Consider the following 57447-nt stretch of genomic DNA (forward strand, 5'->3'; position numbering starts at 1 on the left):
GTCCCGCGCCCTTCCCACTCGACCTGCCGCGTTTCGCGGCGGGGCGAGACCGCATTGCCTTGTCATCCCGGACAACGAGCCCGAAGGGCGAGGCCGATCCGGGACGAAGCGGCGAACAGTCGTGCTCCATTCAAAGCCCTCCCGTTTGGCGGAGGGGGGAGGGTTGGGTGGGGGTGAATGCAGTGACGCTCAGAACCACCCCGAAAGGCTCCATCGACCCCGCCTCCCGCGCCTCACGCCGGAACACCGCGCCCTCACCCCCATCCCCGGCCCTCCTCCCTCGAGGGGGAAGGGAGACGCACGAAGCCGGGCGGGGAGGGAGATGGGCGCAATCCACTTCCAACTCCGAAAGCCCGCACATGTCGCCACGCCGTCCCTCTCGCCGTCATCGTCGCAACGCCATGCTGATGGCCGCCCAACGCCTGCGCCTCGAAGGTGTCGCCCGCGGCGAACTGGAGCCGCGCAGTCCGCGCGAGGCCTGTTTTCAGGGCATGATCCAGGACGGCGGACGCTTCCCGACGCGCGACTTCATCGTCTCCCCGCTTCTCTTCCTGCTCGAGGATGTCGAACCGGATTCCGACCCCGTCGGCGCCCCCTGAAACCACCCACGGGAATCGCCCCGGAAAGCTCGCAATTCCCGCGATAATTCCTATATTCTGAGCCTTCCGGCGCGGGCCAGATTCGCGCCGTTTTCCGGGTCCTTCACAGGGCCGTCTCACCGACCGATTTGATGACCGACCAGACCCCCGACGACGCTGTCGCCCCGGCCGAATACGGCGCCGACTCCATCAAGGTTCTCAAGGGCCTGGATGCCGTTCGCAAACGCCCCGGCATGTATATCGGCGACACCGACGACGGCTCGGGCCTGCACCACATGGTCTATGAGGTGGTCGACAACGCCATCGACGAGGCCTTGGCCGGTCACGCCGATCTGGTCGAGGTGATCCTGAACGCCGACGGTTCGGTCACCGTGACCGACAACGGGCGCGGCATCCCGACCGCCATCCACGCCGAGGAAGGCGTCTCCGCGGCCGAGGTCATCATGACCCAGCTGCACGCGGGCGGTAAGTTCGACCAGAACTCCTACAAGGTCTCGGGCGGTCTGCACGGCGTGGGCGTCTCGGTCGTGAACGCCCTGTCCGACTGGCTGAAGCTGGTCATCTTCCGCGACGGCAAGCGCCACGAAATGCGCTTCGAGCGCGGCGACACCGCCGAAAGCCTCAAGGTCACGGGCGACGCTCCGATCCGCACCGAGGGGACGAAGAAAGGGGAATTGCTGACCGGCACCCAGGTCACCTTCTTCCCGTCGCTGACCACTTTCAGCCACATCGACTTCGACCTGAAGACGCTGGAACACCGCCTGCGTGAGCTGGCCTTCCTGAACTCGGGCGTGGTCATCAAGCTGCGCGACGACCGCCACGCCGAGCCGTTTGAGGAAATCCTGCACTACGAGGGCGGCGTCGAAGCCTTCGTGCGCCACCTCGACAAGTCCAAAACCCCTCTGCTCAAGGACGTCATCGTCATCCGCGGCAAGAAGGAGGGGATCGAACTCGACCTCGCCCTCTGGTGGAATGACAGCTACCACGAGACGATGCTGTGCTTCACCAATAACATCCCCCAGCGGGATGGGGGCACCCACCTGTCGGCCTTCCGCGCCTCGCTGACCCGTGTCATGGGCGGCTATATCGAAGCCGCCGGCGCCGCCAAGAAGGAGAAGGTCTCGGTCTCGGGCGAGGACGCCCGCGAAGGCCTGACCTGCGTTCTGTCGGTCAAGGTTCCCGATCCCAAATTCTCCAGCCAGACCAAGGACAAGCTTGTCTCGTCAGAGGTCCGCCCGGCGGTCGAGGCCCTGTGCTCGGAAGGTCTCGCCACATGGTTCGAGGAACATCCGGTCGAGGCCAAACAGGTCGTCGCCAAGATCATCGAGGCCGCCGCCGCCCGTGAGGCCGCGCGCAAGGCCCGTGACCTGACCCGCCGCAAGACGGCGATGGAAATCTCGTCCCTGCCCGGCAAGCTGGCCGACTGTCAGGAACGCGATCCGGCCAAGTCCGAGCTGTTCATCGTCGAGGGTGACTCCGCCGGCGGCTCGGCCAAACAGGCCCGCAATCGCGAAAATCAGGCCGTCCTGCCCCTGCGCGGCAAGATTCTGAACGTCGAGCGCGCCCGCTTTGATCGCATGCTGTCGTCCGAACTGATCGGCACCCTCATTCTGGCGCTCGGCACCGGCATCGGCCGCGACGACTTCAACGCCGACAAGCTGCGCTACCACAAGATCATTCTCATGGCCGACGCCGACGTCGACGGCGCCCACATCCGCACCCTGCTGCTGACCTTCTTCTACCGTCAGATGCCGGAGCTGATCGAGCGCGGGCACGTCTACATCGCCCAGCCGCCGCTCTACAAAGTCTCCAAGGGCAAGCAGTCGCGCTACCTCAAGGACCAGGCGGACATGGACGCCTATCTGATCGAGGAAGGTTCGTCGGACGCCGAGCTGGACCTGCCGTCCGGCGAGCGTCGCACCGGTCTGGACCTGCAGGCGCTGGTCCGTGAGGCCAAGGCCTTCAAGGCGGGCGTGGATCGCCTGTCGCAGCGCGCTCCGGCCTTCGCCATCGAGCAGTCGGCCCTCGCCGGTCTGTTCTCTGATGAGGGCGGGGATGTGTCGAAGGCCGCCGAACGTCTGAACCTCTTCGCCGAGGAAGGCGACGGCGCCTGGTCCGGCGCTCCGGGCGCGCAGGGGGCCGTCGCCTTCGAGCGTGTTCGCCGCGCCGTGACCGAACGCATCGTTCTGGAAGAAGCCCTGATCCGCTCGCTTGACGCCCGTCGTCTGGCCGAGCGCGCGGCCGCCTTCGAGGGCCTGTTCGACGCCCCCGCCGTCTTCCGTCGCAAGGACAAGACCGTGACCATTCGCGGTCCGATCGATCTGCTCGACGCCGTCCTCGACGCCGGCAAGAAGGGCATCGCCATCCAGCGCTACAAGGGTCTGGGCGAGATGAACCCCGAGCAGCTGTGGGAGACGACGCTGGACGTCAACGCCCGCACCCTGCTGCAGGTCTCGGTCGAGCATGAGGAAGAGGCCTCCGACCTCTTCGCCAAACTCATGGGCGATGTGGTGGAGCCACGCCGCGAGTTCATCCAGGAAAACGCCCTCGACGCCGCCGTCGACGCGTAAGAGCCGGGCTCCGGGCGGCTTGGCCGGGGCCTCCGGCTACGGCCGCCCGGCTTCCACGAAGGCCCGGATGCTGGGGTACGTCGTGCCTTGCGAGCGGGCGCCGTCACAGACGATCTGCTTGAGGAATTCCGGCGCCGTATTGGGGCGCACCGCTTCCCAGGCGGCGTTTTCCTCGGGATAGTCGCCGTCCTCGCTGCCGTCCGCGGCGAAATCCTTCGCCCCGGCCGTCCGCCATTTCCCGGCGCCGCAGTCGAACTGATAGATTTCCTGGCTGTGGCTGAGATCGGTGGCGGGCAAATTCAGCGGCGCCGAGGCGATCCGGATCGAGGTTATGCCGCCCGGGACCGACGTGATGCTGTCGACATCCGCCAGATAGGCGCGGTTCGGTGTGCGGGAAAAGGCGTGCCAGTCCTCAGCCAGGGCCGGCGTCGCGGCCATGGTCAGGGCAGCGGTGGCCGCCAGTGCGAATTTCATCAGAGAACCTCCCCAGGAACATCGTTAGCCATGATGCTCCAGACCGGCGGTTTTTCAAGCGCCGCCCGCTCAGGCGGCTCTCGCCGTCGCTTCGCCCGCACGGGCCAACGGTTCGAACAGCCAGCGGGCCAGATGGCGCACGACCGGCGCCGCGACCCCGTCTCCGGTCAGCTTGCAAGCCGCGCTGTAAGACCCCGGCAGACGGTAGCTGTCGGACAGGCCCATCAACCGCGCCGTCTCGCGCGCCGTCATCAGTCGCGACCGGATGCGGCCATGCTCGATCACCAACAGCGTCTGGCGGCTCGAACCGCCGCCCGGCGTCCGCAGGCAGCCGGCCATGTCGAAACGCACCTCGGCCCGCTGGACCTTGCGCCCGTCGGCGTCCTTCCGGGTTCGCCGGTAAAGGGCGCCGACCTGCAAGCTACCGGAGGACCGGGCCGCCTCCACCTTGGCCCGATTGACCGGCGACATCAGCTCCAGCAGCCGCGCCGTCTGCGCCTGATTGTGCCACTCCAGATGGGCGCCCTCGGCCTCCGTCACTTCGGCCAGACGGGCGGGCGGCGCTTCCGGTTCCGGCAACCGCCACCACAGGGCGCGTTCCCGCAGGTCCTGCGGCAGCCGCTCGACCGCCCGGGTCAGATTGGCCGGATGGAACGCCCCCTCAGGTCCGCTCGCCAGCAAGGCCGGGTCGACGGACACATCGCCCCGGACCCCGATCACGAACAGCCGGGGTCGCGACTGCGGCACGAACCGGTCCGCGTTGATCACCAGCGCACCGAAGGCATAGCCGGCCTCGTCCCAGGTCCGGCACAGGATTTCGAAGTCACGCCCCTCCCGCGATGTCAGGGCCCCGCAGACATTCTCGATGGCGACGATCTTCGGGCCCCGCCCCTCGCGGACCAGTCCGTTGGCCAGTCCCCAGAAGGCGTGGAAAGTCCCCGAGCGGGCGCCGCCCAGCCCCGCTCCATGTCCCGCCAGCGACAGGTCCTGGCAGGGGAAGGAGCCCCACATCAGGTCCGCCTGTCCCGGCAGATCGGCGGAGCTCAGGGCGCCGATGTCGCCGACCACAAGGTCATCGCCGCCCCAGTTGGCGCGGTAGAAGGCGGCCTTCTGCGGGTCGATGTCATTGGCGAAGGCGCAGGTCCAGCCGTCGCCGAGCCCCGCCCGCAGCATGCCGCCGCCGGCGAAGAACTCATACGCCTGAAAAGGTGCCGATTCGACCATCGCCTTCGAGCATGGAGCCTCGGCGGCGCCCGGTCCATGGGTCAGCCGACAAGGGCCTGCCGGTCCCGCTCCAGGAAGGCCACCACCTCTGCGATCTGCGTCCGCGGGTTGCGGGTGTGCGGATAGGCATGGGCCGTCCGAGGCTTCCGGTCGAACCAGATTTCGTCCACCACCTCGGCTGGCCGGGTCGCCGCCAGCCAGTCGATGGTGTCGGCCCCCTCGTCGTCATTGCGCAGGATGGGCGCCAGCACTTTGCGGAACTTGGGCAGGGAGGTCTTCACCCCCGCCGTATCCGCCCAGCCGGGGTGTACGGCATAGGTCTTCGCCCCGATGTCGGCGAAGGTCGCCCGCCAGTGCTCAGCCAGCGCCAGTTGCGCCCGCTTGTGCGCCGCATAGGCGGCGAAGCCGTTGAACTTTTCCTCGGGGATATTCAGCATCGATTTGGTCAGGGGCAGATTATAGAGCCCGCCCGAGACGACGTTGATCACCGCCGCCCCCCGCGCCAGCCGACCCTCGGCATACAGCTGCTCGGTCAGGATGTAGTGGCCCAGCAGATTGGTCGCGTAGGAGGTCTCCAGCCCCTCCGCCGTCGCTTCGTAGGACCGCATCAGCAGCCCGACATTGTTGACCAGCACATCGAACGTCTGGCTCACGATCTCGGGCCGGCGGGTCAGGTCCGACACGGCCTTCATCGAGGACAGGTCGCAGACCACCGGGACGATCTGGCCGGGCAGGCCAGAGGCGGCGGTTTGCAGGGCTTCCAGCGCGGCGACGTTGCGGCCGACGGCATGGACGGTCGCTCCCTTCTTTACGCCGCGAAGCGCCGCGGCGCGGCCCAGCCCGCCTGTCGCACCGGTGACCAGCCAGGTCTGGCCGGAATAGTCAGCCCGCACGGGACGGAAAGGCAGTCCACGCGCGACGTAGCCGACACGCGTGAACGAAGGTGCGAAGCGGGCGTAGAAATTCATAGATTTCATAAGGGCTTGCAGAAACGGCGGTTCAGCCATCGGTCATCCTCCCCAGCGCGTCCATTGTCGCTTTCGTAAACATACTAAATGAGTGAGGCGTGTTGGCAACCGGCTTGCGTTTATAGACTAATGGCGTAACGGTTCGATATCGAAAGTCACAGGCGCCGCTTTTCATGACCAGACCGATCCGCGTGATCCAGTGGGCGACCGGCTCGATGGGCAAGACCTGTCTGAGGGCGGTCATCGACGATCCGCGCTTCGAACTGGTCGGGCTGTTCGTCTATGGGGCGGCCAAGTCGGGCAAGGATGCCGGTGAGATCGCGCGACGCGATCCGACCGGCGTGATCGCCACCCGGTCCATCGACGATGTTCTGGCGCTGGAGGCGGATGTGGTCCTGCACTGCCCGATGTTGTCAGACCCCTACGATGGTCATGACGCCGACGTTCGCCGCCTGCTGGAGGCGGGCAAGAACGTCATCTCGATCAACAACTACTTCGAGCCCGGGGCGCTCGGCGCGGACTATGCGGCCCGCCTCGAGAGCAGCGCCTTGAAAGGAGGCGTGACGCTCGCTGGAACGGGAGTCAATCCGGGATGGGTGGCCGAGAGAATGGCGGCCAATGCGGTGTCGCTATGCCTGTCGCATCGGAACGTCGCGACCCGGGAAATCATTGATTGCACAACGGTTCCGAACCCCGACTATGTGTTCGAGGCCCTCGGCTTCGGTGCGGACCCGGCGTCCATTGATCTTGTGGACGGCGCTCTGGCGCGGACCTTCGACAGCATGTTCGCCCAGAGCGTGGAAGGTCTGGCGCAGCGGATCGGGCTAAGCTTGGACGGCTATGAATCAGACCATCAACTGCGGCTCGCGGCACGGGATCTGACCGTGGCCGCCGGGACTATTCCGGAAGGCACGGTCGCGGCGACCACCTGGCGTGTGCACGGCCTCGTAGACGGGGGCCGTCGCATCACCCATGAGGTGAACTGGATCATGGACCCGACCGATCCGGCCTTCGCCGGGAAACCTCACTGGCAGATCGAGGTGGACGGCCTTCCGGGCCTGACCATTGCAATGGATCTGGTCGACACAGCGCCTGAGAGTGTCCGCACCAAGCCGGAGCAGTTCGCGGTCGCCGCCATGGTGCTGGACGCCATTCCACGCGTTGTTTCGGCGCCGCCGGGACTGCTGCGACTGTGACCCGAGCGGGTTGCCCGCTAACAAAAGTCATGTCACTTTCAATCAAAGACTAAAATAACGACCTGAGGAAACGACCATGGCCGAACGCGATCCCGAGGTGCAGGCCCTTCTGGACAAGAAGGCGATCGAGGAAACGCTGCTGTTGTTCCTGCGCGGGTGTGATCGCGGGGATGAAGCGTTGGTGGAGCGGGCCTACTGGCCCGACGGCTGGGAGGATCACGGCGGCACCTTCAACGGTCCGGCCAGCGAGTGGGTGGCTGTGGTCAAGGAGCGTCTGCCCAAGGCCGGGCTGATGAACCATCTCGCCATGAACATGGTCATCGAGCTGAAGAGCGCCACCACGGCGACCGCGGAATGCTACATCCTCACGGCGTCCCGCCTGAAGGTGAAGGGCGAACTGTTTGACACCCGCACCTTGGCCCGCTGTGTCGATCAGATGGAAAAGCGGGGGAGCGAGTGGCGGATCCTGCGCCGCACCATGTGCTGGGAGTGGAACGAGGAACACGAAATCTCGGAAACCTGGGCGCGGGGCGCGATCACCAACGATCCGAGCCAGTTGCGCCGCGGAGCCAAGAAGCCCGACGACATCATCTACACCGCCGCCTGAGGTTCGATCATGGAAGTTCAGGGCTGTGTCGCCATCGTCACCGGCGCCAATCGCGGGATCGGCGAGGCTTTCGTCCGGGTGCTGATGCAGGAGGGGGCGGCCAGGGTCTATGCCGGCGCCCGCGACCCGGCGTCGGCGAAACACCTTGAGGAAGAGTTCCCCGGCAGGGTTCAGGCCGTGGCGCTGGACGTCTCGAAGCCGGACCAGATCACGGCGGCGGCCGCCGGCTGTCCGGACGTGTCGGTCGTGGTCAACAATGCGGGCGCCTTCCACAACGCGCTGCTGATCGGCGCGGACGACATGTCGGCGGCGCGCAACGAAATGGAGGTCAACTATTTCGGCCCCCTCGCGATGGCCCGCGCCTTCGCTCCGATCCTGAAAGCCAACGGCGGCGGGGCGATTCTGAACGTCCTTTCGGTGGGCGGCATCCTCGCCGTGCCGAACATGGGCGGCTACAGCCCGTCGAAATTCGCCATGCGCGCGGCGGGAACCTGTATCCGCGCTGAACTGGCCGGGCAGGGTACGACGGTCACCTCGCTGATCGTCGGCTCGGTCGATACCCGCATGGCCTCGCACGTAAAGGGCGCCAAGGAGGCGCCGGAAGACATCGCCCGTGTCGCCATGCGCGGTATCACGCGCGGGACCGACGAAATCGATACCGACCGCTTCGCCGTCGAGATGCGCGCCGCCAAGGCCCGCGATCCGAAGGGGCTGGAGCGGCAGATGGCCAAGGCCGTCCACGTCAAGGAACCGACGACCGGTCGCTAGGCGCCGGCGCACAAAGCAAAAGGGGAGGGAGCCCAATGCCGCCGATTCAGGAGATCATCACGATCCTGGGAATTAACCTCGGGGTCTGTATCGCGTCCTTCGTTATCCTCTGGGCCATCGGCTGCGTTCTGAAGGACGTCACCTTCGTCGACGCCTGGTGGGCGCTGGGGCTGGCCTTCATGGCCGTGACGACCTTCCTGCAGGCGGATGGCTCGCCTGCCCGGATGCAGTTGCTGCTGGTGCTCGCCGGCGTCTGGGGGCTGCGCCTTGGTCTGTACATCCTTTGGCGCTGGCGCTCGCATGGGCCGGACAGGCGCTATGTGAAGATGCTGACCCGCGCGCAGGAGACCAGGGGCTGGAGCTTCCCGGTCGCGTCCTGGCGTCTGGTCTTCATGTTCCAGGCTCCGATCCTTTGGGCCGTCAGCCTCCCGGTCCAGCTGGGTCAGCTTTCGACCACCCCGGCCGCAATCGGCACGCTCGGCTGGATCGGCGCCGCGTTGGTGATCTTCGGCATCCTGTTCGAGAGCACCGCCGACTTCCAGCTGGTGCGCTTCAAGGCGAACAAGGCCAACGAGGGCAAGGTGCTGTCCAGCGGCCTCTGGAAATATACGCGTCACCCGAACTACTTCGGCGACCTGTGCGTCTGGTTCGGCCTTTGGCTGGTGGCGGCCGAGACGGGGCTGCTCGGCGTCGTCTCAATCGCCGGACCGCTGTTGCTCCTGCTGATGTTCGTGAAGTACAGCGGCGGGCCGTCCTACGAGAAACGCCTGACCTATCAGCGTCCCGGCTATGCGGAATACATCGCCCGCACCAGTTCGCTGATCCCGTGGCCGCCAAAGAAGGCGGGGGCCGCGTGAAGCGGCCCGCCACCCCCCGTGTCATGTCCACCCCCGGCATCGGCGAGATGACGCCGCGGGGGATGGGGGCCTTGCTGGACATCCACGCCGCGCGCGATCCGGACGCTCCGGCCCTGTCGTTCGAGGAAACGACCCTGACCCGCGCGGCGCTCGCTTCGCGGGTCAACCGTCGAGCACGGACCCTGGAACGACTGGGCGTGCAGGCGGGAGACTTCGTCGCCATCGCCTTGCCGAACACCCCGGCCTTCCTGGAACTGGCGTTCGCGATCTGGGCCCTCGGAGCGACCCCGGCGCCCCTGTCGCACAAGCTGCCGGCCGCTGAACTGGCGGGTATCCTTGATCTGCTGAAGCCTCGACTGGTGGTCATCAATGATGCGGCGAAGGCGGGCGACTGGCCCGCTCATGCGGAGGCCGACACCTTCGACCCCGACGCCGACAGCAGCCCGCTGCCGGAGAAGATCGCGCCTCACCTGAAGGCTATCGCCTCGGGCGGCAGCACCGGGCGGCCCAAGGTCATCGTCGATATGTCGCCGGGGGTCGCAGACCCGGACAAGCCCCTGCTGGGCATGTTGCCGGATGACGACGTCCTGATGAATCCGGGGCCGCTGTATCACGCCGCCCCGTTCGGCATGACCTGCTTCGCGCTCGGCTGGGGCCTGCATGTTGTCCTGATGCCGCGCTTCGACGCGGAGGAGGCCCTTCGTCTTATCGAGCGGCACAAGGTCCGCTGGTTGTTCCAAGTGCCGACCATGATGCACCGCATCTGGGCCCTGCCGGATGAGGTGAAGGCGAAGTACGACATCAGCTCGCTGGACGCGGTCATGCACATCGCGGCCCCTTGTCCGCCCTGGCTCAAGCAGGCCTGGATCGACTGGGTGGGGGCCGAGACGGTCTGGGAGCTCTACACCGGTACGGAGGCCATGGGCGGCACCGGCATCAACGGTGTCCAGTGGTTGAGCAAGCCCGGCTCGGTCGGCCGCATCCTGCCTGGCTACGAAATGCAGGTCCTGCGCCCGGACGGCTCGCCCTGTGACATCGACGAGGTCGGGGAGATCTTCTTCCGCCCATTGCGGGGGCAGGGCGCCACCTACCGCTACCTCGGCGCCGAGCCGAAAGCGGTTGGCGGCTTCGAGACCCTCGGTGACATGGGACGGGTGGACGCGGATGGCTATCTGTTCCTCGCCGACCGTCGTGTGGACATGATCCTGTCGGGGGGCGCGAACGTCTATCCGGCCGAGGTCGAGGCGGCGATCGACGCCTTCCCGGGGGTTCAGTGCAGCGTGGTCATCGGCCTGCCCGATGACGATCTGGGCCAGCGCGTCCACGCCATTGTCGAGACCGTGGACGGAGCGCTGGATCAGGCGGCGCTCGCTGAATTCCTCGCCGACCGCATCGCCCGCTACAAACAGCCCCGCACGTTCGAGGTCACCGCCGACCGCCTGCGTGATGATGCGGGCAAGGTCCGGCGCAGTCAGCTTAGAGCCGAGCGGCTGGAGCGCTGATACGGGCATGAAAAGAGGCGCACGGTCGCCCGTGCGCCTCTCGCTTTCGTCCCGTCCGGATCAACCCATCGCGGCCGGGTCCTTCATCTGGAAATAGTCGCGCCAGGCGACGATCTTGCCGGCGTCATTGAATTCGATGATGCCCATATAGGGGTGGGACACCTTCACCCCCTCGGCGTTGACGTAGTCCTCGCGGCCTTCTGTCAGCACCTTTTTGCCGTTCTGGGCCCAGTTATCGAGCACCCACTCGGTCTCTGAGTGATTGGCCCAATAGCGGCTGATGAACCTGTCGACCCAGTCGATTCCGATCAGGGGCCGCGTGCCGACGTGGTAGTGGTACTCTATGGCCGGGTCGAAGGCATCTAGGAACGCCGCCTTGTCGCGGCGTCCCGAGACTTCCATCAATGCCCGCAGGCGGTCGATCGGCGCGGTCACGCCGTAGCCTTGGTGGCGTCCGGCTTCGCCGGGGCGTGAACCTGCGAGGTGTCGTAATAGTCCCGCATCCGGCGGATCAGGCCGTCGCGCACCTCGAACACCTGCACGAAAGGATTGTCCATCTTCACGCCCGTGGCGCGATCAATGAGAACCTCCATGCCTTCCACGAACAGCACCTCGCCGTTCTCGGCCGAATGGGTCACGCGCCATTCCTGCTGGTCAAAGCCCTGCTCATAATTGGACAGGAATTTGCGCATCTTCTCCTTGCCCACGGCAGCCCGTTTGGTGGGGTGCCAGTGGTACTCGATGTCGTCGGACAGGGTGGCGATGAAGCTCTCGACATCGCGCTTTTTCCACGCGGCCATCATGGCCTCGACCACCTTCATATTCTCGCCCATGGCGTCACTCCCGTTCTTGTCGTTGAGCCAACGCTAGGACGGTAAGTTTGTTTATGCAAGCGACCTGACTTGCGCTTTCAAACCGAAACTTTCACGTCCCGGTGAACGCATTGGGGATCAGGCGATGGTGTGGCCCTTGCCCGGCTTCAGCAGAACCTCGGACATCTTCAGCCGTCCCTTGCAGACGCTGCAATCCACCTCGCTGGCCAGCGCCGCGCCGCAATTGTGTCGGATGCGGACGGGGGCTCCCGCCTTGTCCTTGAGCCAGGTCTCGGCCCAATTCAACATCGTCAGGGCGTGGGGATAGAGGTCCAGCCCCTTCTTGGTCATCCAGTACTCGTACCGGGGCGGGGTGATCTCGTAGAGCCGCCGTTCGAAGATGCCGGCGGTCTCCAGCGTGCGCAGGCGGTCAGTCAGGATGTTGGATGCGATACCCAGCATGTTCTGCATTTCATCGAACCTGTGGATGCCGAAATACTGGACGCTGACGACCAGACCGGTCCACCGATCGCCCAGCAGGTCGACCAGCTCAAGGGCCGCCGTGCCGTCGGTGGGCTGACGTTTGCGGTGCATGCGCTGGACGGGGAGCTTTTCCATCCCCTGGCCGGGGCCGGGCACGAAGCTGCAGCTATGCAGGGTCATGGGCTCGCCGCAGTCAGAGCATCGCACCTCAGGCAGCATCGCCTTGCCGCAGACCGTATGCACGAAGACGGTCGGGGCGCGGCGGCCTGCGACGCCCCAGCGCACGCCCCAGCCCCACATCAGGATCATGCTGTCGAACAGGTCGAGCCCGCGCGGCGTCAGATGATAGGCCATACGTGCGCCCTCATCCTTGTGCGGGCGCTTCTCGAGAATGCCGTGCCGTTCCAGCGCCTGCAGGCGGCTGGACAGGGTGCTGCGCGCACCGCCCAGCCGTTCGTGAAACTCCTCGAACCGGGTGGCGCCGAGGAAAGCTTCCTGAACGATCAGCAGGCTCCAGCGGTCACCGAGCGCATTGAGCGCCCGGTTCAGGGAACTTTTCGGAACCAGCCGGGTCTTCGGCGCGCCTTGGGAAGCCATGGCTTGTCTTAGCGGTCTGGCCGAGCGGGTTTCAAGCGGTCGAGAGCTTCTGTCGGCGAACGGACAGACCGGCGGTTTCCCGATCAAACGTCTCCGCGGTGATCCCGTCCGCCCGCAGCCCCGTCTTCTGGATCTTGTTGGTCGGGGTTTTCGGCAGTTCCGCCTCGACCCGCACATAGCGCGGCACCATGAAGTGGGTCATGCGCGGGATCAGGTATTCGATCAGTTCCTTCGGATCGATGGTCGCGCCGGGAACCGGGGCGACCGCCACCATCACCTCCTGCTCGCCGCCGGGCAGATCGACACCATAGGCCGCCGCCTCGCGCACCGCCGGATGACCGCAGACCTCAATCTCGATCTCCAGCGAGGACATGTTCTCGCCGCGCCTTCGGATCGCATCCTTCTTGCGGTCGATGAAGAAGAAGCAGCCCTCCTCGTCGCGCCGCATCAGGTCGCCGGTGTGGAACCAGCCATTGCGCCAGGCCTCGGCCGTCGCTTCCGGATCGCCCAGGTAGCCGTGGCTCAGGGTCCAGGGATGGTCGGCCCGAATGACCAGTTCGCCGGGTTCTCCGTGCGGCACCTCGTTGTCAAAGGCGTCAACGATCCGGCATTCCATGCCTTCGCGCGCCCGACCGCACGAGCGCATCACCGGCTCGTTCACCGCGCAGATCAGAGGGCCTGACACCTCGGTCATGTTGAAGCCCGAGATGTAGTCGAAGCCGAACCGGTCAGCGAGCGCGACCGTGTCCTCGGTGATCGGCGCCAGGGTCACCATCCGCAGTGGATTGTCCCGGTCGTCCGGCTTCGGCGGTTCCTTCATCAGGAAGGCGGTCAGGGCGCCGATCAGGCCGCTGCACACGGTTGATTCCGTCTCACGGATCACGTCCCAGAAGCGTCGTGTGTCGAACGCCTCGAACAGGGCCACCGAACCGCCGCAGGCGACCGCCGCGGTGATCGCCGCGATGCCGCCGACATGGAACATCGGCAGGTTGACCAGCATCCGGTCGTCGCCGTGCATGTAGCCGTAGGTGACCTTGCCGGTCGTCCACTCCTGCACATAGGAGGTCAGCACCGCCTTCGACGGGCCGGTCGTGCCGGAGGTGAAGATGACCACGGGCACGTCCCATGGATCCGACTCGACCCGGACATAGGCCGAGGCATCGCCGGTGAGGGCAGAGGCAGGCTCGACCGCGACGTCCAGATTGATCGGGCCGTGTGGTTCGCCGGTCAGGATCAGGCGCTGGACCGATCCCAGCGAAAGGCCTTCCAGTCGTTCGACCAGATCAGGGTGCACGATCAGGATCGTCGCCCCGGTCTTGCGAATCGCGTGCTCCAGCAGCTTGCCGCGGAAGCTGGTGTTGATCGGCGCCAAGGCTGCGCCGGCGAAGTTCGCGCCGAACCACGAGCGAACGAGCGCCGCCGAGTTCGGCGCCCAGGCGGCGACGATGTCGCCTTTCTTGACACCGCGGGCCTGCAGGGCGGCTGCGGTCTCCAGCGCCCGTTGCCGGGTCTGGCTCCAGCTCCATGTCTCGCCGGTCTCATATCGGATGAAGACCTTGTCCGGCGTCGCGGCGGCGTACCGATCCAGCAGGCGCGGGATCACGCACTCATCCGCCGTCGGCGGCTTTGGGTCGAACCAGGGAAGCTTCAATCCGCCCATCAGTTCTCTCCCTGCCACTCGCGCGCCTCTTCTACGCTGGCGCGGAAGTGGGGCAGGGTCTTGATCAGGATGAGCGAGGCGACGGTGATGCAGATGCCGCTGACGATGGACAGCGACAGGCCGATCTTCTGCGACCCGCCCAGCAGGGTGTCGCTGATCGCCGCCACGATGGTCGGGCCGCCGGCCAGCGAGATCAGGTTGCCGATCAGGAAGTAGATAGCGGTCACCTGCGCCCGGAACTGGTTGGGCGACACCGACTGCAGCGAGGTCGCGGGCAGGCTGTTCATCACCCCGGCGAAGAAACTGAACACGGCCAGCGAGGCGACGGTCAGCGTCGCGGTCGGCATCAGGGGCGTGGCGATGGCGAAGGGGATGCTGCACACCAGACCGATGATGGCGGCGAACAGCGGGGCGTCCTTGCGGCCGCGCGCGGACAGGAAGTCGCTCAGCCAGCCGCCGACCAGCACGCCCGGCGTCGCGGCCAGCAGCAGGACCGCGCCATAGGTGAAGCCGACCTGCGAAGCCGTCCAGCCATGGGTGCGGATCAGAACCGCCGGAATCCAGGCGAGGTAGGAAATGCCCGCGATTCCGAAGATCGAGAAGCCGATGATCATGGCGTAGAAGGTCTTCTTGCGCGCCCACAGGAAGCGCATCACGCCGGAGTGGGCGTCGGCCTTCACCAGTCCCTGACGAGGCGGCTCGCGGACGATCAGGAACAGGGCGGCGATCAGCAGGCCGGGCAGGCCGACCAGAACAAAGGTCTGTTGCCAGGGAGCCAGTTCACCGACGAGCGGCAGGGTCAGGGAACCGTGGCGGGCGATGACGTCGATCACCCCGCCGCCGATCATCAGGGCCAGACCGGCGCCGATATACGGCCCCATGGAATAGACCGCCAGAGCGCGGGCCCGCATGCGGGGCGGGAAGTAGTCCGAGATCATGGAGTAGGCGGCGGGCGACAGGGCCGCCTCGCCGATGCCGACGCCGATCCGCGCCGCGAAAAGGGCCCAGAAACTGTTGGCCAGACCGCAGCACACGGTCATTACGCTCCACACCACAATGCCGATCATGATGATCAGGCGGCGGCTGCCCCGATCGGCCAGCCGCGCCAACGGCACGCCCAGAAGGGTGTAGAACAGCGAGAACGCCAGGCCTGCCAGCAGGCTGAATTCAGTGTCGCTGATGTTCAGGTCCGCGCGGATCGGCTCGACCAGAAGGCTGAGGATCTGCCGATCTATAAAGCTCGAGGTGTAGGCCACCATCAGCGCAGCGACCGCGAACCATCCCCATCCGGGATGGGGCCAGATCCGGGCCTTTTGAGCGGAGGCCGTGGCGGGCGTTTCAGGGGACGTCGTACTGGTCATCGGCGAGGTTCGGTCAAGCAATCAATCTAAAGGTGAAAGTGACTAGGCGCAGCCTGATCGCCGGCGCGGGACGGGATATCGCGCCTCGTCACGGCCCGCGAAAGCGGTCCGGTCTGATCGCTATGACGTAAGGCCGATGTCTCCATGGGCTCGCCTCAACTCCCTGTTCTCGCGCCGGTTTTCCGGTCTGCGTGGCCTTACGCACTGACTTGTCGCCGGCTCCCGGGAGCTATGGCGAAGCGAGCGTCGCGACCGTCACACACTCAAGCATGGAAGTTGGTCTGATTACAAAAGCTATTTGACAGTCTGAATACGCAAGTTACACCTAGCACTGAAGCACCTCGGCTAAACGAGGGCTCATGGGAGGATAGGGCGTGACCATTCGAGGTTCGATCAGCGTATCCGCATTGCTTCTGGCGGCTTCTCTCGGCGCGACGCCGGTGTGGGCCCAGACGGCACCGCAAACACCGCCGCAAGACAACGCGACCCAGCTGGACGAGGTGATCGTCACCGCGACCAAGCGGGAAGAGCGGCTCATTGACGTCCCGGTCGCCGTGACGGCCATCGGGTCGGAACAGCTCCAGAATTCGGGCGTGTCCGACATTCGCGAACTGACGGGCCTGGCGCCGAGCGTCCAGTTCCAGACCCCGGGTGGCGGCGCCGACTCGTCGATCCGTATTCGCGGCATCGGCACCACCTCGACCAACCCGGGCCTTGAGTCTTCGGTCGGCGTGGTCATCGACGGCGTGACCCGCGCCCGCACCGGCGTGGCTCTGTCGGAACTCGGCGACCTGCAACGTATCGAGGTTCTGCGCGGACCGCAGGGCACCCTGTTTGGTCGGAACACCTCGTCGGGCCTGATCAACATCGTCACCCGCGACCCGAGCTTCGCCGGCGTCGAGGAACGGCTGGAGGGCACCTACGGCAACTACTCGGACATGCGTCTGGCCGGGGCCATCAACATTCCGCTGTCGGACAACGCCGCCTTCCGTCTGGAAGCCAGTTCCGAGACCCGCGACGGCTTCTATCAGGACGCCAACAGCGCCGAGACCCTGGACAATCTGGATCGCCAGTTCGTTCGGGCCAAACTGCGTTGGGAGCCGAGCGACACACTGACGTGGCGCTTCAGCGCCGACTACACCAACCGTGATGAGAACTGCTGCGTGGCCGTTCTCGCCATCGCCGGCCCGACCTATGGTCTGGTCAACACCTTGGCGGGCGCGCGTGGCGACGTGGGCTACACCAGCACCGACCCGTTCGACCGCGAGGCCTCCAAGTCCAGCGGTCGCCAGAACCAGGAAGACATCGTCGACTGGGGCGTTTCGGCCCAGGCCGACTGGGAGCTTGGTTTCGGCACTCTGACCTCGATCACTGCGTATCGCAGCTGGGAAGCCTATCGCTCGCAGGACTTTGATCACTCGGGCGCTGATCTGGGCTTCTTCGCCCCGGACGGCCTGCACCAGAGCTTCGATGTCTTCACCCAGGAAGTCCGCCTGCAAGGTACGGCGGGCATGGTCGACTGGCTGGTCGGCGCCTACTACTCGGACGAGGACGTGATGAACGACTCCGCGTACCGGATGGGCGCGGACTATCCGCTGATCTACGGCGGCGCGGCGACCTTCCAGGCGACGACCCTGGCGGCCTTCACTCCGGGCGACGGCGCCCGTGGCATCGGCAACCAGAACGGCCGCGACATGTCGGTCTTCACTCACAACATCTTCAACATCACCGACCAGCTGAGCATCACGGCGGGTCTGCGCTACACCAACAACAAGAAGTCGATCGATTTCCGAGGCGAGAACTTCAACCCGGCGTGCGACAGCGCCGTGGCGACGGGGGATGCGCCGGGGATCACCCGCTTCTGCGCCCCGTTCTGGGATACCCGCTTCAACACGGCCGGAGACTCTGACTCGCGGACCGAGGATGCCGTCACCGGCACCTTCAACGTGTCGTATGAGTTCCTGCCGACCCTGACGAGCTACCTCTCGTACTCGCGCGGATACAAGTCGGGCGGCTACAACTTCGACCGGGCCGGCTTCACCACCCCGGCCACGCCGAACGCCGCTGATCTGGCCTTCTCGGACGAGACGGTGGACGCCTATGAGTTCGGTCTGAAGGGCGAGTTCTTCGACCGCACCCTGACGGCCAATCTCGCGATCTTCCACCAGAAGTTCTCGGGCTTCCAGCTGATCGAGTACACGGGCGTCAACTTCGTGGTTCGCAGCCTCGAGGAAGCGATCTCGGAGGGCGCGGAGCTGGAGATCACCTGGCGTCCGATGCAGGGCCTGACCCTGACCAACGGCCTCAGCTACACCGACGCCTACTATCCGACGAGCGCCGGCAACTCGGCCTACTCGGGTCGGGAGATGGAGCAGTCGCCGGACTGGGTGAACGTCACTTCGGTTACCTATGAGTTCCCGATCGGCGAGCAGCTGACCGGCGTGGCCTATATCGACAACCGTTACAGCTCCGAGTTCTACACCGGCGGCTTCGATCCGAACCGGATCCAGCCCTCGTTCTCGGTCGCCAACGCCCGCCTCTCCCTGCGGGGACCGGACGAGACCTGGGCGGTCGACATCTGGGCGCGGAACCTGTTCGACAAGGACTACTATCGCCGCGTGATCCCGGCCACGTTCCAGGCCGGATCCTACTCGGCCTTCCTCGGCGATCCCCGTACCTACGGGATCACCCTGCGGCGCACCTTCTGACGGACGCTGCGTTTTCCTGAACCTTGGGGCCCCGGCGCGATCCTGACGCCGGGGCCTTCTTCTTGTCTGTTGCAAAGAAGCCCTCCCACTCGACGGGGGGAGGGCTGGTTGGGGGTGAGTTCAGGCTGTTTGGGCGGTGCGGGGGAGGTGGTGTCAGCGCCTTGTGCGCCACGCTTTCAAGACCGGGCGCGCACCCCCCCCCCCATCCCCGGCCCTACCCCGGTCGTGGGGTAAGGGCCGGGGCTTTGGCTAGAACCCCATCTGCTTCGCCGCCAGGTCGCGCAGGATCTCCTCGGAGCCGCCGCCGATGACGAAGATGCGGGCCTCGCGGTAGATGCGCTCGACGCGGTTGTCGCCGGTGTAGGCGCGGCCGCCGAGGACCTGCAGGCTTTCGCGGGCGCAGTGCTCCAGCGTGGTGGTGGCCTGCACCTTCAGCAGGGCCAGATCGGCGACCGGGGTCTCGCCGCGCTGGAAGCGCCAGACGAGAATGTCGAGGAAGGCGTAGGCGGCCTTGAGGCGCTGGATCATCTCCACGATCTTGTGGCGCATCGACTGGTGGTCGATCAGCCGCTTGCCGAAGGTCTGGCGCTCGCGGGCGAACGAGATCGCCTCCGCGATGCAGGTTCGGGCCATGGCGAGGGTGGCGGAAATGCCGCTGAAGCGCTCGATGTTGAACTGGCCGGCGAGGCCCGCGAAGCCGCGGTTCTCGACCCCGATCAGGTTGCTGACGGGAACCTCGACATTGTCGAACTTCAGCCAGCCGTTGTTGCGATTGTACCATTCAAGGCCGGGCACCGGGCCGCGGGTCAGGCCTGCCTGATCGGTCTCGATCAGCAGCATGGACAGACCGCCCATGCCGGGGCCGCCGGTGCGCACGGCGGTGAGCAGGAAGTCGGCCTTCATGGCACCCGAGATCAGGGTCTTGCCGCCGTTGACGACGAAGACGTCGCCCTTGCGCTCGGCGGTGGTGGTGAAGGCCGAGACATCGGAGCCGCCGCCCGGTTCGGTGACGGCGAAGGCGATCTTCTTCCGGCCCGCCAGCACCGGCTTGGCGACGCGCTCCAGCATCTCCGGCGTGCCGCCCGAGATGATCGGGGGCAGGGCGATCCACGGGGTGGCGAGGTCGGCGAAGACCACGCCGGAGCCGAGTCGGAAGAACTCCTCGGCGAAGATGATGCGATCCCACAGGTCGATGTCCTCGCCCGTACCGCCGAGGTCCTCGCGGAAGCCCATGCCGAGAATCCCGGCTTTGGCCGCCTCGACATAGAGGCTGTCGGGGAAGTCGGAGGCGGCGTCCCAGTCTTTCAGGTTCGGGGCGATGTGGGTGTCCACGAAGGTCCGAAGCTGGGTCCGCCAGGCGTCATGCCGCGCCGTGAGGAAGGGGCTGGGCGGGCGCAGGCCGTCGAAGTCGAGCGCCGTAGCGGTGTGGTCTGCCATCGATAATCCTCCCGTTTCGCGCCGTGTTCGGCGTCGCTTTCGATTTGATACTAAAAGCCCTCGCCAAGGACGACAAGAATGGTATTCTAACGAAAGCCACTATTTCCGGGCCTCTGGTCCGCAAGGAGTTTTCGATGGGTTTCGAACCGACCGGCGCCGCGCGTGATGTCCAGCTGGGCAAGGTCTCGCAGGAGCCGTTCAAGGTCACGCTGAAGCCGAACGAGCATCCCTACATGACCGGCGCCTGGACGCCGCAGCATGAGGAGTTCACGGCCGAGGACATGCCGGTGGTCGGGACCATCCCGACCGACATCGACGGCGTCTATGTGCGCAACACCGAGAACCCGGTGCATGAGCCGATCGGCCGTTACCACCCGTTCGACGGCGACGGCATGATCCACACGATCAGCTTCCGGGACGGGAAGGCCGCCTATCGCAACCGCTTCGTCCGCACCAAGGGCTTCCTGGCGGAGCAGGCGGCGGGGCATGCGATCTGGGCCGGACTGGCCGAGCATCCGTCGTTGTCGCAACAGCCGGGCTGGGGCGCGCACGGCGGGCTGAAGGATTCGTCCTCGACGGATGTGATCGTCCACGCGGGGGCCATCCTGTCGACCTTCTACCAGTGCGGTGAGGGCTATCGCCTCGACCCCTACACCATGGAGCAGCTGGAGAGCGCCGATTGGGTCCCACCGGAAGGGATTTCGGCCCACCCGAAGGTCGATGAGAAGACCGGCGACCTGCTGTTCTTCAACTACTCCAAGGCCGCGCCGCACATGCATTATGGTGTGGTCGGGCCGGACAACAGGCTGAAGCATTTCACGCCGATCCCGCTGCCGGGCGCGCGCCTGCCGCACGACATGGCGTTCACGACCAATTATTCGATCCTGAATGACTTCCCGCTGTTCTGGGAAGAAGACCTGCTGCCCAAAGGCATCCATGCGGCGCGCTTCCATCCGGAGATGAAGTCGCGGTTCGGGATCATTCCGCGCTACGGCAAGGCCGAGGATGTGCGCTGGTTCGAGGCCGATGCGACCTACGTCCTGCACTTCCTCAATGCATGGGAGGAGGGCGACGAGATCGTCATGGACGGCTACTTCCAGGACAACCCGGTGCCCCAGACCAGCCCGGACGCCTGGCCGGGGCATGAGCGGATCATGACCTTCCTCGACCAGAACATGCTCCAGCCCAAGCTGCACCGCTGGCGCTTCAACCTGAAGACCGGCGAGACGACCGAGCAGCGGCTGGATGATCGGGTTCTGGAGTTCGGCATCATCAACAACCAGTACGGCGGGGTGAAGTACCGCTACGCCTACAGCGCCGTGTCCAAGCCCGGCTGGTTCCTGTTCACAGGTCTGGTCAAGCATGACATGGATACGGGCGAGAGCTGGGCCGTCGACTTCGGCCCGGAACGCTACGGCTCCGAGCCCGGGTTCGCCCCGCGCATCGGCGCGACGAGCGAGGATGACGGCTATCTGATCACCTATGTCACAGACATGATCGAGAACCGGTCGGAATGCGTGATCTATGATGCGCAGAAGCCCGGCGACGGGCCGGTGGCGCGGATCATCCTGCCGGGCCGTCTGTCCAGCGGCACCCACGCCACCTGGGCGCAGGGCGAAACCATCCGCGCCTCGCAGGCGGCGGCGTAAGGGACAGGACAAATGACCTACATCCTCGGCGGCTGGCAGTCGGACTTCGCGCGCAACTACGCCCGTGAGGGGCTGGAGATCGGCGACGGCTTCGCGGAGGCCGTTCACGGCGCGCTGGATCAGACGGGGCTGGAACCGGAAGACATCGACGTAGGCCACGTCGGCAACTTCGTCGGCGACCTGTTCACCGGTCAGGGGATGTTGGGCGGTTTCTTCGCCATGGCGGACGACCGGTTCACCGGCATGCCCGCCTCGCGCCATGAGGCGGCCTGCGCCTCGGGCAGTCTGGCGATCATGGCGGCGACGGCGGACATCGAGTCCGGCCGCTACGGGACCTCGCTGGTGCTGGGTCTGGAGATGATGCGCAACGTCCCCGGCGTGACGGCCGCCGAGCATCTGGGCGCCGCCGCATGGGCCGGGCACGAATATCTGGACGCCACCTATCCCTGGCCGCGCGCCTTCTCGGACCTGACCGAGGAGTACGACCGCCGCTACGGCATCAGTGAGCAGCATCTGCGCCGGATCGCGCAGATCAATTTCGCCAACGCCAAGCGCAATCCGAACGCCCAGACCCGGAACTACCAGTTCACCGAGGCCAGCTTCTCGAACGACGACGAGGCCAATCCGGTGATCGAGGGGCGGGTGCGCAAGACCGACTGCGGGCAGGTGACGGACGGGGCCTCGGCCATCGTTCTGGCCTCGCCGGAGCGGGCGGCCGAGTATGCGCGCAAGCGCGGGATTCCGCTGGAAAGCCTGCCGCGCATCAAGGGCTGGGGCCATCGCTGCGCGCCCATCGACTATGGCCGGAAAATCCGGGCCAGCGAGGGGCAGGCCTATGTCTTCCCGCAGGTGAAGCGGGCCATCGACGATGCCCGCGCGCGCGCCGGTGTGACGCTGGAGGAGATCCACGCTGTCGAGACCCACGACTGCTTCTCGATGACTGAATACATGGCCATCGACCATCTGGGCCTGACGGCGCCGGGCGAGAGCTGGAAGGCGATCGAGGCGGGCGACATCGAGATGGGCGGCAAGCTGCCGATCAATCCGTCGGGCGGCCTGATCGGCTGTGGTCATCCGGTGGGCGCGACGGGCGTGCGGATGGCGCTGGACGCGTTCAAGCAGACGACGGGCACGGCGGGCGAGATGCAGGTCGAGGGCGCGCGTAACGTCCAGACCCTGAATATCGGCGGCTCGACCACGACGACGGTGAGCCTCGTCATCGGGGTGTGAGCGAGACTCCGGAGACCGGATAGATGGTCGAAATACACCGTCTATGCCGTCTATGCCGTCTATGCCGTCTATGGCGTCTATCGAAAGGACGCGTCTCCAGCGTGCCTTAGACGGTCGAAAAACACCGTCTATGGCGTCTATCGAGTCTATCCCGTCCATCAAGCGGGCAGCATTTCGAAGGTTAAGACGGGCCATTTCAGCAGGATGGCATGCCGGTGCGTCAGTATTGGACGTATGGCCCCTGTTGCTCTCGTCATCCTCCGGCGAGCATAGCGAGACCGGGGACCCACCGGCGCCGCGACGGCGGCGAAACACAGACGGTCGAAGCCGAAAAACGCCTGCGCTCCCGACAGCTTCGCGCTCTCGCGCGCCGCTGGGTCCCCCGGTCTGCGCCGCTGCGCGGCTTGCCGGAGGATGACGATAGCAGCAGGGGTTAGCGGGGCGAGCGGATCGACACCCCCACCGTCCCCTGAGCGATCACCAGCCCGTCCGCCGTCGAGACGGTCGCCTCGACCACGGCCTTGCGGGCGTCGCGGAAGACGATGCGGCCGACGGTCTCCAGCCGGGCGCAGTCCAGCGGCGCTGCGTTGAGGAAACGCATCGACAGGTCGGTGGTCAGCAGGCTCTGTCCCGGCTCCAGAATGGTCATCACTGCGCTGCCGCCCGCCACGTCCACCAGCGCCGCCGAGACCCCGCCGTGGACCAGCTCCATGAAGTTGGCGTGGCCGGGGTCCAGATCGCAGACGATGCGGACGGACCCTTCATCGAACTCAACCGGCCGGGCGGCCAGGCGCTGGGGGAAGCCGCCGACGCTGTCGGCCCGCTGCGCCCAGCGGCGCAGAAGCTCCAGGCCGGTCGCGGTGGGGTCGAGGTCGAAGTCGACGGGCGCGATGGCGTTCACGCCGCCGCGCCCCGGACCGTCCGTCCTCCGGTCCTCGACTGGAAACGGGCGACGGCGGCGTCGTATTCGCCCGCCAGCCGGTCGACGATGTCGGCGACCGGCTCGACGGCCCGGACGGACTCCAGCCCCTGACCGGCGGCCCAGATGTCGCGCCAACGCTTGGTCGATCCGCCCGAGGTGTAGTTGCGATCCGGGGCGGCGCCGAGGTTGTCGGGGTCCTGACCGGCGGCGATCAGGCTGGGGCGCAGCCAGGACGCCGGGGTGCCGGTGACGGAGGCCGAAACGACCAGATCGTCCGGTCCGGAGTCCACCACCATCTGCTTGTACTCGGGCTGGGCCATGCTCTCGGCCGAGGCCAGGAAGCGGGTGCCCATGTAGACGAAGTCGGCGCCCGCGGCGACCGCGCCCGCCACGCCCGCGCCGTCGCCGACGCCGCCGCCGACCGCGATATAGCCGTCGAAGAAGTCGCGCACCGCCGAGATGAAGGCGAAGGGCGACAGGTGGCCGGTGTGGCCCCCGGCGCCCGCGCTGACGCAGGCCAGACCATCGACGCCGGCTTCAGCCGCCTTCTTCGCCAGCTTCATCGAGACGACGTCGGCGAAGACCAGACCGCCGTAGGACTTCACCGTCTCCATGACCGGCTTGGGCGAGCCCAGCGCCGTGATGACCACGGGCGGCTTGTACTCGGCGATCAGCCGCAGGTCCTCGGGCAGGCGGGCGTTGGTCGAGTGGGTGATCATGTTGGCGATCCACGGGGCGTCGCCCGGCTTCAGCGCGTCAGTGATCGTGCCCATCCATGTGTCGAGGTCCTCGACCGTGCGGCAATTCGGCGTGGGGAAGGCGCCCCCGATCCCCGCCTTGCAGGCGGCGATGACCAGTTCCGGCCCGCTGATCAGGAACATGGGCGCCGCGAACACGGGCAGGCGCAGGGTATCGAAGGGGGAGGTCATGCGGAGGGGGTCTCGTTGGCGACGGACTGGCGAAGCTCCCGTTTCAGGATCTTGCCGACAGGGTTTCGGGGGAGGGCCTCGATGACGTCGAGGCGTTCGATCTGCTTGTAGACGGCGATGTGACGGTCGCCGGTCAGGAAGGCGTTGATCTCGGCCATGCTTGCGCTTTGGCCGGGACGGAAAACGACGAAGGCCGAGAGGCGCTCGCCCAGATTGGGATCGGGGGCGCCGACGACGGCGGCCTCGGCGACGGCCGGGTGGGCCATCAGATGGTTCTCGATCTCCTCGGAGGAGATGTTCATGCCGCCGCGGATGATGATGTCCTTCAGGCGGCCGACGAATTTCAGATACTGGAGCCGGTCGCCGGCCAGTTCGAACAGGTCGCCGGTGCGGAACCAGCCGTCGGCGTCGAAGGCGCGTTCGTTGATCTCGGGCGCGCGCCAGTAGCCGGAGAAGATGGTCGCGCCCTTGACCCGCAGCTCGCCCGGCTGACCGGCGGTGGTGATCTCCTCATCGGTCTCGGGATCGACCAGACGGGTGAAAATGCGGTCGTGCAGGACGCAGGCCCATTTGAACCCCTCGCCCAGACGCGGGAACAGGCTGGCGCGGTCGGCGGCTTCGGGCAGGTCCTTCAGCGCGGAGGGGAAGGACGCCCCCTCGTTGGAGCCGAAATAGTTGACGATCTGGACGCCGTATTTCTCGTGGAAGCCCCGCACCATCCACTCGGACAGGGGCGCCGAGCCCGAGCCGATGGACTTCAGCCGCCTGAAGTCGATGCCCTCCAGCATGGCCTCATTCTGGAGCAGAAGATTCAGCACGGCGGGCGGGGCGACGGTGTAGTCGATCTTCTCGTCCCGCATCTGCCTGAGCAGGACCTGCAGGTCGAACGGATGGTGCTGGATCAGGGCGCCGCCGAGCAGCAGCCAGCCGATGAAGGCGGTGGAAATGCCGCCCATATTGACCATCGGGAAGGGGTTCAGCAGGCGGGCGCCGGGCTCGAGATCGGCGGCGTCGATGACGCCGTGGCCCATGATGAGCCACTCATTGTGGCTACGCGGCACGCCCTTGGGCTGGGCCTCGGTGCCGGAGGTCCAGCAGATGGTGACGATGTCATCGGCGGTGATGCGCGCATCCTTCGCCGCCTTCTGCGCCGCCTTGTGCTGGGCGGGCGTGACGCCGTCCATCAGGGGCTCGAGGTCCAGACCGCCGTCCGGGCAGGTGGCGCCCAGGACGAAGATGTGGCGCAGGGTGGGGCAGGTCGCCTTCAGCGCGACGATCATCTCGCCGTGCATCTGCTTGCCGATGCGGTCGTTGGTGATGGCGGCGACGGCGTCGGTGCGGTCGATGATGTAGGACAGCTCATGCTCGCGGTACTGGACCGGGGCGGGGCTGACGATCACGCCCAGCCGCAGGCAGGCCAGATAGCTGATGGTCAGCTCGGCGATGTTCGGCAGCTGGACCACGACGACGTCGTCCTTGCCGATGCCGTGGGCGGTCAGGACGGCGCAGAGGCGGTCGACGGCGTCGGCGGTCTGACGCCAGGTCAGACGCTCGGCGGTCCCGCCGACGATGTCAGGGGCGTTGAACGGATCGACCAGGGCCTCGGTGTCGGGGTGCGCCTTCACATGCTTCAGGAACAGGTCGTCCAGAGTGACGTCGCCCCACCAGCCCCTGGCCTTCATCTCACGGATGCGGTGTTCGGGAATGACGATCATGGGCGGGCCTCCTCGGCGGTGTTGGCGTCGGGATAGAGCAGGCTGCGGACCTCGCCGCGCACGACCTTGCCGACCGGGTTGCGGGGCAGGGCGGGCATGAGGTGCAGGCGTTTGGGGGTACGGACGGGGCCGATGGCGTCGCGGACGAAGGCGCGGATGGCGTCGTCGTCCACGAAACGGGCGTCGACGGCCACGGCGGCCTCCAGACGCTCGCCCCAGACGTCGTCGGGCAGGCCGAAGGCGCAGGCTTCGCGCACGGCGGGGTGGGCGTTCAGCGCCGCCTCGACCTCGCCCGGATAGACGTTGTAGCCGCCGGTGATGATCAGCTCCTTTGAACGACCGATCAGGGTCAGGCGGCCGTCGGCGTCGATGCGGCCGATGTCGCCGGTCTTCAGCCAGCCCTCGTGACGCGAGGCGGCGGTCAGATCGGGGGCGTCCAGATATTCGGTGCGGGCCAGATCGCCGCCGACCACCACCTCGCCCTCTCCGCGCGGGACGACGTGCCCCTCGCGGGTCAGCAGGCCGACGGGCGTGCCGGGGAAGGGGCGACCGACGCTGGACCGGAGCGTGGGATCGGCGGTCTCGACAGCGCCCAGACCTGTGATGGCCATGGGGGCCTCGGTCTGGCCGTAGAGGCTGGAGAGGACGGGGCCGAAGCGGCAGACGGCCTGCGCGACGCGGCCCGGCGACATGGGGGCGGCGGACCAGGTGAGGTGGCGCAAGCGCGGGAAGTCATCGGGGCCGAAGTCCGTCTCGCCCATAAGCAGGGCGATCAGGGTCGGGGGCATGAAGACGACGCTGACCCGATGCTTCAGCTCGGACAGGATGGCGGCGCGATCGGGCGTGGCCAGCAGGACGTGGGCCCCGCCCGCCGCCAGCACCGGCAGGATGTAGTGGGACGAGCCGTGGGTCAGGGGCGCGACGGCCAGGTTCACGTCATCGGCGGTGAAGCCGTAAAACTGTCGGAGCGAGCGCAGGGCGGCGGCGCCGCTGGCCTGAGACTGGATCACGCCCTTGGGCACGCCGGTCGAGCCGCCGGTGAATTTCAGGGCGAAGGGCGCGGCGGGGTCGTCGAAGATGGCGGGCGGGGCGACGTCGGGCAGGCTGTCCAGCCAGGCCTCCAGCGGCAGGGGGCGACGCGTGGCGCCCAGCACGCCGATAGAGCCTGCGTCGTGCAGGGTCAGCGCCAGACCGGCGCGGCGCTGGAAGTCCCCGTTCAGCCCGGCGCCGTTGCGTGGATTGAGCGGCGTCCAGACCGCATTGGCGCGCAGGATGGCGAGGTAGGCGACGACATGCCGCCAACTGTTCGCCGCGCACAGGCCGATGCGGTCGCCGGGCTGGATCCCGCGGGCCGTCAGGCCGGCGGCGGCGCGCTCGACGAGGGCGATCAGCGCGCCGTGGGTCAGGGTGACGTCGCCGTCGTACAGGGCTGCCCGGTCGGCCTTGGCGGCGGCGTTTTCGTAAAGGGCGCGGATCGGGTGGGTCATGCGGCCCACCGTTCCAGAACGGTGACGACGGTGGCCGCTTCCTCGACGCCGAGGAAGCCGCCGCCGTTCTCGGCCACGGCGATGCGGGCCTGTTCGACCTGACGCGGGCCGGCCTCGTCGCGCAGCTGGGTGGTCAGTTCGAACAGCTGGGCGAGGCCCGTGGCGCCGACCGGATGACCCTTGGCGACGAGACCGCCGGAGGGGTTCACGGGGGTCCGGCCGCCCAGCGCGAAATCGCCCGTCGCCACCCGGGCGCCGACCGTGCCGGGCTCGGCGAGGCCGAGGTTCTCGATCTGCTGAAGCTCGGCGTAGCTGGTGGCGTCATGGACCTCGACGACGTCGATGTCGGCGGGTCCGATTTCGGCCTGCTCACAGGCCTGTGTCGCGGCCCGGCGGCCGATGTGGTTCGCGAAGTCGTCGGGTGCGCGGGCGCCGGCGCTGACCAGAGCACAGCCCCGGACACGGACGGCGCGCCCGGCGGCGCCCAAGCGCTTCAGGCCTCTGGCCGAGCAGACGATGGCGGCGGCGGCGCCGTCGCTGACCGGGGCGCACATGGCGCGGGTGAAGGGGAAGACGATGGGCTTGTCGGCCAGCACCTGAGAGGCGGTCATGGCGGTGCGATACTGGCTGCGCGGATTGTCCGCGGCGGCGGTGTGGTTCTTGGCGGCCAGCAGGGCGAGATCGAGCGGGGTCGAGCCGAAGCGGGCCATGTGGGCGCGGGCCTGCGCGGCGTACAGGTCCATGAACAGGCTGCGGCCATCGGTCGGAACTTCGCCGCCCATGGCGCGGATGTAGTCCAGAACGGCCTCGCGGTCGTGAATGTCGGTTCCGCCCGCGAAGGCGGCGGCGACCCGGTCGGGGCGGTCGGGGAAGACCATCTTCTCGACGCCGATGACGAGGCCGACATCGCCTGCTCCGGCGCGCAGCCAGTGGATGGCTTGCAGCAGGGCGGTGGAGCCGGAGGCGCAGGCGTTCTCGACATTGACGACGGGGATGCCCGTCAGACCGAGCGGACGCAGGGCGATCTGGCCGCGCACGGTGTTCTGTCCCTCCAGCATCGGCTGCCGGGTGTTGGAGAACCACGCGGCCTCAATGTCAGCGACGGCCGCGCCCGCGTCGGACAGGGCGGCGGTGACGGCCTCGGCGGTCAGCGTCTTGACGCTGTCGCCCGGCCGCTTGCCGAAGGCGGTCATGGAGACTCCGGCGAGGAAGACGTCCTGTGTCGGGGGGGCGCTCATGCCAGCGGCCGCCGTCGCTGGACGATGCGGAAGCGCGAGGCGACGAAGGCCAGATCGGCCAGGCAGGCGTTGCCCGCCGGGTTCAGGCCGGTGACGTGATAGTCGCTGTAGGCGGCGGCGAAATTGATCCACATCGCGCCGGTCAGGTTGATCGACAGGTTGGCGCCGGCGGTTTCGTAGGCCGGAATGGCACGGTCGATAAAGGCCTCGTCGGTCGAGTAGAGGTAGGAGCTGATCGAGCCCTTCGTCTTCGCCAACCAGGTCGCCTCCATCACCGCCTCTTCGGCGGGACGGGAGACGAGGAACAGGACAGGGCCGAAGCGTTCCTCCGCATAGATTTCGGGATCGCTGTCGCCCTCGATGGCGATAACCAGCGGGGTCAGGGTGCGGGCGTTCGGGAATTCCGGATGCGGATAGGGCGCGGCCTCGCGCAAGATGCGGGCGCCGGGCGTGGCGACGGCGGCGCGGCGGGCCTCGGCCACGACGTCAAGGCTGACCTGCCCCTGAATGGCGCCCATGACCCCGGCGGCTTGAGCCGGGTCGGCGGCGAGGGCGTCGATCTGGTCCACGATGGCCGTGGACATCGTCTCGAACAGGTCCGGCGCGATGTAGATGACCTGGGGGCTGGTGCACATCTGGGCCGAGAACAGGCTGGACGAGCGGGCGATGGCGCGAGCCACGGGGTCCACGTCCGTCACGCTGTCGATGACGACGGTGTTCACGCCCGCCGTCTCGGTGAACAGCAGCTTGCCCGTCACTGTCCGCTCCAGATGGCCGCCGTATCGGGGGCTGCCGGTGAAGTCGATGATCTGGACGTCCGGGTGATCGACGAACCGGCCCGCGACGGGCGCCGCCAACGTATCGACCGCCAGCGTCACGAGGTTCGGGTCGAAGCCGAAATCAGCCAGCACCTGACGGCAGGTCTCGACCCCGATGGCCATGGGCAGGATGGCGATGGGGTGCGGCTTCACGATCACCGGATTGCCGGTGGCGAGGCTGGCGAAGATGGCAGGCCAGGCGTTCCAGGTCGGGAAGGAGGCGCAGCAGATCACCAGCCCGACGCCGCGCGGAACCAGCGTGTAGGTCTTCTTCAGGGCGACCTGATCGGCGCCGAAGGGGCGGTGGTAGTCGGCCTCCGGCGTGACATCGCGCATGGCCTTGGCGGCGTAGGCGAGGGCCTCGACGCCGCGATCCAGCGCATTGGGGCCGGAACCGCTGAAAGCCTGTACATAGCTTTGACCCGCCACATGCATGACGGCGTGGGCCATCTCGAAATTGCGGTCGTAGAGGCGCCGGGCCATCTCAAGGCAGAGGGCGAGGCGCAGTTCCGGATCGGCGTCCCGCCAGCCGGTCATGGCCTGTACGGCGGCGGCGGCGAGGGCGTCCGGATCGCTGACCGGATATCGGATGCCGAGCGGCTGTTGCGTGAAGGGGGAGACTTCTTCCCCCACCGTCTCGCCGGTCGCGCCGGGCTGGTTCAGGTCAAAGGTGGTGTTCAGCCGCGCCTCGAAGGCGGCCTTGCCCGCCCCCGGCTTATCCGGGCCGTGGATCCTGGTCGAGGGCGAGTCGCTGAACGGACTCCACGCCTTGCGGGTGCGGACGGCCTCGATGGCGGCGTCCAGCGTCGCGGCATGGCGCGCGATCAGGTCAGCATGACGATCAGGCGAGGCCCCGTCCATGGTCAGCCGATCCGTTCGACGATCATGGCGGCGCCGACGCCCTGCGCTCCCGCGGCGACGACCAGACCATATCGGCCTTCGGCGGCGTCGAGCGCGTCGAGCAGGGTCGACAGCAGGATGGCGCCGGTCGCGCCCATCGGGTGTCCCTTGGCCAGATGGCCGCCGCCGACATTGACCTTGTCGGCGTCCACGTCCCGCTCGCGCAGGAATTTCACGATGGTGACGGCGAAGGCCTCCATGAACTCGATCCGGTCCATGTCGGACAGGCTGAGCCCGGCCTTGGCGAGCGCGCGGTCCATGGCGGTGAATCCGGCGGTCAGCGAAGCCTCGGGATCGCCACCGGCCTCGGCATAGGCGACGATCTTCGCGCGGGCGCCGTCGGCGGCGGCGCTGACCAGAGCCAGTCCGGCGCCGTCGCACATGGGCGGAGCGTGGGCGACGGTGTGGCGGTGGTCGATCTTCCGGCCGTTCAACGCCTCGGCGTACTGCTCGCCCAGCGGCGCGAAGGCGGCGGGCATGGCCGCGAGGCTTTCGGCGGTGGTCGAGGCGCGCGCGGGTTCCTCGGTGTTCAGGCCGTTCAGCGGGATGCGCGACTTCGTCAGGGCCGTGCCCTCGGCGGCGGCGGTGCGTTGCTGCGAGCGCAGGGCCGCATCGTCCATCTCCTGACGGGTGACGCCGATGTCCTCGGCCAGCCGGTCGGCGGCGACCACGACGGGAATGTAGCGGGTGCGCGGCGGGAAGCTGGCGTCCTCATAATAGTCGGCCTTGTCGCCCATGAAGGGGACGCGGCTCATCATCTCGACCCCGCCCGCCAGCGCGGTTTTCGCGTCCCCGGCGGCGACCATATTGGCGGCCTGCCCGATCGCGGTCAGGCCCGAGACGCAGTAGTTGTTCAGGCTGAAGGCGTAAGCCTCGTCCGGCAATCCGGCGTGCATCTTGGTGACGAGGGCGACATTGGCTCCCTGCGCGCCGACCTGCCCCACCGCGCCGAGGATCAGGGCGTCCACCTTGTGGGCGGCGCCGTCGTTGCGCTGGTCCAGTGCGTCGATCAGGCCGGAGACCAGTTCGTGTGGCTTGAGCGCGGCGAGGCCGCCGTCCGGGCGGGCCTTGGCGCGGGGGGTGCGGACGGCGTCGACGATGTAAGCGGTCATACTTTTGTCCTTCAGGCGACGATCTGGCCGCCGGGCGCCCATGTGCCGTGGAAGCCGGCGGGGACGCGGGCGGGCAGGGGGATGCGGGCGACGGGGCCGGCCTCAAAGTCCTTGGCCGCGATGACCTGGACCTCGGACTGGCCGGTGGCCTCGTCGGTGGCGAAGACGATGACGTAGCCGTCGTCCTCATCGACCGCGCCGACCCTTGGTGCAAAGGCCGGCTCGGAACCGCCGACGCCGGGGGCGAAGTCATGCGTCTTCGCCGCGCCGGTATTGAGGTCGTACTTGATCAGGCCCGAGAAGCGCTGAAGCTCCTGCGGGGCCATGGCGACGTGATAGGACCAGTTGGCCTTGCGGCCGGTGTAGTCGAGATTGACGACCGGGAACTCGCCGACGCGGTCGTCGAGCTGGCGCTTCTTCACCTGGCCGGTGACCATGTTCATCCGCCACTCGACCGGCACGGCGTTCAGGGCCAGCACGTTCACCATCGAGGCATAGGGGCCGTAAGCCGGGTTTGGCGGGAAGCCGTTCGGCGTCATCATGCAGGCGGTCATGACCACCTCGTCGCCGTCCTCCCAGCAGTTGGCGACGTGATAGATGTAGCAGGTGTCGGTCTCGAACCAGCGGACCTGATCGCCTGTCCCGGTCTTCGGCACGACGCCGAAGCGAGCGGGCTGGTCGGCGACCTTGATCTGCCACATCGCGTTGCGCAGCCCGGCGTCGGTGAAGACCACGGGCAGGTCGTGCAGGATGATGTAGTTCTCGGTCAGGCCCATGTCGTGCGGCAGGCGCGGTCCGGGCAGATCGACCTTCTGGAAATTCGTCAGCTGATTGTCGGCGCTGACGACGCCGAAGCTCATCCACGGCTCGTAGAGCGAATAGTCGAAGAAGCAGAACTCGCCCGTCTTCGGATCGACCTTGCCGTGGGCCGAGACGTGGCGCGGCAGGGCGCCGCCGAAGGTCTCGTTGCCGATGGTTTCCAGCGTGCGGGCGTTCACCCGCACCGGCTTGCCCGAGATGTACCACAGGGCCATCAGCGAACCGTTGTGGAAGACCAGATCGGTGTTGGCGGTGTCCTTGTAGACGAGGTCGCCGCGACCCGAGGCCGGGTTGCTCCGGGCCGAGGGGGCCAGGACGCCGCCCGCCTGGATAGCGAAGCCGGCCTGTTCGGCGCGATAGTCGTCCGTGCCGACGTAGCGGTTGCGGTACTCGGCCTTGCCGTTCTCGAAGTGGATGGCGTGAACCATGCCGTCGCCGTCGAACCAGTGGTGCAGGCCCGCGGGAGCCTGGGCCGGGTTTGGGCCGTTGCGGACGAAGGCGCCGTACAGATCCTTCGGAAGCTCGCCGATGACGGGCAGGTCGAGCGCCGTCGTCTCCTTCGCCACGGGCTCATAGAGGCCCTGCAGATAGGGGTTCATTTCGTTCAGCGGGGTCAGTTCGCCGGTCTCGATCCGGCGCGACGCGGCGGCGTCATCGGCCATGGTGCGGCTCCTTGGGTCTTGAATTGCAATCTGCCGAAATCGGTCCATCTCTGCAAGTTACTGCAGTCGAACAGCGGTCGCGGGGCGGGCTTTCAGGAAGGCTTCGAAAGCCTGATTCCCGTCCGTCGGCAGGGTCCAGTCCTCCAGTGACATCAACGGCCCCATGGCGGCGGTGAGGTCGTCCGGGGACACCTCGCCGGGCGGCTGGAACTGGACGCCGGGGCCCTCGATCCGCACCGCGCGACGCACCTTTCCGGCGCCCGCGACGAGGGTTTCGCCGTTCAGCGGACAGGCCTCGCTCATCAGCCAGCTGACGACGGGAGCGACGTATTCGGGCGGCATGGCCGAGCCGACCTCGTCGGTGACATAGGCCTCGGTCATCCCGGTCAGGGCGTAGGGGGCGACGGCGTTGGCGTGGACGCCCTTTGCGGCCCCTTCCAGCGCGATCACCCGCATCAGACCGATCAGCGCGGCCTTGGACGACGAATAGGCCGCCATGCCGTGGACCCCGTGCAGGCCCGCCGCCGACGTGGTGATGACGATCCGCCCGGCGCCCTGATCGCGCATGCGCCGGTAGATCGGCAGGGTGGCGCTGACGGTGCCGAAATAGTTGATGTCGAAGACCGCGCGCAGCTCGGCCAGCGTCTGCTTGTGCAGGCTCTTCGCCTCGGGCGCGCCGGCGTTGTTCACCAGCCCGTCGATGCGGCCAAAGGCGGTCAGGGCGGCGTCCAGCAGGCGGTCGCCCGCGTCGTCCTGCTCCACCGCCAGCGGGCAGGCGACGGCCTCGCCGCCCATCTCCCGGATGCGCTCGACCACAGCCTCGGCCGAGGCCGGCTGGCCCGACGCGCGGGGACGGGTGTTGACCACCACCTTCGCGCCCCTGGACGCCAGATCCAGCGCATAGGCCAACCCCAGACCACGCCCCGCGCCCGTGACCACGATGACCCGATCTTTCAATGACCGTTGTTCCATCGGCTTCTCCCTACTTGCGTAAAAAGACTTGCAAACTTGGTCCATTGGCGCAAGTTACTATTCCTGTCGAGCTTCCGATCAACGAGAAGCCGCTGCCCTGGGGAGGGAAACGCCAATGAAATCAGTCCACGCCACCACTGCGTCCGTCGTCGCCCTGCTGATGGGCGCCGCGCTGGCCACGCCCGCGCTCGCGCAACAGGCCCCGCAGGATGAACCCGGCGCCACCGCGCTGGAGGATGTGGTCGTGACCGCGCAGCGGCGCGAGCAGAGCCTGCAGGAGGTGCCGATCGCCATCACCGCCTTCGACGCCGAGACGCTGGAGCGCACGGCGGCGACGGGTATCTCGGACATCGCGGCCAAGGCGCCGGGCGTGACCCTGACGCAGTTCAACATCGGCGAGCCGCAGCTCTACATCCGGGGTGTCGGCACCTCGAGCGACTCGGCGGCCAGCGACCCCTCCATCGGCTTCTCGATTGATGAAGTGTCCATCGGCCGGTCGGGCGCCAGCGCCCTGTCCTTCCTCGACATCGAGCGGGTGGAGGTCCTGCGCGGGCCGCAGGGGACGCTGTACGGCCGCAACGCCTCGGGCGGGGCGCTGAACATCTACACGCGCAAGCCGGTGTTCGATAACACGGGCAATATCACCGCCCGCATCGGCAGCTTTGATGAGTACGGGCTGGAAGGCGTGATCAACCGGCAGGTCGGCGACGACGCCGCCATCCGGTTCGCCGCCCGCTACACCACCAATGACGGCTATGCCGAAAGCCTGCCCAGCGGCGACGGTCTGGAAGGCGGCACGTCCTGGGGCGCGCGCCTATCGTTCCGTCGGGACGCGGGCGACTGGAGCTTCCTGTTCAGCGGCGACTATTCGCAGGACGACATGGACGGCCACGCGCGGATTCCGGTGACGGCGTCCGGCACGGCCCCGGCCTTCGTGACCCTGATCGACACCCTGCGCGCCGGTCTGAATGTGCGGCAGAGCTTCTCATCGCCGGACAATTTCCAGGAGCGGACCAACTACGGTCTGACCGCCCGGATCGAGCACTCGGGCGAGGCGTTCGACTTCGTCTCCCTGACGTCGTTCCGCGACAACGACTACAGCTGGCGCGATAATCTGGGCGGCCTGCCCTTCCCGGCCTTCCCTCTGGAAGTCGATGACCGCGCGAGCGAGGACGCCAAGCAGTTCAGTCAGGAGTTCCGTCTGGTGTCCAAGCCGGACTCGGCGATCAACTGGGTCGCCGGCGTCTATGCCTTCCAGGAAGAGATCGAGCGTACCGAGCGCTTCATCGTGCGCGCGGCCCTGCCGATCGCGCCGCCGTCGTTCGGTGGCGACACCACCTTCTTCCAGGAGGCGACCAACCGCAGCTTCGCGGTCTTCGGTCAGGCCAACATCCCGTTCGCGAACATCTGGGAGCTGACGCTGGGCGCCCGCTGGACGCATGACTATCGCGAGATCCATCAGGTCGCGATCGACAACGACGGTGGCGCCAATCCGCCGGTCGGCATTCCGCTGGGGCCGACGGGCTCGCCATACAATGTGCGGGGCGACGAAAGCTTCTCGGAGCCGAGCTGGAAGATCGCGCTGGCGGTCGAGCCGATCGACAACGTCCGCTTCTATGCAAGCTATGACCGCGGCTACAAGGCGGGGTCCTTCCCGTCGACGGCGCAGTCGGGCGCGCAGGCGCTGATGCCGTTGGCGTCGGAGCTGCTGGACAACTACGAACTGGGCGTGAAGTCGACCCTGTTCGGGCGCTGGCGCTTCAACGCGGCCGCCTTCAAGCTCGAGTATCAGGACCTGCAGGTCTACGAACTACTGGGTCTGGCGCTGGTCACCTCCAATGCGCAGGCCGAGGTCGAGGGCTTCGAGATCGAGACCGCGCTGGCGATCACGAACAACATCACCATCGGCGGATCGTACACCAGCCTTGACGCGCAGTTCACCTCGAACGCCATCTCGGGCGCGCTGGTCCTGCCTTACGACGGCAATACCCTGCCGCGTTCGCCGGACAGCCAGTACACCCTGTATGTCGACAGCGAGTGGGACGTGGCCGGCGGCGTTCTGGCGGCGCGCGCCGACTACCAGTGGACCGACGACTTCTACTTCGACCCGTCGAACAATCCGGAAGTCCTGTCACCCGCGCATGACTTGGTCAGCGCCTTCGTGTCGTGGGAAGCGCCCTCGGGCCTGAAGGTCTCGCTGTACGGGAAGAACCTGACGGACACCGAGTATCAGACCCACATCATCAAGAACGTGGGTGTCGGCTTCAGCGTGTTCGGGGCTCCGCGGTCGTTCGGCCTGGCCGTCACGCAGAGCTTCTGACGAAAAAGAGGATCAGGCGGCGCCGGTGGTTTCCGGCGCCGTCGCCTCGACCTCCCAGCGGATGTTTCGCGGGTCCAGCAAGCGGCCGGTCTTGAGGTCGCAGACGACCGGATGAATCGCCTCTCCGGTGCGGGTGTCGACCAGTTTCAGCGGCGGCCCGTCCGGGCACAGCCAGCGTTCGGCCCACCCGTGCATGGCCATGATCATGGGGAACAGGTCCAGTCCGGCCTGCGTCAGCCGGTACTCGAAGCGCGGCGGCGCCTTCTGGTAGAGCCGCTTCTCCAGCACGCCGTGCAGCACCATCCGGTTCAGACGGTCAGCCAGGATGTTGGTCGCCACGCCCAACGCCTCGTGGAACTCATCGAACCGGCGCAGTCGGAAGAAGGCGGCGGCCAGCACCGCCCAACTCCAGTAGTCGCCCATGATGTCGGTCGAGCGGTCGATGATCGCCCGGTCCGTCTCGATCGGCTGGGTGCGGCGACGGCGGGAGGTCGGCGGCGCGATCGGCGTCAGACCCTCGCCCGCCTCGCCCCGGACATAGCGGGGATCGACCGGATGGCCGCGCTCATGATCGAAGATGGCGGGGGTGACGGCCTCGCCGGTGTGGCGATCATAGAAGGCGAGGGCGTAGCGTTCCTGCAGCGGAGAACGCGCCCATTTGCGCTCCCACTGACCCTGCATGACCGCGACCCCGAACATGTCGAGACCCATCTCGGTCAGCCGGTACTCCATCCGGGTCGGGGACTCCTTCGCCGGGCGCTGTTCCAGCAGGCCCGAGGCGACAAGACGGTTCAGCCGGTCCGTCAGCACGCTGCGCGGCATGCCCAGCCGGTCGCGCCACTGGGAGAAACGGCGCGCCCCGTAGAAGGCTTCACGCAGGATGAGTTGCGTCCACGCATCCCCTGTCACCGCGAACGCGCGCGCGACGGGATTGCCCATGATCAGATCGCGGGTGGAGATGTGGTCCACGAGCCCTCGTTTCAGTCCTGCCCCGGACTGTTCTGGCATAAATTGCACTGTGCCGGGAGCCGCCGTGCATAGCGGCGCTCTCCCTGTCTGGGCTGCGTTTTGCTGCGCCGCAAGACACAATTGGGAAGCCCCCGCCATTGGGGGGATGGCGGGGGCTCGACGGTCACGCGGTCAGGCTGCGGGGGGGAACGTCGCCGACCGCTGAACGTGCTGATCAAACGTGGGGTCGCGCCGGGTCCGTCGCAACGGACCGGACTTTTTCGTCGCACCCTCTCCGAGGCGATAAATCCTGTTTTGCAAGTCAGTCGTCGGGGGTAGGGTGATCCCCAGATCCGGACAACCGGACGGTACGGGAGAGTGGCGTGCGGGATATGGTCGAGGACTTTCATCAGGCCCCCTGTCGGCCCATACGCTTCGGCGATGTCGGGCTGGAGATCGAGCGGCGCGACGACGGAACCCTGATCCTGTCGGCAAAGGCGCCGCTGGAGCCGTATGAGCGCAATCTGATGCGCCGCTTCTGGGCGCTGGGCGAGACGCAGGGCGACAAAACCTGGATCGCGGAGAGAGACGGCGACGGCTGGAAACGCCTGACCTACGGCGAGGCCCGGCGCGATGTTTCAGCGGTGGCGAACTGGCTGAAGGCGCGGGGCGTCCTGGCCAGCCGGTCGATCCTCGTCCTGTCGGGCAATACCCCGACCCATGCGCTGTGGATGTTCGGGGCCATGGCGGCGGGCGTGCCGATCTGCTCGGTCAGTGTGAACTACTCGCTGCTCAGCACCGACTTCGAGCGGCTGCGTCATGTGGTCGATCTGGTGCGTCCGGCCGTGATCTTCGCCGAGACCGCGGAATTCGCCCGCGCGGCGAAGGCTATCGCGCCTGCTGACGCGGTGATCGTCAGCGCCGAGGCGGATGCCTTCCCGGCCGGGACCGTTGCGATGTCAGGGGTGCTGTCGGAACCGGACGTGGACGGGATCGGGCAGGCGCTCGAGGCGCTCGATCCGACCGCGCCCGCCCGCTACCTGCTGACCTCCGGCTCGACCGGACGACCCAAGGCGGTGATCCACACCCAGGCCATGATGACCGGCAACACGGCCAGCGGCGCGCAGGCCATGGGCGACGCCTTTGACTGGGGCGGGACCATGCTGGACTGGCTGCCGTGGAGTCATATCGCGGGCTCGTCCCTGCTGACCAACATCACCTGGCTGGGCGGGACGCTGCATATCGATGACGGTCGTCCGACCGCGACCGGCTTCGCGGCGACCCTGCGCAATCTGAAGGAGGTCCCGGTCCGCTTCTACGGCACCATGCCCAGCGGTTACGCCATGCTGGCCGACGCGCTGGAGGCGGATGAGGACTTGCGGAAAACCTTCTTCAGCGAGCTGCGCGTCATGCTGTTCGGCGGGGCGGGCCTGCCGCAGCCTTTGCACGACCGGCTGCAACGGCTGGCGGTGGCGACGACGGGTCAGCGGTTCATGTTCGTGTCCGGCTATGGCTCGACGGAGACGGGCTCCGCCATCAGCTACACCTGGTGGGAAAGCACACGGGTGGGGATCGGCCTGCCGGTGCCGGGCGCGGCGCTGAAGCTGGTCCCGGCGGACGGCGCCTATGAGGTGCGGGTCAAGGCGGCCAGCGTGACGCCCGGCTATCACGGCGATGAGGCGCGGACGCGGGAGGTGTTCGACGAGGAGGGCTTCCTGCGGATGGATGACCTCACCGACTTCCACGATCCGGATGAACCGCTGCTGGGTCTGTTTTTCGCCGGGCGTCGGGTGGAGCAGTTCAAGCTGGCCAACGGCACCTTCGTCGCGGCGGGGCGTCTGCGCACCGACCTGCTGGAGGCCCTGCCGGGGATGTTCCGGGACGTGGTCATCTGCGGTGAAGGGCAGGCGGACCTGCGGGTGCTGGCCTGGGCCGACCCGGAGGCCGTGCGTCGGCTCGGCGATGAGGCGGCGGTGCAGGCCGCCGTGGCCGAGGGCCTGCGCCGATACAACGCGACCCACACCGGCCAGAGCGAGCGGCTGGCGGGACTGCTGTTCCTCGAAACGCCGCCGGACGTCGAGGGGCATGAGGTGTCGGACAAGGGCTCGATCAACCGGGCCATGGTCCTGCGCCGCCGGGCCGGGGATGTGGCGCGGCTGTATGCGGGCGGCGAGGGCGTGATCCTGCCCTGAGCGCGGGGGAGAGGGCTCAGGCCCCCGCCCTGACCGCCTGCGCCCACGCCAGCCGGGCCAGTTCCGGGAACTCGTCCGCGCGCTTGCGGGCCTTGGGCGAGACGGCGTTGCCTCGGATCACCCGGCCGCGGATGCCGTGGATGATGGCGGCGAAGCGGAACATGTTGAACGCCACGAAGACGTCGAGGTCGGGCAGGTCGCCACGCCCGGTCCGCTCCGCATAGGCGGCGACATAGTCGGTCTCCGCCGGGATGCCGAGCGCCTGAAGATCACGGCCCGCCAGACCGCCCAGATGCGTCGGCATCCGGTACATCATCAGATGGTAGGCGAAGTCGGCCAGCGGATGGCCGAGGGTCGACAGCTCCCAGTCGATGACCGCCGCCACCTCGGGTTGATCCGGGCGCAGGATCAGGTTGTCGATGCGGAAGTCGCCGTGGATGATCGCGGTCTCATCCGGCAGTTCGCGGGCTGCCAGCCAGTCGGCCAGCCGGTCCATGTTGTCGTCGCGCCCGGCGTCGGCGTCCTCGCGATACTGGCGGGTCCAAAGGGCGGTCTGGCGCTGGACGAAGCCGCCGCGACGGCCGTAGTCGGACAGGCCCAGCGCATCAATGTCGAGGCTGTGCAGCCGCGCCAATGTCGCGTTCATGCCGTCGAAGGTCGCGGCGCGCTCGCCCGGATCGGCGATGTCGGTGGTCGGATCCCAGACGATCCGGCCCTCCACATGGGCCATCAGATAGAAGGCCGTGCCGATCACCCCGGGGTCCTCGCAGACGCCGAGGATGCGGGGGACGGGGAAGCCCGCCTCGCCCAGCGCGCCCATGACCCGCGCCTCACGCAGCACGTCGTGAGCCCCCTTCAGCAACGGCCCCGGCGGCTTGCGGCGCAGGACGAAGCTGTGCTCGCCGACGGTGACGCCATAGGTCGGATTGGACTGGCCGCCCGAGAACTGGGTGATCGTCAGCGGGCCGGGCGGGACGTCCATCCGCGCCCGCATCCACGCCTCCAGCGCCGCCGCGTCCAGCTCGAACCCGGCGCGCACGCCTGCATCTTCACTCACGGGAACATCACTCAAAGAGATTGGCCGTCGTCGATGACGAAGACCCCGCCGGTGATCGGCGCGGCGTCGTCGGAGCCCAGCAGGATCAGGGTCGGGTCCAGCCCGTCGCCCGGCATCAGGCGGCGGCGGGGGAAGCCCCTGATCTGCTTCTCGCCGCCGGGGCTGGAGAACCAGTCGGAATTCATCTCCGTCTCCAGATAGCCGGGGCAGACGGCGTTGACGTTGATCCCCACGCGCGCCCATTCGCGCGCCAGTCCCTTGGCCAGCGACACGACCGCCGCCTTGGAGGCGCAGTAGCCGACGAGGCCCGGCAGCTGCAGCCGGGCGCCGATGGAGGCGATCAGGACGACGCGGCCGCGTCCGGCTTCCGCTGCGCCGTTCGCCCTGAACACCCGGGCCGCCTCGCGCGCGGTCAGGAAGGCGCCGCGCACATTGACGGTGAACATCTGGTCGAACTCGGCCACCGGCGCGTCAAGCGCGAGGCCCGGCAGGCCGATCCCGGCATTGGCGTAGACGGTGTGCAGCGGGCCCAGCGCCTGTTCGGCGGCGGCGATGCCGGCGATGACGCCGGCCTCGTCCGCGACGTCCATCGCGACGGCGAAGGCTTCGCCGCCGTCGGCCCGGATCGCGTCGACGAGGCTGGCCAGACGGTCGGTGCGGCGGGCGGCGACGGTGACTTTCGCGCCTTCGCGCGCGGCGACGCGGGCCAGATGCTCGCCGATCCCGGACGAGGCGCCGGTGATCAGGATGTGGCGCCCCTCAAGGCGTCCGGACTGTTTGCCGTCAGCGGGCATGACGCAGCCTCGCCGAACGGTCCACGGTCGCGACCGAGGCGGGAGACGTGCCGGCGCCCAGCCCTTCCAGCCCGTCGGCTTCCAGCTCGGCCAGGGCGGTGCGGAGGTCCTGGATGCGGGCGGCGGCTGCGGTGATCTCGGCGTCCAGGAAGCGGGCCACGCCATCGCCGCCGTCGGTGGCGGTCAGGGCGGCGTGGATATCCGGCGTCGGCATGCCCAGACGGCGCAGGCGGGCGATCAGGGCCGCTCGCTCGCGCTGGTCCACGTCATAGCAGCGCGCGCCCGAGGGACGCCGCCCGGCGGTCAGCAGGCCGATGTCCTCATAGTGCCGCAGCGCCCGCAGGGTGGTGCCCGTGCGCGCCGCCAGCTCGCGGATGCTGATCGCCGGCCGATGCGCCGGACTGGTGGATGCCCTGTGGTGCAACGGTACGACCGTCATCATTTCCTCCGTCACTTGCGTAACCGAACCTGCCGTTATCAGTCCGTCTTTGCAAGTGACTTGGGCGCGCGATCTCGCATCTTTCGCGCGGGCGATCGCCGGACGCGCGGAAGCGACCCTGCGGCGCGGGCGATGACACAGATTTTCAGGGAAGGCCCAATCTTCCGGTTTCGGAAGACGGAGAGAATGGCGCACCCGGAGCGATTCGAACGCCCGACCCTCAGATTCGTAGTCTGATGCTCTATCCAGCTGAGCTACGGGTGCGGCTGCCTCTCGGCGAGGGCGGGTCTCTACCCCACGTGCGGCGGGGGGGCAAGACCCGATGCCATGCTTTTCTGCACGAAATCCACGAGTCCCGCTTCAAGGGGTTTCGTCGCCCCCCGGGAAGCGGCAGGGTGTTTCCCCTCCCCAAGCCTCCCCAGAGCCTGAAATGCGTCAGAGTCCCTTCCGTCCCTTCCGCACGTTGGCGGCGACCGCCGCGCTTCTCGGGATGGCGGTGGCGGGCTGTACGGGCGGGACGGGGGCGTCACCCGCCACTTCCACCCCCATTCCGGCGCAGGCCGAGGCTCCGCCCGCGCGCGGCCCGTTCGTGGCCGCCGCCAATCCGCTGGCGGTCGAGGCGGGGATGCGGGTGCTGCGCGACGGCGGTTCGGCCGTGGATGCGGCCGTGGCCGTGCAGGCGGTGCTGGGGCTGGTGGAGCCGCAGTCGTCCGGTCTGGGCGGCGGCGCCTTCATGATGGTCTATGACGCCGCCTCGGGCGAGGTGACCAGCTATGACGGCCGCGAGACGGCGCCCGCCGCCGCCACGCCGGAACTCTTCTATGAAGACGGCCGCCCGCTGGACTTCGTGTCGGCGGTGCTCAGCGGCCGCTCGACCGGCGCGCCGGGCGCGGTGGCCATGCTGGCCGAGGCGCAGAAGGCGCACGGCCGCCTGCCCTGGAGCGCCCTGTTCAGCGACGCCGAAAGGCTGGCGACCGACGGCTTCGTGGTCAGCCCGCGTCTGGCCGGGATGATTTCCGGGCAGGCGCCGCAGGCTCGCACGCGCTGGGCGACGGCCTATTTCACCAAGCCGGACGGCACGCGCTATGTCGCCGGAGACGTGCTGAAAAACCCCGCCTACGCCCGCACGGTCGCCGAACTGGCCGCGCAGGGGGCGGAGGTCTTCTACCACGGTCACATCGCCCGCGAGATCGCCGAAACGGTTGCGCAGGAGCCGCGTCCGGGCGCCCTGACCGCCGCCGACATCGGCGCCTATCAGCCGCTCGAGCGGGGCGCCCTGTGCCGCCCGTACCGGATCTATGTGGTCTGCGTGCCGCCTCCGCCTTCGTCCGGCGTAGCCGTGCTTCAGCTGTTGGCCATGGCCGAGCAAACGCCGGACATCTCGCGGGGACCGGACAGCGTCGCGGCCTGGACCGCCTTCGCCCAGCTGCAACGGCTGATGTACGCTGATCGCGATCGCTACGTCGGCGATCCGGCCTTCGTCGGCGTGCCGGTGCAGGGCCTGCTGGACCCGAGCTATGCCGCGTCGCGCGCGGCGCTCGCGCCCGGCCTGACCGGCGCGGCCCAGCCGGGCACGCCTCCGGGCGGCGTGATGCCGGGACCGGACGCCACGCATGAGCCGTCGGGCACGACCCACATGGTCATCGTCGACGCCGCCGGGAACGCCGTCAGCATGACAACGACGGTGGAAAGCATCTTCGGCTCGGGCCGGATGGTCGGGGGCTTCTTCCTGAACAACCAGCTGACCGACTTCTCCTTCGCCCCGACGCGGGCGGACGGCGGACCGGCGGCCAATGCGGTGGCGGCGGGCAAGCGACCGCGCTCGTCCATGTCGCCGATCATCGTGCTGGACCGTCAGGGGCGGCTGGTGGGCGCCTTCGGTTCGCCGGGCGGCCCTTCGATCCTCGCCTATAACACCAAGGCCCTGATCGGGGTGCTGGACTGGAACATGCCGGTGCAGTCGGCCTTCGCCCTGCCCAATCTGGTGGCGCGTGGGGCCGGCTTCGGCGCGGATACGGACCGCTTCAGCCCCGCCTTGCGCGAGGGGCTGGCGGCCAACGGCATCACCCTGCGTCCCAACGCCAGCGAGAACTCGGGCTTGCACGGCGGCATCTGGCGTCAGCGCGCGGACGGACAATGGGGCTGGGACGGCGGCGCCGACGACCGCCGCGAGGGCGTGGCGCGGACGCAGTAGAAAACAGGAGCCAGGCAGCAGGCAGCAGGGTTGATCAGACGGCTGCCTGATTCCTGCTCACTGCTGCCTCACTCGGGCTTGATGCTGATCTGGAAGGCGATCATGCCTTCGTCGACCTTGGCGTCGATGTCCTGGTCGAGGCGCAGGCCCCGGCTCTCGATCTCGCGATACACCAGACCGATCGAACCCTGAACGGGGCCCCGGCGGATGGCCACGCCGATAGAGGCGTCGCCCATGAAATCGCCGGCGTCGTGGCTGACGCCGGACCGTGCATAGTCTCCGTCGCGGGTGCGGGCGAAATTATAGCCTACCGCCCGGCCCGAGCCGGCGATGTAGAGATACCAGCGCTGACGCTCGCCGAAGGCTTCCTGTCCCTCGGGCACCAGGGCCTCCAGATCGTCGCCGATGTCGCGGCCGATGCGCAGGGTGGCGCCGGCCTCGGTCGAGCCGCCCCGGCTGCCGACGCCCACGCCGATGTGCGGGGTCAGGGTGACGCTCAGCCCCGAAGGGGTGCGCCCCAGATTCTCGGTCCAGCCGCGGGTGTAGCTGACCTCATAGTGTTCGGCGTCGAAGGCGGCGACGTCCAGCGGTCCGGGCGGCAGCGGCGCGCCGTCGATCCGACGGATGCGGCCCTCGGTGCGCAGGCGCAGACGATCATTGTAGGCCCCGCCCTCGAACCAGACATCCCGGTTGCTGACCGCCCACGAGTTCGCACGGTCCTGCGGATCGTAGGCGTCGGCGTTGGGCGTGTCCTCGAAATCCACCGCTTCGGCGAAGCGGGCGTCACGGTCCATCCGGGTGAGCAGATCCGAGACGGTGGCCGGGCGCTCGCGGGTCACGGTCCACGGGTCAGGCATCGCGACCTGGCCTGAACGCTCTTCGCCCGCGACGGCGGAAGCCGCACAGGACCCGAACACCAGAACTCCGGCCAAGATCGCCGTACCACGCATCAACGGTCCCCTCAGTCCGTTAACAGATTCAACCCTGCACCAACGGGGCCGGTCCGCCAACAGACATTTTCACGACACTTCCTTGCCCTGATTACGATCCATCGGGGCTTCGGGTTCCGTATGGCCAAGCTGGGAGCAGGGGCCTTGCGCCGCGCGCAAACGAAAGGGGCGGAAGCCGAAGCCTCCGCCCCTCGCGATGTCAGATCAGGCGACGCCCTACTGGCAGGCCAGGCACTCGTCGTAGTCTGTGCGGGCCGCCGAGAAGAGGTCGGGCTGGTTCGGATCGACCTCGGCCTCGGCCTTGTCTTCCGAGCCGGCGAAGGCGGCCCGCTGCACCGACTTGGAGCGCAGGTAGTAGAGCGACTTCACGCCGGTCTCCCACGCGCGCCAGTGCAGCATGTGCAGGTCCCACTTATCCACGTCGCCGGGGATGAACAGGTTGATCGACTGGGCCTGGCAGATTTCCGGGGCGCGGTCGGCCGACAGTTCGACGACCCAGCGCTGGTCCAGTTCGAAGGCGGTCTTGAAGATGCCCTTCTCGTCCTCGTTCAGCTGGTCGAGGTGCTGGACCGAACCCTCGTGCTCGAGGATCGAGTTCCACACCGCCTCGGTGTCGATGCCCTTCTCGGCCAGCAGCTTCTTCAGATAGGGGTTCTTCACCGCGAAGGAGCCTGACAGGGTCTTGTGGGTGTAGATGTTGGCCGGGATCGGCTCGATACCCGCCGAGGTGCCGCCGCAGATGATCGAGATCGAGGCGGTCGGGGCGATGGCCATCTTGTGGCTGAAGCGCTCCATCACGCCCATCTCGGCGGCGTCCTCGCACGGGCCCTTCTCCTCGGCCAGCAGACGGCTGGCCTTGTCGGCCTCGCGACGCAGATGCTTGAACAGGCGCATGTTCCACGACTTGGCCATCGCGCTTTCGAAGGCCACGCCCTGCGATTGCAGGAAGGAATGGAAGCCCATCAGGCCCAGACCGACCGAACGTTCGCGCTTGGCCGAATAGACGGCGGCGGCCATGGCGGGCGGGGCGCGGCGGATGAAGTCTTCCAGGACATTGTCGAGGAAGCGCATCACGTCCTCGATGAATTTCGGCTCCTCGCGCCATTCCAGGAAGGTCTCGGCGTTGACCGACGACAGGCAGCAGACCGCAGTGCGGTCGACGCCCAGGTGGTCGCGGCCGGTGTGCAGCATGATCTCGGCGCACAGGTTCGACTGCTTGACCTTCAGGCCCAGCGCCTTCTGGTGCGGCGCCAGCTGACGGTTCACCGTGTCGGAGAAGATCAGATAGGGCTCGCCGGTCTGCATGCGGATCTCGAGGATCTTCTGCCAAAGGTTCCGGGCGTCCACGGTCTTCATGACCTCGCCGTTCTTGGGCGAGAGCAGATCGAAGGTCTTGCCGTCGCGCACCGCTTCCATGAAGGCGTCGGTGATCGAGATGCCGTGGTGCAGGTTCAGGGACTTGCGGTTGAAGTCGCCCGACGGTTTGCGGATTTCGAGGAACTCCTCGATCTCCGGGTGGTGGATGTCCAGATAGACAGCGGCCGAACCCCGACGCAGCGAGCCCTGCGAGATGGCCAGCGTCAGTGAGTCCATCACGCGGATGAAGGGGATGATGCCCGAGGTCTGACCCGCGCCCTTGACCTTCTCGCCGATGGAGCGGACGCCGCCCCAGTAGGTGCCGATGCCGCCGCCGTTCGAGGCCAGGGCGACGTTCTCGTTCCAGACGTTCTGGATGCCGTCCAGCGAGTCGCCGACCGCGTTGAGGAAGCAGGAGATCGGCAGGCCGCGATCCGCGCCGCCGTTCGACAGCACCGGGGTGGCCGGCATGAACCACAGCTTCGACATATAGTCGTAGATGCGCTGGGCGTGTTCCGCGTCGTCCGAGAAGGCGGTCGAGACGCGGGCGAACATGTCCTGGTAGCTCTCACCGGCCAGCAGGTAGCGGTCCTCGAGGGTCTTCTTGCCGAAGTCCGTGAGCAGATCATCCCGCGAACGGTCGATCTGGATCGAGGGGACGAGCGACAGATGGGGGCGAGCCTCGCCCTCTGCGCCCGCAACCGTCTGGAATTCCACCGTCTTCAACGCTTCGCCGCCAGCCATTTGATCGCCGCCCTGAACAAAAAATCTTCGAGGTATCCCCGCGCTCCCAACCACAAGACCTAGTGGGTGAAGCGCGCCCCGAGCCAACATATGGGGCGCAGATGGCTAACCAACCGTCAACGGGCTTGACGATCACTTTCTGGGCGAATCGCGTTCAAGACGGGGGATGAGCCTGTGGACAGGCCGTAACGCGGGCATGACACGGTTGCGCCTTATTTGATCACGAACGCGTGAGGGGAACGTCTCACAGACGTGACCGTTAGCTTGGCCATGACCGGGGAACAGCAAGTCGTATTCTGGCGCCGCGCACTGCGCATCGCCCGAACCGAAATCGCCGCGCTGAGCGCGCTGCTGGTCATCGCCCTGGGGGTGATGGCCTTCGTGGAATTGGCTGACGACATGACCGAGGCGGACGGCCAGATGTTCGATCTGCAGGTCCTGCACTGGCTGCAGCCTGTGGCCGGAGAGCCGCGCGGGCCGTGGTGGCTGCACGAGGCGGCGGCGGACCTGACATCGCTGGGCGGGATTTCGGTCCTGACCCTGTTCGCGGTGATCGCCTTCAGCTTCCTGCTGATCCAGAGGAAGCGTTTGTCCGCCCTGCTGTTGGTGGTCGGCCTGCTGGGCGGCGTCTGTCTGAGCGAAGGCCTGAAGGCCCTGTTCGAGCGCGAGCGTCCGCCGTTGGCCTATCAGGCGGTCGAGACCCTGAACGCCAGCTTCCCCTCGGGCCACGCCCTGCTGTCGACGGTCTTCTATCTGACGGTGGGGGTCATGCTGACCCGCGCCTTCCCGCAGAAGCGGTTCAAGGCCTTCATTCTGGGGTGTGCGATCACCATTGCGATGCTGATCGGCCTGACCCGCGTCTATCTGGGCGCGCACTGGGCCTCGGACGTCATCGCCGGCTGGTGCGCGGGCGCCGCCTGGGCCATGGCCCTGTGGCTGGTCGCCTACGCCGTCGAACGCCGCCAGAGCGCGGCGCACGCGCGGCTGCAGGACGAAGAGGCGGGGTAGAAATACTGGCTCGCCCAGAAGCTGTGTGCGAAGCTCCCCAAATACTCGGGGGAGTTAAATGGCAAGAAGCTTCACAGCGGCATTGATGAGGGCAGGACGGGCCGCCGAACGGGCCCATCGGGCGAATGTCCGGGCCCATGCTGCACATGGCCGGGCGATGGAAAGGCAAGCGCGGGCCGACGCCAAGGAGGCTCGGAAAGCCTACCTTGAAGATCGAGCGTATGAGGCCGAAGACCTCAACGAGGATCTTGATGCGCTGAACGACGAGTTGAACGGGTTGCTCCGTGATGGCCTTCAAAGTTGTCCGGCCATCGATATTTCCCGTCTTAAGAGGACATTCCAGCTATCCGAGTTGCCGCCGGCGCTTAGAGCGCTGCAGAGGCCGGACCCTGAACGCTTCACGCCCAAGGCGCTTACTTGGATCGACAAGCTGGTTCCGGGTGCAACGAAGCGGTTCGAGCTCGATGTAGCTAAGGGGCAGCGCCAGCTCGCAGTCGCCTTGGCCGAATACGAAGGCCTAGTTTCAAAGCGAAGCAACGCCGTCGAAGCGCTTCAGGCATCTGTGGGGCAGCACAATTCTGAGATCGACGCGTTTCAAGAGGGAGTCGATAGCGGGGATATCGACGCGATTACGGCTTACTTCGACCTCGTCCTTGCTAACTCAACCTATCCAGACTCTTTCCCCGTGTCTCACCGGGTCGGGTACCTTCCAGAATCCAAGCAACTGATTGTGGACTTCCAGCTGCCGACGATGCTGGAGGCTATCCCCTCCGTTGAGCGCTACACCTTCGTCCGATCAACGGACCAAATCCGGGAGAAGGCAAGGAGCGAGCGTTCAAGGAAAGAGCAATACCTCACAGTCATTTCCCAGATCGCGCTGAGGACCGTTCACGAAGTGCTAGTCGCTTTGGAACCGTCTCCTTTGGACATCGTGGCATTCAATGGGTTTGTGGTCGCTATCGATCCCGCCACGGGCCGGGAAGTCCGTCCCTATGTTATTTCTCTGCGAACAACTCGCGAGGCTTTCACGGGGGTTGAGTTGCGCGCGGTTGATCCGGTGGCGTGTTTGAAAAGGCTGAACGCGACCGTGTCACGCAGTCCCGCGGAGCTTCTCGCGATTAAGCCTGTTGTGGATATCAACATGGCCGATCCTCGGTTTGTTGAAGAGCAAGATGTGCTGTCCGCATTGGATACCCGCCCGAACTTGATGGAGCTAACGCCGGGCGAGTTTGAATCCCTGATCACGAATCTCTTTCAGAGTATGGGTTTGGAAACAAAGCTGACCCAAGCGTCGCGAGACGGCGGTGTTGATTGCGTGGCCTTTGATCCTCGCCCCGTACTTGGCGGTAAGGTCGTTGTGCAGGCCAAACGTTACAAGAACACGGTTGGTGTCAGCGCGGTCAGAGACCTTTTCGGAACAATGCACAATGAGGGCGCCTCGAAGGGGATTCTCGTCACCACAAGCGGTTACGGTAAGGCAGCTTTCACCTTTGCGGATGGAAAGCCGATCGAACTCCTGTCGGGAAGCAACCTGCTCTATCTCCTAAAGGAGCACGCAGGTGTTGATGCCAAGATCGAGGCGCCCGCTGATTGGAAGGACCCGGTCGTGGACGTGTCGTCTTAGACTTCGAACACCCTATACGGCTGGTCGCCCAAGGTCCGCAGCACGGGCAGGGCCACGTTGTAGACCGGCACGCCCTTGTTCGTCCGGCCTTCGGGGGCGCCGCGGTGGGCGTGACCGTGTACGACCAGGCTGACGTTGTCATAGCGGTCGATGGTCTCGCCGAGGCGCGATGAGCCGAGGAAGGCGTGGATCTCCGGCGGCTCGCCCACCACGGTGTCGACCACCGGCGAGTAGTGCAGCAGCACGACCGACCGCTCGGTCCGCAGCATGCGGATGGAGTTCTCAATCTGGTTGGCGTCCTCGACCGCCTCCTGCACGAAGGTCTTGATGGTCGCTTCGCCGAACGAACTGAGCATGTAGCGGCCGAAGCCGCCGACGAAGCCCTTGCCGCCCGCGAAGCCGACGCCATCGATCTCGTAGGCTTGCCCGGTCAGCATCTGGACGCCTGCATCGCACAGCATCTTCGTCACGTGCTCGGGCTGGCCGCACTCATGCTCGTGATTACCCAGCACCCCGACCATGGGGATCTTGCAGGATCGGAGGTCCTCCAGAAGAATCTCGACCTCGCGCGTCTTGCCGAAATTCACGAGGTCGCCGCAGAGGCACAGGACGTCCGCGTCGTCGCTGACCCGTTCGAACAGTTCGCGGTACGGCCGGTCGTGGTTTTCGCCGACGTGCAGATCGCCGACGGCGGCCACGCGCAGTTTCTTCTTCGGACCGGCGTCGAGGCCGGGCTGCGGGGTTTGCGGGTCGTTCATGCCACGCCCCCGCGCTCTAGCAGCGAGCGACCGCGTCGCGAGCGATAGCGCCCTTGTTCAATGTATGGGGTCATGACGCTCCTCCAGCCCCTTGCCCACCACGTCGCCGAAGCCCCATTCGCTGATGTCGGCGATATAGTCACGGGGGCTGAACAGGCGGCCGCGGCAGACCTTGACGCGCGGGGCGGGCAGATCGACCTGGGCGCGCAGGCGCTCGTTCAGCTCGACGATCAGCCAGCCGGGCACCCGGTCCCGCTCCGTGGGGTAGGCGAAGCGGAAGTTCAGCAGATGGGCGAACAGGACTTCCCAATAGAGGTCCATCTGGTTGAGCAGGCCCTTCCAGTCGATGGCGTCCGACTGCTTGAGAATGACGTGGTTCACATCCGCGCCGTCATAGCGGTAGCGGTCCTGGATGAAGACCTTGGACAGGATCAGGGCGGTCGGCGGGGTGATGCCGACTTCGTGGCCATAGACCTGGATCGTGTCGCCGCCGAACCAGCTGTCGTTCACGGCGATGGTGCCGTTCGACATGGCGAAGATCACGTCGAAGAAATGCTTCTCGTCCTTCCAGACCTTGGCGATCCAGCGTTCGTCCTCGACGTCGGTGCGGTAACCGCGCGCCTGGAAGAAGGAGAGAATGCGGGGGTAGTCGCCGGGCTTGCAGAAGACGTCCAGATCCTTGGTCGGACGACTGATGCCCGTATAGGCGGTCACGGCGTAGGTGCCCGACAGCAGGAAGGGAATGCCGCTTTCCTTCAGCAGCCGCAGGGATTCCTCATAGAAGGCGAGGGCGTCCTCCGGCGGATGGAAGCTCGGTGCGGCGATCAGGTCTGACATGGCGTTCCTCCGCGGCGCGGCAGGAAGGCGGCGCGGGTCAAAAAACGGTCGTCCCTCACTCACGGTTCCGTACAGGAGCCGACACCCGCGTTAGGTGAAATCCCTCATTCGACCTCAAGCAAGTTTGTTTACGGATCGAACCGTAACGGTAGTGCGACGGGATGGAGACGGGAGGCCTCCAGTTGCAGGGACGTTGGCGTCTGTTCAGGCATGAAGCGGGTCGGGTCGCCGGTCCGGCGCCCTGGGCCTATGTCCTGCTCTTCGCCGCCTCCCAGACCATCGGCCACTGGAGCACCGCCAATTTCGGCGCGGTCACGGTCTGGCTCTCGAACGGCATCATGGTGGCGGCCCTGCTGCAACTGCACCGCCGTCCGGCGATGCTGGCGATCACCGCCTGTTTCGCCATCAACCTGTTCTCCAATGTCCTGCGGGGCGACCCGGGCGTGCTGCTGTGGGTCAATGCGCTGATGAACATGGCGCTGGCCTGGCTGGTGGCCATCCAGACCCGCCGGTTCTGCGGAGCCGCGCTGGACATGCGCCGTCCGCGCCGCCTGATGCGCTTCGCCCTTATCGCCGTTGTCTCGGTCGCCGTCGTCGCCGCGGCGGGAGTCACCGTGCTGTGGGGGATGCGTCATCCGCCGCTGTCGCTGCTGTTCTTCACCTTCCGGTCGCTGGCCGGCGTCGAGCTGATGGGCCTGTTGCTGGTCACGCCGGTGCTGCTGCTTTTCGCCCGGGCGCACCGGTTCAGGGCCGTCGCCCCTCCCTCGCGGTTCGAAGCCGTCGCCCTGATGGGCGGGATGATGGTGGTGACCTTCGCCGTCTTCCTTCAGGACCAGGCGCCGCTGCAGTTCCTGACCTTCCTGCCGATGCTGGCGATCACCCTGCGCCTGTCGCCGACCCTGGCCGGGAGCGCCCTGCTGATCCAGGCCGCGATCAGCGGCGTGGCGACCCTGACCGGGAACGGGCCCGTCAGTCTTTATCAGCCCGTGCCGGTCGAGGGCCTTGAGGCTGTTCCGACCATCGTGCGGCAATTGGGCATCTACCACGTCTATATGCTGGCGATGGTCGCGACCGTTCTGCCGCTGTCGACGGTGATGAGCGAGCGGCGTCGGCTGGAGGCGCGGCTGCGCGCCCGCACCCTGGCCGCGCAGGAGGCCCGCCGCCGGGCCGAGGACGCCTCGGCCGCCCGCTCGCGCTTCCTGGCGGTGATGAGCCACGAGATGCGCACGCCGCTGAACGGGGTCGCCGGTTTCGCCGACCTGCTGTCCACCCGCGCCGACCTGCATCCCGATGCGCGGGGGCAGGTGGATCAGATCCGCGAGGCCGGGGCCGGCCTGCTGATGCTGGTCGAGGACATTCTGGACTTCGCCCATGGCGACGACGCCCTGTCGCCCGAGGCGCTTGATCTGGCCGCCGTGGCGCGGGAGGCGACGACCCCCAGCCGCGCCGCCGCCGATGCGCGGGGCCTGTCGCTGACGGTGGAGGACCACCTGCCGCCGGGCGCCCGCTTCGCCTGTGACCGCCGCGTCTTGCGCCAGACCCTGCATCCCCTGATCGCCAATGCGGTGAAGTTCACCGAGACGGGCGACGTGACCGTGCGGCTGGATCATCATTCCGGCGGCGTGGTCATCCGCGTCACCGACACCGGCATCGGCATTCCCGACGCCGCCATGCCCGCCCTGTTCGAGGCGTTCGAACAGGTCGACGCCACCATCGGACGCCGTCACTCCGGCACGGGTCTGGGACTGGCGCTGGTGGCCCGCCATGTCGCCCGTATGGGCGGCCGGATCGAGGTCGAGAGCGAAGTGGGCGCCGGCTCGACCTTCATCCTGCATCTGCCGCTGGCGCGTCTGGAGGATTCCGCGCCGGCCGCTGTCATGGACTTCCCCGAGCCCGTCCCGGCCGCGGCCGATGCGCCCGGGGATGAGCGCGCGCCCCGCATTCTGGTCGTGGACGATCATCCGGTGAACCGCGAGGTCGCCCGCATCATGCTGCAGGCCTGTGGCTGCGAGGTCGTGGAAGCCTGCGACGGCGTCGAGGCGGTCGAGGCCGTCCAGGCGGACATCTTCGATCTGGTGCTCATGGATGTGCGGATGCCGCGCATGGACGGGCTGGAGGCCACGCGTCGTATCCGGACACTGCCGCAGGGCTGCGGACTGGCCGTCGTCGCCATGACCGCGGACGCCATGCCCGAGGATGTGGTCCGCTGTCTCGCCTCGGGCATGAACGCCCACATGGCCAAGCCGGTCAGTCAGGCGGGCCTGTTCGACGCCGTCAGCCGCGCCCTGTCCGGCGACCTGCCGGAAGCCCGGGTCGGGCGCGCGGCCTGATCGGGCGCTCCACGCTCAGGTCCTTGGCGGGCCGGCGCAAGTCCGCCCCGGATCATCCCCCGCTTCGTCCCCAAGTGCGTATGGCGCAGCTACTACATCTAGCGTTCATGAAAAAAGTGATCGCTAAATAGCCGCATTTCGGCTTGGCGCCGGGGCCGCTCGCCCGCATGGTGAAAATCCATTTTCACGGATTCGCCGTCAGAGCTCCCACGATGAACGCGCACGTCTCGCCCACAGGTCTGATCACGCCCGGCCTGCTGACCCCGTCGGCCGCCTACAAGCCGTTCCGCTATCCGTGGGCGTTCGACATGTGGAAGAAGCAGCAGCAGGTCCACTGGATGCCCGAAGAGGTGCCGCTGGGCGAGGACGTCAAGGACTGGGCCGCCAATCTGGAGGACAGCGAGCGCAACCTGCTGACCCAGATCTTCCGCTTCTTCACCCAGGCGGACATCGAGGTCCAGGACAACTACATGGAGCGCTACGGTCGGGTGTTCAAACCGACCGAGGTCAAGATGATGCTGGCGTCGTTCGCCAACATGGAGACCATCCACATCGCGGCCTACGCCCTGCTGCTCGAGACCATCGGCATGCCCGAGGCCGAGTTCGGCGCCTTCATGGAATATGAGGCCCTGCGCGACAAGCACGACTACATGGGCCAGTTCGGGGTCGATACCGACGCCGACATCTGCCGGACGCTGGCCATGTTCGGCGGCTTCGCCGAGGGGCTTCAGCTGTTCGCCTCGTTCGCGATGCTGATGAACTTCCCGCGCCAGAACAAGATGAAGGGCATGGGCCAGATCGTGTCCTGGTCGGTGCGGGACGAGAGCCTGCACTGCGAGGGCATCATCAAGCTGTACCACGCCTTCAACAAGGAGACCGGCGCGGTCACCAAGTCGGTCGCGGACGACATCGTCGAGTGCTGCCGCACAGTCGTGAACATGGAAGACAAGTTCATCGACCTGGCCTTCGAGATGGGGCCGGTGAAGGGCATGACGCCGGACGACATCAAGAAATACATCCGCTTCATCGCCGACTGGCGCCTGCGCCAGCTGCAGCTGCCGGAACTGTACGGCGGTTCGAACGAGAACCCGCTGCCGTGGCTGCAGTCCCTGCTGTCGGGCGTCGAGCACGCCAACTTCTTCGAAGCCCGCGCCACCGAATACTCCAAGGCCGCGACCAAGGGCTCGTGGCACGGCGCCGACGGCGTCTGGGGCTCGTTCGACGCCCTGATGAAGAAGCGCACGGAAGACGCGGGGGCCTGAGCCCCCGCTTACTGACTTATTCGGCCGCCGTGGCCGGTAACTCGGTGCTGCACGAATAGGCGGCGCAGTAGGCGTTGCGCATATGCGCGGCCAGACGCTCGTTCGCGGCGAAGAACTCGGGGCTGGTCGCCTCGATCTGCCAGATCGTGGGCAGCATGATGTAGGCGTCCGGGCGCGACAGGCGGGCGCGATCGTCCGGCTGCATGGTCTGTACGACGGCCAGAGGCATGGTCGCCCGGCGTTGCGCCCCTTCCGCCTCGAAGGCGCGAGTGACCATCCCGCTGACGACGTTCATCCGATCCACCTCGACCGTACGGGCGGCGCGATAGGCGGCGGACTCCCCTTCGGCCGCGCCGATGTAGGACAGCTGACGGCGCAGGGACGCCACGTCGGCGTCGCGCACCGGTTCACCGGCGTAGGGCTGGGGCGCGGCGGGCGGGTCGAAGCTGATCACGAAGGTGATGGGGGCCGGCGCCGGGCGACCGTCATAGGTCTGGGGCGTGACCGTGTATTTCGCCAGCAGGCGCGACACGCTCTTTTCAAAATTCAGACCTTCCGGCGCGACCGCCACCTGACGGCACCGCTGAAGCGTGCCGGAGATGGTGTATTCACAGCGCATCTTCACCTTGCCGGGGATGCGCGCCATCCGGGCGAAGACGGGATAGGCCTCGTTGATGTCCGACACCGAGGGACGGGCGGCGAATTTGGCCGGGACCACTTCGGGACCCTTTTCGCACGATGCGAGCGTCAGGGTTCCGACGACGGCCGTTGCGGCCATCGCAAGTCTTCGATTCAACATGGCTTTCCCCCTGATACGCCCCGATCCCTCCAGACCGGATGACGTGTGACTTATCGCGTGTGTAGCGCGTGAATGGCAACGTCTTCGTGTCGCAGAACGTGACCCCATTCCGGCGTCCGACGCGTTAGAACGGGGCATGAGCGCTCGTCCTGTCTCAAATGTCGTCCTCGTCGGCTTCGGCTACGCCGGCCGGACCTTTCATGCGCCGCTGATCGCCGCCTGCGGGGACCTGCGGCTGCACACCATCGTCACCAGCAAGCCGGACGAGGCGCGCGCGCTCTGGCCGGACGCCCGGGCTGAGGCGGACTTCGAGGCGGTGCTGGCCGATCCGGAGATTGATCTGGTGGTGCTGGCCACGCCCAACGACCTGCACGCCCCACAGGCCCGCGCCGCGCTGGAGGCGGGCAAGGCGGTGGTGATCGACAAGCCCTTCGCCCTGTCGCTGGAGGAGGCGCGAGGCGTGGCCGATCTGGCGCGCGACCGGGGGCTGCTCCTGTCGATCTTCCATAACCGCCGCTGGGACGCGGACTTCCTCGGTCTGCAACAGCAGATCGCCTCGGGCGCGCTGGGCGATATCCGCACCTTTGAAAGCCATTTCGACCGCTTCCGGCCCGAGGTTCGCGACCGCTGGCGCGAGCGGGCCGGGCCGGGCGGGGGCATCTGGAATGATCTGGGGCCGCATCTGATCGATCAGGCTCTGGTCCTGTTCGGCATGCCGCTGGGCGTCACCTGCGAACTGGCGGTGCTGCGCGAGGGTGGTCAGGCGACCGACTGGGCCCATGCGATCCTGCGCTACGCCGACAAGCGGGTGATCCTGCACGCCGACATGACCACCCCCGCGCCCGACATCCGCTTCGCCGTGCATGGCGCGAAGGCCAGCTGGCTGAAGGGCGGCCTCGATGTGCAGGAAGATCAACTGAAGGCGGGCGAGGCCGTCGGTGTTCCGGGGTGGGCTGTCGATCCCCGCCCGGCCACGGTCGTTGACGGCGGGACCGGCGCCCGGGCCGAGGTCGCCTGTCCGTCCGGCGACTATCCGGCCTACTACGCCGCCGTCGCGGCCGCCCTGACCGGACGCGGAGACAACCCCGTGCCGCCGGAACAGGCGCTGGCGGTCATGGCGGTGCTGGAAGCCGGACTCGAGAGCGACCGGCTAAGGGCCGAGGTGGCGGTGGGCTAGTTGCGCAGGCCGCCGCGAACGGCGTCCCGTGGCGGCGGGCCGATGGCCGGGCATTCGTACCGCGCGCAATAGAGGGTCTTCAGCCGCAGGGACTGTTCGGCGTCCAGAGCCATGGCCCGGTCTCCGGCCCGTGTCATCGTCTCTTCGGACGGCGGCGGCCCTGACGGAGGCAGGCCATTCGCGAATGCGGTCAGTTGGGACGGGTTGAGCAGGCGCGCCATGCCGAGCGCGGCGGCGGCCTTCTGCCGGTCGGCGAATTCCGCATCAACCTGACGAACGATGGCGCGGACCGCGTCCTCACGGTCGGTGTCGACGTCGAGGTGTCGCAGCTCTTCCTCGAAGTCCGCGGCCATGTCCGGCTCAAGCTGCGCCACCACGGCGG

At 67.2% G+C, this 57447-nt stretch carries 46 protein-coding genes and 1 tRNA gene (1 of these 47 only partly in view); 18 read left to right on the forward strand and 29 right to left on the reverse strand.

What is annotated here, in order from left to right:
* Window positions 1–359: 359 nt before the first annotated feature.
* The gene (locus ACODRV_RS00005; protein ID WP_488906998.1) at window positions 360–599 is read left to right on the forward strand and encodes a hypothetical protein; all 240 of its coding nucleotides are present in this window, start codon (window positions 360–362) and stop codon (window positions 597–599) included.
* Window positions 600–730: 131 nt separating this feature from the next.
* On the forward strand, window positions 731–3169 hold the full coding sequence (gene gyrB / locus ACODRV_RS00010) for a DNA topoisomerase (ATP-hydrolyzing) subunit B (protein WP_141625637.1): 2439 nt from the start codon (window positions 731–733) through the stop codon (window positions 3167–3169).
* 36 nt (window positions 3170–3205) lie between these two features.
* On the opposite strand, the gene ACODRV_RS00015 is transcribed toward gyrB, so the two are convergent.
* From ACODRV_RS00015 to ACODRV_RS00025, 3 genes are all read right to left on the reverse strand, one after another.
* Window positions 3206–3643, reverse strand: coding sequence for a surface-adhesin E family protein (locus ACODRV_RS00015; protein ID WP_141625654.1), 438 nt, complete (start codon window positions 3641–3643; stop codon window positions 3206–3208).
* Between the two features lie 69 nt (window positions 3644–3712).
* Window positions 3713–4867, reverse strand: a complete 1155-nt coding sequence (locus ACODRV_RS00020) for a DNA cytosine methyltransferase (RefSeq protein ID WP_488906999.1) — start codon at window positions 4865–4867, stop codon at window positions 3713–3715.
* Window positions 4868–4908: 41 nt separating this feature from the next.
* A complete protein-coding gene (locus tag ACODRV_RS00025; RefSeq protein ID WP_488907000.1) occupies window positions 4909–5844 on the reverse strand; it encodes an SDR family NAD(P)-dependent oxidoreductase in 936 nt (311 codons plus the stop codon).
* Between the two features lie 164 nt (window positions 5845–6008).
* Here ACODRV_RS00025 and ACODRV_RS00030 point away from each other — a divergent pair, with 164 nt between their 5' ends.
* From ACODRV_RS00030 to ACODRV_RS00050, 5 genes are all read left to right on the forward strand, one after another.
* Complete coding sequence (locus ACODRV_RS00030) at window positions 6009–7031, forward strand: NAD(P)H-dependent amine dehydrogenase family protein (RefSeq protein ID WP_488907001.1); 1023 nt, start codon at window positions 6009–6011, stop codon at window positions 7029–7031.
* A 76-nt stretch (window positions 7032–7107) separates the two neighbouring features.
* Entirely contained in the window at window positions 7108–7638 is a 531-nt protein-coding gene (locus ACODRV_RS00035) for a nuclear transport factor 2 family protein (protein WP_141625658.1), read from the forward strand.
* A gap of 9 nt (window positions 7639–7647) precedes the next feature.
* Window positions 7648–8406 (forward strand): SDR family oxidoreductase, encoded by a 759-nt coding sequence (locus ACODRV_RS00040; protein WP_488907002.1) that lies wholly within the window; start codon window positions 7648–7650, stop codon window positions 8404–8406.
* Between the two features lie 35 nt (window positions 8407–8441).
* Window positions 8442–9263 (forward strand): DUF1295 domain-containing protein, encoded by an 822-nt coding sequence (locus tag ACODRV_RS00045; RefSeq protein WP_488907003.1) that lies wholly within the window; start codon window positions 8442–8444, stop codon window positions 9261–9263.
* Complete coding sequence (locus ACODRV_RS00050; protein ID WP_488907004.1) at window positions 9260–10765, forward strand: AMP-binding protein; 1506 nt, start codon at window positions 9260–9262, stop codon at window positions 10763–10765. The genes ACODRV_RS00045 and ACODRV_RS00050 overlap by 4 nt, the downstream gene beginning before the upstream one ends.
* Window positions 10766–10825: 60 nt before the next feature.
* On the opposite strand, the gene ACODRV_RS00055 is transcribed toward ACODRV_RS00050, so the two are convergent.
* The 5 genes from ACODRV_RS00055 to ACODRV_RS00075 form a co-directional block, all read right to left on the reverse strand.
* Window positions 10826–11200 carry a nuclear transport factor 2 family protein gene (locus tag ACODRV_RS00055; RefSeq protein ID WP_141625661.1) on the reverse strand — a complete coding sequence of 125 codons (375 nt, stop codon included), beginning with the start codon at window positions 11198–11200 and terminating at the stop codon, window positions 10826–10828.
* On the reverse strand, window positions 11197–11598 hold the full coding sequence (locus ACODRV_RS00060; RefSeq protein WP_141625662.1) for a nuclear transport factor 2 family protein: 402 nt from the start codon (window positions 11596–11598) through the stop codon (window positions 11197–11199). Before ACODRV_RS00060 ends, ACODRV_RS00055 begins: the two co-directional genes overlap by 4 nt.
* Before the next feature lie 117 nt (window positions 11599–11715).
* A complete protein-coding gene (locus tag ACODRV_RS00065) occupies window positions 11716–12657 on the reverse strand; it encodes a winged helix-turn-helix transcriptional regulator (protein ID WP_141625663.1) in 942 nt (313 codons plus the stop codon).
* A 31-nt stretch (window positions 12658–12688) separates the two neighbouring features.
* Window positions 12689–14317, reverse strand: coding sequence for an AMP-binding protein (locus ACODRV_RS00070; protein WP_488907005.1), 1629 nt, complete (start codon window positions 14315–14317; stop codon window positions 12689–12691).
* Complete coding sequence (locus ACODRV_RS00075) at window positions 14317–15678, reverse strand: spinster family MFS transporter (protein ID WP_488907006.1); 1362 nt, start codon at window positions 15676–15678, stop codon at window positions 14317–14319. The genes ACODRV_RS00070 and ACODRV_RS00075 overlap by 1 nt, the downstream gene beginning before the upstream one ends.
* A 374-nt stretch (window positions 15679–16052) precedes the next feature.
* Between ACODRV_RS00075 and ACODRV_RS00080 the strand changes: the two genes are divergently transcribed.
* Window positions 16053–18386 carry a TonB-dependent receptor gene (locus ACODRV_RS00080; protein WP_488907007.1) on the forward strand — a complete coding sequence of 778 codons (2334 nt, stop codon included), beginning with the start codon at window positions 16053–16055 and terminating at the stop codon, window positions 18384–18386.
* A gap of 249 nt (window positions 18387–18635) precedes the next feature.
* On the opposite strand, the gene ACODRV_RS00085 is transcribed toward ACODRV_RS00080, so the two are convergent.
* Window positions 18636–19823, reverse strand: a complete 1188-nt coding sequence (locus ACODRV_RS00085) for an acyl-CoA dehydrogenase family protein (protein WP_488907008.1) — start codon at window positions 19821–19823, stop codon at window positions 18636–18638.
* A gap of 134 nt (window positions 19824–19957) precedes the next feature.
* Here ACODRV_RS00085 and ACODRV_RS00090 point away from each other — a divergent pair, with 134 nt between their 5' ends.
* A complete protein-coding gene (locus ACODRV_RS00090; protein WP_488907009.1) occupies window positions 19958–21472 on the forward strand; it encodes a carotenoid oxygenase family protein in 1515 nt (504 codons plus the stop codon).
* A 12-nt stretch (window positions 21473–21484) separates the two neighbouring features.
* Complete coding sequence (locus ACODRV_RS00095; RefSeq protein WP_488907010.1) at window positions 21485–22702, forward strand: acetyl-CoA acetyltransferase; 1218 nt, start codon at window positions 21485–21487, stop codon at window positions 22700–22702.
* Between the two features lie 433 nt (window positions 22703–23135).
* Here the strand turns inward: ACODRV_RS00095 and ACODRV_RS00100 are convergent, their stop codons facing one another.
* The 9 genes from ACODRV_RS00100 to ACODRV_RS00140 are packed head-to-tail and all read right to left on the reverse strand — an operon-like array spanning window position 23136 to window position 34276.
* Window positions 23136–23603 (reverse strand): PaaI family thioesterase, encoded by a 468-nt coding sequence (locus tag ACODRV_RS00100; RefSeq protein WP_488907011.1) that lies wholly within the window; start codon window positions 23601–23603, stop codon window positions 23136–23138.
* Entirely contained in the window at window positions 23600–24553 is a 954-nt protein-coding gene (locus tag ACODRV_RS00105; RefSeq protein WP_488907012.1) for an NAD(P)H-dependent flavin oxidoreductase, read from the reverse strand. Before ACODRV_RS00105 ends, ACODRV_RS00100 begins: the two co-directional genes overlap by 4 nt.
* Window positions 24550–26268 (reverse strand): class I adenylate-forming enzyme family protein, encoded by a 1719-nt coding sequence (locus tag ACODRV_RS00110; RefSeq protein WP_488907013.1) that lies wholly within the window; start codon window positions 26266–26268, stop codon window positions 24550–24552. Before ACODRV_RS00110 ends, ACODRV_RS00105 begins: the two co-directional genes overlap by 4 nt.
* Window positions 26265–27755: a class I adenylate-forming enzyme family protein gene (locus ACODRV_RS00115; RefSeq protein WP_488907014.1), complete on the reverse strand. Its 1491-nt coding sequence runs from the start codon at window positions 27753–27755 to the stop codon at window positions 26265–26267. The genes ACODRV_RS00110 and ACODRV_RS00115 overlap by 4 nt, the downstream gene beginning before the upstream one ends.
* Complete coding sequence (locus ACODRV_RS00120; RefSeq protein WP_488907015.1) at window positions 27752–28993, reverse strand: thiolase family protein; 1242 nt, start codon at window positions 28991–28993, stop codon at window positions 27752–27754. Before ACODRV_RS00120 ends, ACODRV_RS00115 begins: the two co-directional genes overlap by 4 nt.
* Entirely contained in the window at window positions 28990–30672 is a 1683-nt protein-coding gene (locus ACODRV_RS00125) for an aldehyde dehydrogenase family protein (RefSeq protein WP_141625675.1), read from the reverse strand. Before ACODRV_RS00125 ends, ACODRV_RS00120 begins: the two co-directional genes overlap by 4 nt.
* Before the next feature lie 2 nt (window positions 30673–30674).
* Window positions 30675–31823 carry an acetyl-CoA C-acyltransferase gene (locus ACODRV_RS00130; RefSeq protein WP_488907016.1) on the reverse strand — a complete coding sequence of 383 codons (1149 nt, stop codon included), beginning with the start codon at window positions 31821–31823 and terminating at the stop codon, window positions 30675–30677.
* Between the two features lie 11 nt (window positions 31824–31834).
* Window positions 31835–33304: a carotenoid oxygenase family protein gene (locus ACODRV_RS00135; RefSeq protein WP_488907017.1), complete on the reverse strand. Its 1470-nt coding sequence runs from the start codon at window positions 33302–33304 to the stop codon at window positions 31835–31837.
* 57 nt (window positions 33305–33361) lie between these two features.
* Window positions 33362–34276 (reverse strand): SDR family NAD(P)-dependent oxidoreductase, encoded by a 915-nt coding sequence (locus ACODRV_RS00140; RefSeq protein WP_141625678.1) that lies wholly within the window; start codon window positions 34274–34276, stop codon window positions 33362–33364.
* A gap of 115 nt (window positions 34277–34391) precedes the next feature.
* Between ACODRV_RS00140 and ACODRV_RS00145 the strand changes: the two genes are divergently transcribed.
* Window positions 34392–36596, forward strand: coding sequence for a TonB-dependent receptor (locus ACODRV_RS00145; protein ID WP_488907018.1), 2205 nt, complete (start codon window positions 34392–34394; stop codon window positions 36594–36596).
* Window positions 36597–36608: 12 nt separating this feature from the next.
* Here the strand turns inward: ACODRV_RS00145 and ACODRV_RS00150 are convergent, their stop codons facing one another.
* Window positions 36609–37565, reverse strand: a complete 957-nt coding sequence (locus ACODRV_RS00150) for a winged helix-turn-helix transcriptional regulator (RefSeq protein ID WP_488907019.1) — start codon at window positions 37563–37565, stop codon at window positions 36609–36611.
* Between the two features lie 371 nt (window positions 37566–37936).
* On the opposite strand from ACODRV_RS00150, the gene ACODRV_RS00155 reads away from it, so the two are divergent.
* Entirely contained in the window at window positions 37937–39736 is a 1800-nt protein-coding gene (locus ACODRV_RS00155; RefSeq protein ID WP_488907439.1) for an AMP-binding protein, read from the forward strand.
* Window positions 39737–39752: 16 nt separating this feature from the next.
* Here ACODRV_RS00155 and ACODRV_RS00160 read toward each other — a convergent pair whose 3' ends face one another.
* The 4 genes from ACODRV_RS00160 to ACODRV_RS00175 form a co-directional block, all read right to left on the reverse strand.
* Complete coding sequence (locus ACODRV_RS00160) at window positions 39753–40793, reverse strand: phosphotransferase family protein (RefSeq protein WP_488907020.1); 1041 nt, start codon at window positions 40791–40793, stop codon at window positions 39753–39755.
* A gap of 11 nt (window positions 40794–40804) precedes the next feature.
* The gene (locus ACODRV_RS00165; RefSeq protein ID WP_488907021.1) at window positions 40805–41587 is read right to left on the reverse strand and encodes an SDR family NAD(P)-dependent oxidoreductase; all 783 of its coding nucleotides are present in this window, start codon (window positions 41585–41587) and stop codon (window positions 40805–40807) included.
* Window positions 41577–42026 (reverse strand): MerR family transcriptional regulator, encoded by a 450-nt coding sequence (locus ACODRV_RS00170; protein WP_488907022.1) that lies wholly within the window; start codon window positions 42024–42026, stop codon window positions 41577–41579. Before ACODRV_RS00170 ends, ACODRV_RS00165 begins: the two co-directional genes overlap by 11 nt.
* 187 nt (window positions 42027–42213) lie before the next feature.
* A tRNA-Arg gene (locus ACODRV_RS00175) sits at window positions 42214–42290 on the reverse strand.
* A 166-nt stretch (window positions 42291–42456) separates the two neighbouring features.
* Between ACODRV_RS00175 and ACODRV_RS00180 the strand changes: the two genes are divergently transcribed.
* Entirely contained in the window at window positions 42457–44220 is a 1764-nt protein-coding gene (locus tag ACODRV_RS00180) for a gamma-glutamyltransferase family protein (RefSeq protein WP_488907023.1), read from the forward strand.
* A gap of 68 nt (window positions 44221–44288) precedes the next feature.
* On the opposite strand, the gene ACODRV_RS00185 is transcribed toward ACODRV_RS00180, so the two are convergent.
* A complete protein-coding gene (locus tag ACODRV_RS00185) occupies window positions 44289–45170 on the reverse strand; it encodes a lipid A-modifier LpxR family protein (protein ID WP_240811715.1) in 882 nt (293 codons plus the stop codon).
* Window positions 45171–45386: 216 nt separating this feature from the next.
* Window positions 45387–47270 (reverse strand): ribonucleoside-diphosphate reductase subunit alpha, encoded by a 1884-nt coding sequence (locus tag ACODRV_RS00190; RefSeq protein WP_488907024.1) that lies wholly within the window; start codon window positions 47268–47270, stop codon window positions 45387–45389.
* A 270-nt stretch (window positions 47271–47540) separates the two neighbouring features.
* Between ACODRV_RS00190 and ACODRV_RS00195 the strand changes: the two genes are divergently transcribed.
* Entirely contained in the window at window positions 47541–48278 is a 738-nt protein-coding gene (locus tag ACODRV_RS00195; protein WP_141625685.1) for a phosphatase PAP2 family protein, read from the forward strand.
* Window positions 48279–48336: 58 nt separating this feature from the next.
* Window positions 48337–49902, forward strand: coding sequence for a restriction endonuclease (locus ACODRV_RS00200; protein WP_488907025.1), 1566 nt, complete (start codon window positions 48337–48339; stop codon window positions 49900–49902).
* Here the strand turns inward: ACODRV_RS00200 and ACODRV_RS00205 are convergent.
* Together ACODRV_RS00205 and ACODRV_RS00210 are read right to left on the reverse strand one after the other, a co-directional pair.
* Complete coding sequence (locus tag ACODRV_RS00205; RefSeq protein ID WP_141625687.1) at window positions 49899–50660, reverse strand: metallophosphoesterase family protein; 762 nt, start codon at window positions 50658–50660, stop codon at window positions 49899–49901. The genes ACODRV_RS00200 and ACODRV_RS00205 overlap by 4 nt on opposite strands.
* A gap of 57 nt (window positions 50661–50717) precedes the next feature.
* Window positions 50718–51497, reverse strand: a complete 780-nt coding sequence (locus tag ACODRV_RS00210; RefSeq protein ID WP_488907026.1) for a hypothetical protein — start codon at window positions 51495–51497, stop codon at window positions 50718–50720.
* A 182-nt stretch (window positions 51498–51679) separates the two neighbouring features.
* Here ACODRV_RS00210 and ACODRV_RS00215 point away from each other — a divergent pair, with 182 nt between their 5' ends.
* Window positions 51680–53827 carry an ATP-binding protein gene (locus ACODRV_RS00215; protein WP_488907027.1) on the forward strand — a complete coding sequence of 716 codons (2148 nt, stop codon included), beginning with the start codon at window positions 51680–51682 and terminating at the stop codon, window positions 53825–53827.
* A gap of 212 nt (window positions 53828–54039) precedes the next feature.
* Window positions 54040–55089, forward strand: coding sequence for a ribonucleotide-diphosphate reductase subunit beta (locus tag ACODRV_RS00220; protein ID WP_488907028.1), 1050 nt, complete (start codon window positions 54040–54042; stop codon window positions 55087–55089).
* A gap of 16 nt (window positions 55090–55105) precedes the next feature.
* On the opposite strand, the gene ACODRV_RS00225 is transcribed toward ACODRV_RS00220, so the two are convergent.
* Window positions 55106–55867 (reverse strand): energy transducer TonB, encoded by a 762-nt coding sequence (locus tag ACODRV_RS00225; RefSeq protein ID WP_488907029.1) that lies wholly within the window; start codon window positions 55865–55867, stop codon window positions 55106–55108.
* Window positions 55868–56024: 157 nt separating this feature from the next.
* Here ACODRV_RS00225 and ACODRV_RS00230 point away from each other — a divergent pair, with 157 nt between their 5' ends.
* Window positions 56025–57065: an oxidoreductase gene (locus tag ACODRV_RS00230; protein ID WP_488907030.1), complete on the forward strand. Its 1041-nt coding sequence runs from the start codon at window positions 56025–56027 to the stop codon at window positions 57063–57065.
* Here the strand turns inward: ACODRV_RS00230 and ACODRV_RS00235 are convergent.
* On the reverse strand, window positions 57062–57447 hold the end of the coding sequence (locus ACODRV_RS00235; protein ID WP_168196769.1) for a TonB family protein. It continues 448 nt past the right edge of the window; the window shows 386 of its 834 coding nt (coding positions 449–834); its start codon lies off the right edge, out of view; it ends in the stop codon at window positions 57062–57064. The genes ACODRV_RS00230 and ACODRV_RS00235 overlap by 4 nt on opposite strands.

This window comes from Brevundimonas sp. FG8 (assembly GCF_057808845.1).

What these genes read in the sequence shown, in the direction of transcription:
- ACODRV_RS00225 (WP_488907029.1), bottom strand. Translation starts at nt 55,867, where the DNA reads ATGGCCGCAACGGCCGTCGTCGGAACCCTGACGCTCGCATCGTGCGAA.
- ACODRV_RS00015 (WP_141625654.1), bottom strand. Translation starts at nt 3,643, where the DNA reads ATGAAATTCGCACTGGCGGCCACCGCTGCCCTGACCATGGCCGCGACG.
- ACODRV_RS00020 (WP_488906999.1), bottom strand. Translation starts at nt 4,867, where the DNA reads ATGGTCGAATCGGCACCTTTTCAGGCGTATGAGTTCTTCGCCGGCGGC.
- ACODRV_RS00140 (WP_141625678.1), bottom strand. Translation starts at nt 34,276, where the DNA reads ATGGAACAACGGTCATTGAAAGATCGGGTCATCGTGGTCACGGGCGCG.
- ACODRV_RS00025 (WP_488907000.1), bottom strand. Translation starts at nt 5,844, where the DNA reads ATGAAATCTATGAATTTCTACGCCCGCTTCGCACCTTCGTTCACGCGT.
- ACODRV_RS00005 (WP_488906998.1), top strand. Translation starts at nt 360, where the DNA reads ATGTCGCCACGCCGTCCCTCTCGCCGTCATCGTCGCAACGCCATGCTG.
- ACODRV_RS00145 (WP_488907018.1), top strand. Translation starts at nt 34,392, where the DNA reads ATGAAATCAGTCCACGCCACCACTGCGTCCGTCGTCGCCCTGCTGATG.
- gyrB (WP_141625637.1), top strand. Translation starts at nt 731, where the DNA reads ATGACCGACCAGACCCCCGACGACGCTGTCGCCCCGGCCGAATACGGC.
- ACODRV_RS00200 (WP_488907025.1), top strand. Translation starts at nt 48,337, where the DNA reads ATGGCAAGAAGCTTCACAGCGGCATTGATGAGGGCAGGACGGGCCGCC.
- ACODRV_RS00195 (WP_141625685.1), top strand. Translation starts at nt 47,541, where the DNA reads ATGACCGGGGAACAGCAAGTCGTATTCTGGCGCCGCGCACTGCGCATC.
- ACODRV_RS00190 (WP_488907024.1), bottom strand. Translation starts at nt 47,270, where the DNA reads ATGGCTGGCGGCGAAGCGTTGAAGACGGTGGAATTCCAGACGGTTGCG.
- ACODRV_RS00085 (WP_488907008.1), bottom strand. Translation starts at nt 19,823, where the DNA reads ATGGCAGACCACACCGCTACGGCGCTCGACTTCGACGGCCTGCGCCCG.
- ACODRV_RS00180 (WP_488907023.1), top strand. Translation starts at nt 42,457, where the DNA reads ATGCGTCAGAGTCCCTTCCGTCCCTTCCGCACGTTGGCGGCGACCGCC.
- ACODRV_RS00065 (WP_141625663.1), bottom strand. Translation starts at nt 12,657, where the DNA reads ATGGCTTCCCAAGGCGCGCCGAAGACCCGGCTGGTTCCGAAAAGTTCC.
- ACODRV_RS00115 (WP_488907014.1), bottom strand. Translation starts at nt 27,755, where the DNA reads ATGACCCACCCGATCCGCGCCCTTTACGAAAACGCCGCCGCCAAGGCC.
- ACODRV_RS00090 (WP_488907009.1), top strand. Translation starts at nt 19,958, where the DNA reads ATGGGTTTCGAACCGACCGGCGCCGCGCGTGATGTCCAGCTGGGCAAG.
- ACODRV_RS00040 (WP_488907002.1), top strand. Translation starts at nt 7,648, where the DNA reads ATGGAAGTTCAGGGCTGTGTCGCCATCGTCACCGGCGCCAATCGCGGG.
- ACODRV_RS00130 (WP_488907016.1), bottom strand. Translation starts at nt 31,823, where the DNA reads ATGACCGCTTACATCGTCGACGCCGTCCGCACCCCCCGCGCCAAGGCC.
- ACODRV_RS00095 (WP_488907010.1), top strand. Translation starts at nt 21,485, where the DNA reads ATGACCTACATCCTCGGCGGCTGGCAGTCGGACTTCGCGCGCAACTAC.
- ACODRV_RS00205 (WP_141625687.1), bottom strand. Translation starts at nt 50,660, where the DNA reads ATGAACGACCCGCAAACCCCGCAGCCCGGCCTCGACGCCGGTCCGAAG.
- ACODRV_RS00210 (WP_488907026.1), bottom strand. Translation starts at nt 51,497, where the DNA reads ATGTCAGACCTGATCGCCGCACCGAGCTTCCATCCGCCGGAGGACGCC.
- ACODRV_RS00230 (WP_488907030.1), top strand. Translation starts at nt 56,025, where the DNA reads ATGAGCGCTCGTCCTGTCTCAAATGTCGTCCTCGTCGGCTTCGGCTAC.
- ACODRV_RS00035 (WP_141625658.1), top strand. Translation starts at nt 7,108, where the DNA reads ATGGCCGAACGCGATCCCGAGGTGCAGGCCCTTCTGGACAAGAAGGCG.
- ACODRV_RS00170 (WP_488907022.1), bottom strand. Translation starts at nt 42,026, where the DNA reads ATGACGGTCGTACCGTTGCACCACAGGGCATCCACCAGTCCGGCGCAT.
- ACODRV_RS00060 (WP_141625662.1), bottom strand. Translation starts at nt 11,598, where the DNA reads ATGGGCGAGAATATGAAGGTGGTCGAGGCCATGATGGCCGCGTGGAAA.
- ACODRV_RS00110 (WP_488907013.1), bottom strand. Translation starts at nt 26,268, where the DNA reads ATGATCGTCATTCCCGAACACCGCATCCGTGAGATGAAGGCCAGGGGC.
- ACODRV_RS00120 (WP_488907015.1), bottom strand. Translation starts at nt 28,993, where the DNA reads ATGAGCGCCCCCCCGACACAGGACGTCTTCCTCGCCGGAGTCTCCATG.
- ACODRV_RS00030 (WP_488907001.1), top strand. Translation starts at nt 6,009, where the DNA reads ATGACCAGACCGATCCGCGTGATCCAGTGGGCGACCGGCTCGATGGGC.
- ACODRV_RS00125 (WP_141625675.1), bottom strand. Translation starts at nt 30,672, where the DNA reads ATGGACGGGGCCTCGCCTGATCGTCATGCTGACCTGATCGCGCGCCAT.
- ACODRV_RS00155 (WP_488907439.1), top strand. Translation starts at nt 37,937, where the DNA reads ATGGTCGAGGACTTTCATCAGGCCCCCTGTCGGCCCATACGCTTCGGC.
- ACODRV_RS00185 (WP_240811715.1), bottom strand. Translation starts at nt 45,170, where the DNA reads ATGCGTGGTACGGCGATCTTGGCCGGAGTTCTGGTGTTCGGGTCCTGT.
- ACODRV_RS00135 (WP_488907017.1), bottom strand. Translation starts at nt 33,304, where the DNA reads ATGGCCGATGACGCCGCCGCGTCGCGCCGGATCGAGACCGGCGAACTG.
- ACODRV_RS00070 (WP_488907005.1), bottom strand. Translation starts at nt 14,317, where the DNA reads ATGGGCGGATTGAAGCTTCCCTGGTTCGACCCAAAGCCGCCGACGGCG.
- ACODRV_RS00105 (WP_488907012.1), bottom strand. Translation starts at nt 24,553, where the DNA reads ATGACCTCCCCCTTCGATACCCTGCGCCTGCCCGTGTTCGCGGCGCCC.
- ACODRV_RS00045 (WP_488907003.1), top strand. Translation starts at nt 8,442, where the DNA reads ATGCCGCCGATTCAGGAGATCATCACGATCCTGGGAATTAACCTCGGG.
- ACODRV_RS00075 (WP_488907006.1), bottom strand. Translation starts at nt 15,678, where the DNA reads ATGACCAGTACGACGTCCCCTGAAACGCCCGCCACGGCCTCCGCTCAA.
- ACODRV_RS00165 (WP_488907021.1), bottom strand. Translation starts at nt 41,587, where the DNA reads ATGCCCGCTGACGGCAAACAGTCCGGACGCCTTGAGGGGCGCCACATC.
- ACODRV_RS00220 (WP_488907028.1), top strand. Translation starts at nt 54,040, where the DNA reads ATGAACGCGCACGTCTCGCCCACAGGTCTGATCACGCCCGGCCTGCTG.